Annotated in this window: 46 protein-coding genes (2 of these 46 running past the window's edge); 30 read left to right on the top strand and 16 right to left on the bottom strand. The window is 63.0% G+C overall.

Going from position 1 to position 57,671, the window contains the following annotated elements:
* Both ABIB36_RS02960 and ABIB36_RS02955 read left to right on the top strand, forming a co-directional pair.
* Window positions 1–595: the end of a Coenzyme F420 hydrogenase/dehydrogenase, beta subunit C-terminal domain gene (locus ABIB36_RS02960; protein ID WP_354559083.1), read on the top strand. 668 nt of this gene lie to the left of the window's left edge; 595 of the gene's 1,263 nt are visible here — the last part of the coding sequence; its start codon lies beyond the left edge, outside the window; its stop codon occupies window positions 593–595.
* An 832-nt stretch (window positions 596–1,427) separates the two neighbouring features.
* Window positions 1,428–2,129 carry an SGNH/GDSL hydrolase family protein gene (locus tag ABIB36_RS02955; protein ID WP_354559082.1) on the top strand — a complete coding sequence of 234 codons (702 nt, stop codon included), beginning with the start codon at window positions 1,428–1,430 and terminating at the stop codon, window positions 2,127–2,129.
* Between the two features lie 253 nt (window positions 2,130–2,382).
* Here ABIB36_RS02955 and ABIB36_RS02950 read toward each other — a convergent pair whose 3' ends face one another.
* Window positions 2,383–2,535, bottom strand: a complete 153-nt coding sequence (locus ABIB36_RS02950) for an ankyrin repeat domain-containing protein (RefSeq protein WP_354559296.1) — start codon at window positions 2,533–2,535, stop codon at window positions 2,383–2,385.
* 202 nt (window positions 2,536–2,737) lie between these two features.
* Between ABIB36_RS02950 and ABIB36_RS02945 the strand changes: the two genes are divergently transcribed.
* The 3 genes from ABIB36_RS02945 (at window position 2,738) to ABIB36_RS02935 (ending at window position 4,773) form a co-directional block, all read left to right on the top strand.
* A complete protein-coding gene (locus tag ABIB36_RS02945) occupies window positions 2,738–3,382 on the top strand; it encodes a hypothetical protein (RefSeq protein ID WP_354559081.1) in 645 nt (214 codons plus the stop codon).
* 66 nt (window positions 3,383–3,448) lie between these two features.
* Complete coding sequence (locus tag ABIB36_RS02940) at window positions 3,449–4,270, top strand: ArsR/SmtB family transcription factor (RefSeq protein ID WP_354559080.1); 822 nt, start codon at window positions 3,449–3,451, stop codon at window positions 4,268–4,270.
* 14 nt (window positions 4,271–4,284) lie between these two features.
* A complete protein-coding gene (locus ABIB36_RS02935; RefSeq protein ID WP_354559079.1) occupies window positions 4,285–4,773 on the top strand; it encodes an SRPBCC family protein in 489 nt (162 codons plus the stop codon).
* 102 nt (window positions 4,774–4,875) lie between these two features.
* On the opposite strand, the gene ABIB36_RS02930 is transcribed toward ABIB36_RS02935, so the two are convergent.
* Complete coding sequence (locus ABIB36_RS02930; protein WP_354559078.1) at window positions 4,876–5,781, bottom strand: EamA family transporter; 906 nt, start codon at window positions 5,779–5,781, stop codon at window positions 4,876–4,878.
* A gap of 122 nt (window positions 5,782–5,903) precedes the next feature.
* Here ABIB36_RS02930 and ABIB36_RS02925 point away from each other — a divergent pair, with 122 nt between their 5' ends.
* The gene (locus ABIB36_RS02925; RefSeq protein ID WP_354559077.1) at window positions 5,904–6,779 is read left to right on the top strand and encodes a LysR family transcriptional regulator; all 876 of its coding nucleotides are present in this window, start codon (window positions 5,904–5,906) and stop codon (window positions 6,777–6,779) included.
* A 56-nt stretch (window positions 6,780–6,835) separates the two neighbouring features.
* Here ABIB36_RS02925 and ABIB36_RS02920 read toward each other — a convergent pair whose 3' ends face one another.
* From ABIB36_RS02920 to ABIB36_RS02910, 3 genes are all read right to left on the bottom strand, one after another.
* Window positions 6,836–8,248 (bottom strand): amidase, encoded by a 1,413-nt coding sequence (locus ABIB36_RS02920; protein ID WP_354559076.1) that lies wholly within the window; start codon window positions 8,246–8,248, stop codon window positions 6,836–6,838.
* 48 nt (window positions 8,249–8,296) lie between these two features.
* Window positions 8,297–9,673 carry an MFS transporter gene (locus ABIB36_RS02915; protein ID WP_354559075.1) on the bottom strand — a complete coding sequence of 459 codons (1,377 nt, stop codon included), beginning with the start codon at window positions 9,671–9,673 and terminating at the stop codon, window positions 8,297–8,299.
* A 75-nt stretch (window positions 9,674–9,748) separates the two neighbouring features.
* Window positions 9,749–11,359, bottom strand: a complete 1,611-nt coding sequence (locus ABIB36_RS02910; RefSeq protein WP_354559074.1) for a hypothetical protein — start codon at window positions 11,357–11,359, stop codon at window positions 9,749–9,751.
* 292 nt (window positions 11,360–11,651) lie between these two features.
* Here ABIB36_RS02910 and ABIB36_RS02905 point away from each other — a divergent pair, with 292 nt between their 5' ends.
* On the top strand, window positions 11,652–13,043 hold the full coding sequence (locus ABIB36_RS02905) for an MFS transporter (RefSeq protein WP_354559073.1): 1,392 nt from the start codon (window positions 11,652–11,654) through the stop codon (window positions 13,041–13,043).
* A gap of 11 nt (window positions 13,044–13,054) precedes the next feature.
* Here ABIB36_RS02905 and ABIB36_RS02900 read toward each other — a convergent pair whose 3' ends face one another.
* A complete protein-coding gene (locus ABIB36_RS02900) occupies window positions 13,055–14,731 on the bottom strand; it encodes a helix-turn-helix domain-containing protein (RefSeq protein WP_354559072.1) in 1,677 nt (558 codons plus the stop codon).
* 194 nt (window positions 14,732–14,925) lie between these two features.
* Here ABIB36_RS02900 and ABIB36_RS02895 point away from each other — a divergent pair, with 194 nt between their 5' ends.
* From ABIB36_RS02895 to ABIB36_RS02855, 9 genes are all read left to right on the top strand, one after another.
* Window positions 14,926–15,372 (top strand): GlcG/HbpS family heme-binding protein, encoded by a 447-nt coding sequence (locus tag ABIB36_RS02895; RefSeq protein ID WP_084347126.1) that lies wholly within the window; start codon window positions 14,926–14,928, stop codon window positions 15,370–15,372.
* 143 nt (window positions 15,373–15,515) lie between these two features.
* Complete coding sequence (locus tag ABIB36_RS02890; protein WP_084347127.1) at window positions 15,516–16,235, top strand: iron-containing redox enzyme family protein; 720 nt, start codon at window positions 15,516–15,518, stop codon at window positions 16,233–16,235.
* A gap of 98 nt (window positions 16,236–16,333) precedes the next feature.
* On the top strand, window positions 16,334–16,669 hold the full coding sequence (locus ABIB36_RS02885; protein WP_084347128.1) for a Rieske (2Fe-2S) protein: 336 nt from the start codon (window positions 16,334–16,336) through the stop codon (window positions 16,667–16,669).
* Window positions 16,670–16,698: 29 nt separating this feature from the next.
* The gene (locus tag ABIB36_RS02880) at window positions 16,699–17,934 is read left to right on the top strand and encodes an NAD(P)/FAD-dependent oxidoreductase (protein ID WP_354559295.1); all 1,236 of its coding nucleotides are present in this window, start codon (window positions 16,699–16,701) and stop codon (window positions 17,932–17,934) included.
* On the top strand, window positions 17,931–19,376 hold the full coding sequence (locus ABIB36_RS02875; RefSeq protein ID WP_354559071.1) for an aldehyde dehydrogenase family protein: 1,446 nt from the start codon (window positions 17,931–17,933) through the stop codon (window positions 19,374–19,376). The genes ABIB36_RS02880 and ABIB36_RS02875 overlap by 4 nt, the downstream gene beginning before the upstream one ends.
* A 30-nt stretch (window positions 19,377–19,406) precedes the next feature.
* A complete protein-coding gene (locus ABIB36_RS02870; protein ID WP_084347130.1) occupies window positions 19,407–19,763 on the top strand; it encodes a Rieske (2Fe-2S) protein in 357 nt (118 codons plus the stop codon).
* 1 nt (window position 19,764) lies between these two features.
* A complete protein-coding gene (locus ABIB36_RS02865; protein WP_354559070.1) occupies window positions 19,765–21,357 on the top strand; it encodes a gamma-glutamyltransferase family protein in 1,593 nt (530 codons plus the stop codon).
* 7 nt (window positions 21,358–21,364) lie between these two features.
* On the top strand, window positions 21,365–21,787 hold the full coding sequence (locus ABIB36_RS02860; protein ID WP_354559294.1) for a RidA family protein: 423 nt from the start codon (window positions 21,365–21,367) through the stop codon (window positions 21,785–21,787).
* 4 nt (window positions 21,788–21,791) lie between these two features.
* The gene (locus ABIB36_RS02855) at window positions 21,792–22,580 is read left to right on the top strand and encodes a YoaK family protein (protein WP_354559069.1); all 789 of its coding nucleotides are present in this window, start codon (window positions 21,792–21,794) and stop codon (window positions 22,578–22,580) included.
* On the opposite strand, the gene ABIB36_RS02850 is transcribed toward ABIB36_RS02855, so the two are convergent.
* Together ABIB36_RS02850 and ABIB36_RS02845 are read right to left on the bottom strand one after the other, a co-directional pair.
* Window positions 22,577–23,011: a hypothetical protein gene (locus ABIB36_RS02850; RefSeq protein ID WP_354559068.1), complete on the bottom strand. Its 435-nt coding sequence runs from the start codon at window positions 23,009–23,011 to the stop codon at window positions 22,577–22,579. The genes ABIB36_RS02855 and ABIB36_RS02850 overlap by 4 nt on opposite strands.
* Window positions 23,012–23,094: 83 nt before the next feature.
* Window positions 23,095–23,781, bottom strand: coding sequence for a TetR/AcrR family transcriptional regulator (locus tag ABIB36_RS02845; protein WP_354559067.1), 687 nt, complete (start codon window positions 23,779–23,781; stop codon window positions 23,095–23,097).
* Between the two features lie 137 nt (window positions 23,782–23,918).
* Here ABIB36_RS02845 and ABIB36_RS02840 point away from each other — a divergent pair, with 137 nt between their 5' ends.
* Genes ABIB36_RS02840 through ABIB36_RS02820 form a run of 5 tightly spaced genes read left to right on the top strand, consistent with a single transcriptional unit; the run spans window position 23,919 to window position 30,409 of the window.
* Window positions 23,919–25,157 (top strand): cytochrome P450, encoded by a 1,239-nt coding sequence (locus tag ABIB36_RS02840; protein WP_354559066.1) that lies wholly within the window; start codon window positions 23,919–23,921, stop codon window positions 25,155–25,157.
* Complete coding sequence (locus tag ABIB36_RS02835; RefSeq protein WP_354571496.1) at window positions 25,136–25,963, top strand: SDR family oxidoreductase; 828 nt, start codon at window positions 25,136–25,138, stop codon at window positions 25,961–25,963. The genes ABIB36_RS02840 and ABIB36_RS02835 overlap by 22 nt, the downstream gene beginning before the upstream one ends.
* Window positions 25,960–27,336 carry an aldehyde dehydrogenase family protein gene (locus ABIB36_RS02830; RefSeq protein WP_354559064.1) on the top strand — a complete coding sequence of 459 codons (1,377 nt, stop codon included), beginning with the start codon at window positions 25,960–25,962 and terminating at the stop codon, window positions 27,334–27,336. Before ABIB36_RS02835 ends, ABIB36_RS02830 begins: the two co-directional genes overlap by 4 nt.
* Before the next feature lie 56 nt (window positions 27,337–27,392).
* Window positions 27,393–28,745, top strand: a complete 1,353-nt coding sequence (locus ABIB36_RS02825; protein WP_084347136.1) for a DUF1254 domain-containing protein — start codon at window positions 27,393–27,395, stop codon at window positions 28,743–28,745.
* Window positions 28,746–28,801: 56 nt separating this feature from the next.
* A complete protein-coding gene (locus ABIB36_RS02820) occupies window positions 28,802–30,409 on the top strand; it encodes an ABC transporter substrate-binding protein (protein ID WP_143542135.1) in 1,608 nt (535 codons plus the stop codon).
* Window positions 30,410–30,431: 22 nt separating this feature from the next.
* Here the strand turns inward: ABIB36_RS02820 and ABIB36_RS02815 are convergent, their stop codons facing one another.
* Together ABIB36_RS02815 and ABIB36_RS02810 are read right to left on the bottom strand one after the other, a co-directional pair.
* Window positions 30,432–31,289 carry a phytanoyl-CoA dioxygenase family protein gene (locus ABIB36_RS02815; RefSeq protein WP_084347236.1) on the bottom strand — a complete coding sequence of 286 codons (858 nt, stop codon included), beginning with the start codon at window positions 31,287–31,289 and terminating at the stop codon, window positions 30,432–30,434.
* A 75-nt stretch (window positions 31,290–31,364) separates the two neighbouring features.
* On the bottom strand, window positions 31,365–31,997 hold the full coding sequence (locus tag ABIB36_RS02810; protein ID WP_179142312.1) for a TetR/AcrR family transcriptional regulator: 633 nt from the start codon (window positions 31,995–31,997) through the stop codon (window positions 31,365–31,367).
* Between the two features lie 282 nt (window positions 31,998–32,279).
* On the opposite strand from ABIB36_RS02810, the gene ABIB36_RS02805 reads away from it, so the two are divergent.
* Window positions 32,280–32,612 carry a hypothetical protein gene (locus ABIB36_RS02805; protein WP_084347139.1) on the top strand — a complete coding sequence of 111 codons (333 nt, stop codon included), beginning with the start codon at window positions 32,280–32,282 and terminating at the stop codon, window positions 32,610–32,612.
* A 128-nt stretch (window positions 32,613–32,740) separates the two neighbouring features.
* On the opposite strand, the gene ABIB36_RS02800 is transcribed toward ABIB36_RS02805, so the two are convergent.
* Entirely contained in the window at window positions 32,741–34,309 is a 1,569-nt protein-coding gene (locus tag ABIB36_RS02800; protein WP_084347140.1) for an AMP-binding protein, read from the bottom strand.
* Between the two features lie 438 nt (window positions 34,310–34,747).
* Here ABIB36_RS02800 and ABIB36_RS02795 point away from each other — a divergent pair, with 438 nt between their 5' ends.
* From ABIB36_RS02795 to ABIB36_RS02785, 3 genes are all read left to right on the top strand, one after another.
* The gene (locus ABIB36_RS02795) at window positions 34,748–36,136 is read left to right on the top strand and encodes an MFS transporter (RefSeq protein ID WP_084347237.1); all 1,389 of its coding nucleotides are present in this window, start codon (window positions 34,748–34,750) and stop codon (window positions 36,134–36,136) included.
* A gap of 156 nt (window positions 36,137–36,292) precedes the next feature.
* A complete protein-coding gene (locus ABIB36_RS02790; RefSeq protein ID WP_354559063.1) occupies window positions 36,293–37,057 on the top strand; it encodes an SDR family NAD(P)-dependent oxidoreductase in 765 nt (254 codons plus the stop codon).
* The gene (locus ABIB36_RS02785; protein WP_354559062.1) at window positions 37,054–37,947 is read left to right on the top strand and encodes an SDR family NAD(P)-dependent oxidoreductase; all 894 of its coding nucleotides are present in this window, start codon (window positions 37,054–37,056) and stop codon (window positions 37,945–37,947) included. The genes ABIB36_RS02790 and ABIB36_RS02785 overlap by 4 nt, the downstream gene beginning before the upstream one ends.
* 27 nt (window positions 37,948–37,974) lie before the next feature.
* On the opposite strand, the gene ABIB36_RS02780 is transcribed toward ABIB36_RS02785, so the two are convergent.
* From ABIB36_RS02780 to ABIB36_RS02765, 4 genes are all read right to left on the bottom strand, one after another.
* On the bottom strand, window positions 37,975–38,937 hold the full coding sequence (locus ABIB36_RS02780) for an alpha/beta hydrolase (protein WP_354559061.1): 963 nt from the start codon (window positions 38,935–38,937) through the stop codon (window positions 37,975–37,977).
* A gap of 50 nt (window positions 38,938–38,987) precedes the next feature.
* The gene (locus ABIB36_RS02775; RefSeq protein ID WP_354559060.1) at window positions 38,988–39,611 is read right to left on the bottom strand and encodes a TetR/AcrR family transcriptional regulator; all 624 of its coding nucleotides are present in this window, start codon (window positions 39,609–39,611) and stop codon (window positions 38,988–38,990) included.
* Window positions 39,608–40,936, bottom strand: a complete 1,329-nt coding sequence (locus ABIB36_RS02770; protein ID WP_354559059.1) for a flavin-containing monooxygenase — start codon at window positions 40,934–40,936, stop codon at window positions 39,608–39,610. Before ABIB36_RS02770 ends, ABIB36_RS02775 begins: the two co-directional genes overlap by 4 nt.
* Window positions 40,937–40,997: 61 nt before the next feature.
* Window positions 40,998–42,119 carry a phosphotransferase family protein gene (locus ABIB36_RS02765; protein ID WP_084347145.1) on the bottom strand — a complete coding sequence of 374 codons (1,122 nt, stop codon included), beginning with the start codon at window positions 42,117–42,119 and terminating at the stop codon, window positions 40,998–41,000.
* Window positions 42,120–42,435: 316 nt separating this feature from the next.
* On the opposite strand from ABIB36_RS02765, the gene ABIB36_RS02760 reads away from it, so the two are divergent.
* Window positions 42,436–43,485: a TIGR03857 family LLM class F420-dependent oxidoreductase gene (locus ABIB36_RS02760; RefSeq protein WP_084347239.1), complete on the top strand. Its 1,050-nt coding sequence runs from the start codon at window positions 42,436–42,438 to the stop codon at window positions 43,483–43,485.
* A gap of 88 nt (window positions 43,486–43,573) precedes the next feature.
* Here the strand turns inward: ABIB36_RS02760 and ABIB36_RS02755 are convergent, their stop codons facing one another.
* Window positions 43,574–45,346, bottom strand: coding sequence for a DUF4012 domain-containing protein (locus ABIB36_RS02755; RefSeq protein ID WP_354559058.1), 1,773 nt, complete (start codon window positions 45,344–45,346; stop codon window positions 43,574–43,576).
* A 252-nt stretch (window positions 45,347–45,598) separates the two neighbouring features.
* On the opposite strand from ABIB36_RS02755, the gene ABIB36_RS02750 reads away from it, so the two are divergent.
* From ABIB36_RS02750 to ABIB36_RS02735, 4 genes are all read left to right on the top strand, one after another.
* Window positions 45,599–46,213, top strand: a complete 615-nt coding sequence (locus ABIB36_RS02750) for a sugar transferase (protein ID WP_354559057.1) — start codon at window positions 45,599–45,601, stop codon at window positions 46,211–46,213.
* Window positions 46,214–46,468: 255 nt separating this feature from the next.
* On the top strand, window positions 46,469–56,356 hold the full coding sequence (locus ABIB36_RS02745; RefSeq protein WP_354559056.1) for a non-ribosomal peptide synthetase: 9,888 nt from the start codon (window positions 46,469–46,471) through the stop codon (window positions 56,354–56,356).
* Window positions 56,353–57,258 (top strand): cyclopropane mycolic acid synthase family methyltransferase, encoded by a 906-nt coding sequence (locus ABIB36_RS02740; RefSeq protein ID WP_354559055.1) that lies wholly within the window; start codon window positions 56,353–56,355, stop codon window positions 57,256–57,258. Before ABIB36_RS02745 ends, ABIB36_RS02740 begins: the two co-directional genes overlap by 4 nt.
* A gap of 64 nt (window positions 57,259–57,322) precedes the next feature.
* On the top strand, window positions 57,323–57,671 hold the beginning of the coding sequence (locus tag ABIB36_RS02735) for a tyrosine-protein kinase domain-containing protein (RefSeq protein ID WP_354559054.1). Its footprint extends 1,157 nt past the window's final position; 349 of the gene's 1,506 nt are visible here — the first part of the coding sequence; it begins with the start codon at window positions 57,323–57,325; its stop codon lies beyond the right edge, outside the window.

The raw sequence follows: 57,671 nt of genomic DNA, 5'->3' as shown, positions 1-57,671 counted from the left end.
TTTGGGTGTGAATGTTAAGAGCGTTACATCGCTTCGTTACCGTGGGGCGGGTTGGCCCGGAGAGTTTGCAGTGCAGGACGCGGGTGGGAATTCCGCCGTTCTTTCCTATAGTGAATCGTGGGGTGCGCATCTCGGCAAGGATTTGCAATGGCGGTGTAAGTTGTGCCCCGATGGTACGGGTCGATTCGCAGATGTGTCAGTTGGGGACTATTGGGAGTCGGATGCAAATGGTTTTCCTGTGTTCGATACGGGAGACGGCAGGTCGTTCATATTTGCGCGAACGGCACGAGGTCACCAGTCCTTGATGGATGCCGCGGCGGATGGTGTGCTCCTATTGGAATCAATTTCGCACGATGTCCTATATAGCGTGCAACCACTTCAGGTCACAAGGGTCCGGACGCTGTTCGGAAGACTGCTCGGACGTTTGTTGTCAGGGCATAGAATCCCGACGTATCGTGGCTTCGCGTTGTCGGCGCTGGCACGGCAGCACTTTGCCGCGAGTTCAAGGGCGGCGCTAGGTACTTTCAGGAGAAGTTGGGGACGTAGCGGCAACCTTTTAGACCCCGAAGTTGAGAGAGGGAAAGGAATAAAATGAGAAAGTTTGTCGCAAGGACGAAAAGCGCGGACCTGTCCAGTTCAGGTCTATCAATGAATCGTTCGATCTTTAGTAAGATTGCTGTAGGACTATACAAATCCGTCCCTGCGCGTTCGCGATTGTTGAAGGCAATTGTTGCAATCGAGGGTGGGCCCATGATCTCGGAAACTCTGCGCACGATATTGCACAGGTACCATGGAGTATCGGTTGGCGGATTTTCGTATGGTGCGCTACTTGATCCTGGGTTTTGTGACCCGAATACCTCGATCGGACGGTATGTATCGATTGGGCCTAATGTTCGCAGATTTGGAGCTGCCCACCCCACCGGTTCTGCAACGATGCACCCGTTCTGGTACCAGCCCCGTTATGGCCTTGGCGCTAGCGATGTAGTCCGCTCCCGGTGTGAGATCGGTCATGATTCTTGGATAGGTGCTAACACCGTGATTTTGCCGGGGTGTAGCCGCATTGGTATCGGTTCCGTTGTCGGTGCAGGTTCAGTAGTGACGAAGGACGTTCCTGACTTTGCTGTCGTATTTGGCAACCCCGCAGTGGTCCGTCGGTTTCGATTCCCCGAGGGCGTTCGGGAAATGTTAATCGAGGAGAGACTATGGGAGCTAGACCCTAGCGAGCTCACGAAAAGACTGACAGTTGTAAATAGTGAATTGTTGAGGCGTGCATGACTGTGCGATACGTGAGAATAATGATCGACCAGACAGTGCTGTTAGGTCTCAGCCTGCTGCGGCTGAGCGGTCTTAATTTCGGTCGTATCCGCGCTTTTGTGCGCCTCGCGGAAGTATTTTGAGTTTATCGTGTGGATTCTACAGGGGTAATAGTGTTTGATCGAGTTGCGGCGCAAACTAAAGTGTCATTCATTCTTTTTACACTTAGCTTGGTTTTAGTTGGTTTCTGGTGGAGATGGTCGTCTGACGAGAGTCCAGAAGCATCCGAGGCGATCTCAGTAGGTGAGATTCGTTTTCAACCTGATTCTTACTACGATGAACCATGGGTCTACTTTTTGGGCGATTCATATTCGACAGGAACGCCGATGGATTCAGGTGTGCAGTGGCCGGATATTGTTTCCGCCGAGCGGGGTTGGTATATGAGGGATTACGCATCCCGTGATTCTGGATACCTAATGCCGGGCGCGAAGAATTTGACAATCCTCGATCGAATAAACGGATCTCGTTTGGATAGTGCTGACATGGTAATCATATCTGGCGGTCTTGAAGATCTAAAGCGCGGTGATGGTTCTAAGATTGGCCCGGCGATTTTGGATACACTACTGAGAGCCAAGGAACTGGCGCCTGATGCGCGGATTGTGGTTCTGTCGGTTTTCGCGCCGGGTCCTTCTGAGAAGCTGAATAATATGAATACGCTGCTTCGTCGGGTATCTGAACGGATTGATGCTGAATATATTGATGTAAGTTCGGTGCTTATAGATAGTCCGGGCATGCTTGGCTCTGATGGGACGTTCCCTACTGACGCTGGACAGAAAGCGCTGGCGACTGAGATCGGTTCACGATTGCGGAACTAGAGTTCTGTGGTCCGTGATTGCTCGTCTTATTTGCGTAATAGGCATGCTCGCCGTTCGGAGTGAGGGGCCATTATTGATGCTCGTAAAAATGGGATTACATGTATCGGGTGCATCAAAAAGTGGTCTTGATCGTGGTCGAAACCGACGCGTCAATCAATGGGTTGCATGTTGCGCGCGACCGCGGTCCTTGCTTAGTCAGCTCGCAAAAGTTCGAGAACCTTGAAATGCCGGACGCTGTCATAAGAGCCGCCTATCACGGCGATTCCCCGTAGGCATCTGCCGCGTCGACCCGTGCACCATGAACGAGTAGTCGTCGCGCCGACTCCGCTGAGCCTCCCTGTGCCGCAAAGTGCAGCGGGGTGAACCCTCGACCGTTTGCCGCGTTCGTGTCCGCTCCCGCAGCGATCTCAGCGTCGACGTTCCTTCAGTCGTTGTCTTGGCGGCGTAGTGCAGCCGAATTCTGCCGTCATGATCTGCCATTGACCTTGTTTCCGTCGCCTCAGCGACTGTCTTCGATGTCAAAGGTTCTCAGGTTGTCGTAAAGTCGTTGAGTCTCGTCTCGCCCGTCCTTCCCTGGCGAGCCACCCGAAAGGACAGCTTCGACAACCATGGCGCCCTCGTCTGAGCGACTGAAAGCTCACGAAATGTTGTCGGCCGACATTACCCGGATCAGCAAGCAGGCGAAGTTGCCGTTCCGCACCCTGCCTGACCTGGTCAACACCAAGGTGCGATACCCAGAGCTGATACCGCTCCTGATCGACTGGCTGAAGAACCTCGACGGGCGAACGCCGATGACCGACCCACAGGACCTGGCCAAGTTCCGTGAGAATCTCGCTCGCGCCCTCACTACCGTCGATGCAGTCGGGACCGAAGCTGTGCCGGTGTTGTTCGAGCAGTTTTATCTCGACCCGCCGCTGCCACCGATCAACAGTCATGCGGTGGGCAATGCCTTGCTGCATCTCGCTGTGCCCTCGGACTACGACCGGATGGCGGCTCTCGCAGTGGATCGGTCGTTGAGTTCGGGGCGGGCAGCGATCTTGGAATGGTTGATCAAACAGGGGAGACCCGATGGCCTTGAGATCGTCGTCGGGGAAGTCGAGGACCCGAGCGTGCGTGCCCTCGGCATCAAGTACCTGCGTCAGTACAAGCCCCTGCCCGCCGGCTTGAAGCCGAAGGTCGAGCAGTACCTCGACGATCCGGACAGTGAAGTGCGCAAGCAAACCAAGCTGACACTGCAGAAACTGCCTGCATAGAGCTGGTCCGAGCTGCCGGGTAGATACCTCTTGACATATGCAGCCGTTTGGTTGCATATTGGGGTGGTGCTCCCGCAACCTGATGTCAACGCCGTCTTCAAGGCACTCGCCGATCCCACTCGGCGTGCACTTCTGGACGCTCTGCGACGTGAGAATGCGCAAACGCTCGGAGAGCTCTGCGAGGGCATGTCGATGGCTCGCCAGTCCGTGACCAAGCACCTCGATCTACTGGTCGCGGCCAACCTGGTCGTTGTCGTCCGCAAGGGGCGCGAACGTCGACACTTCTTGAATCCCGAGCCGATTCACGACATCGAACGCCGGTGGATCCGTGATTTCGATCGTCCACACCTCGACGTCCTGGACGTCGTCAAACAACGAGCAGAGGACAACGCCATGAAGGAAGCCGAACAGTTCCCCGACTACGTGTACGTCACCTACATCCGAGCTTCGGCCGAGCAGGTGTGGGACGCCCTCACCGACGCCGACATCACCGCGATCTACTGGGGCGGGATGGCCAACGTCTCCGGCTGGGAGGTCGGAGCTTCGTGGACACACCGATTCGACGGCCGTACAGGCCATTACGATATCTGGGGCAAAGTCCTCGAATCCGATCGACCGAACCGCCTGGTGTTCACCTTCCAACCCGCAGCGCAGGCACTCGACGACGCGGGCTCGGTGGTGACCTATCAGATCGAACCCGTCGTCGACGCCGTGAAGTTGACCGTCAGCCACACGAACCTTCCGAGCAGGGAGATGCTCGACGGCATTCTGCAGGGCTGGCCGATCGTGCTGGCAAACCTCAAGTCCTACTTGGAAACTGGAACGCCGTTTGCGAACGACCTTAGTCAGATGCAGAACGACTCGAAACTCACCGCCACCGAAAACTAGGGAGAGGAATTCCCATGAGCACGGACTTCACGACCAGCTTCACCGTCCCCGTTCGTCCGATCGAGGCATTCGAAGGCGCCGCTTCACCCGCGAAATGGTGGAACGAGATGATCGACGGGTCCGCCACCAAGGTCGGCGACACGTTCGTCTTCGACGTACCGAAGCTGCATCACTCCAAGTTCGACGTCATCGGGTCCAACCCGGGCCACACCCTCACCTGGATGGTTGTCCCCTCGGGCGGAACTTCCGACCAGGAGGAGTGGATCGGAACCGTCGTCGCCTTCGAGTTCGCACCGGACCCAGCCGGAACCTGCATCACCTTCACCCACCGCGGCCTGCGACCCGAACTGGAATGCCACACCGTCTGCACCACCGCATGGGGCTATCACCTCCACGCCGGCCTCGAAGCACTACTGGCAGGCGACACCCCAGCGCGCATCACGGCGGAGACGTACCGCGACGTCGCGGATACCGTAGGTGCGCAACGTAACCGGGCGGGTTGATTCAAACGCTCCTTCAGCGGGGTGCCTTGGCCTGGGCAGTGTCCAGCAGGTCGAAGGACTGGCCGATTCCACGAGCAGTGCGCAACGTGATGCGTCGGTGCGTCAGGTATTGGTGAGCTGATCGACAGGCCGGCGTGATCGGTGGGCCGTGGCGCGCCGGGTCGGGTTGAACTGCCCGGCGGCAATGGCTGCCAAAGCGAGAGCGAAGCCGACGAGCTGAACACCGCTGAGAAGCTGCTCCAAAAATGCAACACCGAGGCCGGCGGCGACGATCGGCGAAAGTAGCCCGAGCAGCGCCGCGGAGGTAACCGGAAGCCGGCCGATGCCGGAGAACCACAGGGTGTAGGTCAGTAACCCGCCGAACAGGCCGAGCCAGAGGTAGCCGCCGATCCCCGCCGGGGTGATGGTGTCGGGGACACCCTCGACGAGCAGAGTGATCGGCAGCAGGAACAGCCCGCCAGCCGTCAGCTGCCACCCCGCGAACGCCATCGCTCCCACGCCCTCGGGCCGGCCCCAACGCTTGGTCAACGTCACGCCGGTCGCCATGGAGCCAGCGGCACCTATGCCTGCCAGGAGGCCGACCCCGTCCAGGGTGGCGCTGCCGGTCAGCACGATCAGCGCCACGCCGAGGACTCCGATCAGTCCCCAACCCAACCGCCACCACGACAACGCTTCACTCAGCAGCGCCACGGCAAGAATGGCGACCACGATCGGTTGAGTTGCGTTCAAGGTTGCGGCGATCCCGCCAGGTAAGCGGTAAGCGGTCAGGAACAACAGGGGAAAGAATGCGCCGATATTGAGCACCCCCAGGAGTGCCGCCTTCGGCCACCAAGCTCCGGTGGGCAGGGCGCGAGTCAATACGATCGCGAGCAGTCCAGCAGGTAGAGCTCGGACCAGGCCGGAGAAGAGCGGATGACCCGCGGGCAGATATTCGGAAGTCACGAGATACGTTGTGCCCCACACCGCGGGCGCGATCGCGGTGAGGGCGGTCGTCTTGATCACGCTCATCGGTGCGCTCGAGTCGAGGAATGCGGGAGAGGTGTAGATGCCATGCGTCTATCGTCGCGATAGCGCAAGCATGAGTCCAACACATGCTTGTCACTTCATCGATCGTGATTGATGATGAATAGATGGATCTCCGCCAACTCTCCTACGTCGTCGCCGTCGCCGAACTCTCCAGCTTCACCCGGGCCGCCGAGCGATGCTTCGTAGTCCAGTCAGCCCTGAGCCACCAGGTGGCACGCTTGGAATCCGAACTCGGCGCACGACTCTTTCATCGGACCAGCCGACAAGTGCGCCTGACCGCCGCCGGTGAGGCGTTTCTGCCGGCGGCCCGACAATGCTTGGCCGCAGCCGAGCGGGCGCGCAGCGAAGTCGCCGCCGCGACCGGAGAAGTCCGTGGCCGACTATCGGTCGGGGTGATCCCCACCGTGTGTGCGGTCGATGTGCCTGCCGCACTGCGCTTCTTCCATGATCGTCACCCACAGGTGCGCATCACCCTGGTGATGGGAGGAAGCGACGACCTCGTCGACAAGGTCGCCACTGGAGTGCTCGACGTCGCGTTCCTCGGGTTGCCGATCGAGCGGGTTGTCACCGAAGTCGCGCACCACCTTCTGGCCCACGACAACCATGTCGTCGTCATGTCGGCGACACACCCGCTCGCGGAAAGCGAGGAGCTCAGTCTGCATGACCTGGCTGGTCAAGTCTTCGTCGACTTTCCCCCCGGGACCCCGGGGAGGGCACAAGTGGATCAGACCTTCGCGGCGGCTGGTCTGAGCCGCGACGTAGCCTTCGACGTCACCGATGCCCACCTGATGACCGGACTCATCGGTCAGGAACTCGGAATCGGCATGCTTCCTTCGGCCTACGCCCAGCAGCTCACCGGCGTCGTGACCATTCCCGTCCGCGACGCGGCACGCCGAGCAGAACACCTGATCTGGAGCAGCGACGGCCCCTCACCGGCCGCCGCCGCATTTCTTGACCAAGTTCGGACTGCCGCCGCCTGATCAGCTGACGTGAGGAGAGCCTGTCTCGGCAGGTCGAGGCTTAGACAGGCTGCGGGTCAGACAGGCTGCGGGATCGAGAGGGAAACCGGATCTACGGGAGCAACGAGGCCGATCTCCCGCTCCAATATGTTTGCGATCTGCAGACATTGGTAGTCGCGCCACAGCGGAGCAACGATCTGAATACCGATCGGACCCGCTGCGGTGTGCATTACCGGTGCAGATACGACAGGGGAGCCCGTCGCCGAAATCGCGGTCACGAAGCGCATGGAGTCGATGACCTGATGCGCACGCACTTCACCACCGGTGTCCATCTCGACCTCGAACGGCGGCTCGGTGCTCACCGGGCCGAGGATTGCGTCGTAGTCGGCAGCGAATTCGTGCCAGCGCGCAGTCAGTTCCGTCAGTCGATTCAACGCGCTGACATAGTCGCTGAGAACTCCGGTAGTGGAGAAGTAGCTCTCCATGTGCTCGAGCGAACGCAGCGTCGTCGCCTGATCGGTCAACTGGCGCTTGGCCGTCCACATGGCCTTGGTCTCGTGGTAGACGATCGATCCGCGGGTCTGCTCCAAGTCGCGAATCCACTCTGGGTCGAGCTGCACTACCTCCGCCCCGGATCGCTCGAACACGGTGCCGGCTCGCTCGATCGCCGACGCCACTTCCGGCGACACTGCGCCCGCAGGCTGCGCGATCACTCCGATGCGTAACCGCTTCGAACTCAGCAGATCGTCACGCAGTTCAGGTGCCGGGAATCCACGGGGCCGGGCCGAGAGCATCGAGCGCAAACCGAGCTCCGCGTCCTTCACGTTGCGAGAGATCACGCCTTCGACACCGAAGAGTTTGGCGCCGAAGCTCATTCGAGCGCCATCGGTGGGGGTGAGCCCGATCGTCGGTCGGAGGCCCACCACCCCGCAGCACGACGCGGGGTGGCGCAGGGACCCACCCTGATCGTTGCCGTGTGCCAGCGGCACCATGCCGGTGGCGACGGCCGCGGCAGAGCCACCGGATGAACCCCCGGCCACGCGATCGGGCACGTGCGGGTTGACGGTGGCCCCGAACAGCGGATTGGCAGTGTGCCATCGAAGCGAGAACTCCGGAGCGTTCGACATCCCGACGACGACAGCGCCCTGCCGGCGCAGGGACTCCACTACCCAGGAATCCTCTTTCTCGACTACCTCGGTCAAGCTGGGGCAGCCGTTCGTATTCGGTTGTCCAGCAACAGCAGTGTTGATCTTGACCACGGTAGGAACCCCGGCCAGAAGGCCGGCGGGAGCTTCTGCGCTCGCATCGATCGCGTCGGCTCTGGCGCGGGACTCCTCGAGTAGTAGCACCGGCAGAGCGTTGACGGTGCCGTTGACGCTCTCGATGCGATCGAGGTGGGATTCGAGGACCTCACGAGCGCTGAGGTCTCGTCGGCGTACCGCTTCGGCGATGTCGTGTGCGGACATCGTCCACACGGCGTTGGTAGTCACTTCTGAACAGCCTCCCTGGCTCGTCCTCGTTCATTGGTGTAAGAGCGGTCAATTCTGTTCTACTGCATCCATATCCACATCCCGGGTCTCCGGGCCGAGCCAGGCACCGTAGGTGATCAGGCAACCAGCGAGGACGACGAGGACGACCGGGGTGTACGAGTAGGGCACCCAGATTTCGAGGCCGAGCATGTAGAAGCTGTAGAGCGCGGGAAGTACGGTCGCCACCGAGTACCCGACGGCGAACCCGGAGGCCCGCACGTTCGTCGGGAAACGTTCGGTGATGTAGGTGACGGACACCGGAAAGATTCCCGCCACCAAGATGATGCAGACGCCGATCAAAGCCATCGTGATCAGCCCGGAACCGCCGTTCGAGGCGTTGAGCAGAGCGACTGCGTAAAGCGAGGCCGCCACCGTCGTCACCGATACGCCGGCCCACATGAGTACCTTCCTGCGGCCGACGCGCTGCCCGAGTGCTCCATAACCGAAGTAGCACAACGCGAGAACTACGTTGGCCGCAACCAGACCTTGACTGACGGTGGACGCCGACTGTCCGAGGTAGTTGACCAGCACCCCGGGAACCGCGGAGGAGATCGCGTGGAAGCCCAGCCAGACTCCGGACATCATGACCAGAATCTGGATCAGCGAGCGGCGATTTCGACCCTTGGTGAGTTCCGCGAGCGGGCGGTGCCGACGCGTCGTGGCCTTGGCTTCGGTGTCGACGGGCAAAGACTCGGCAGCTACTCGGCGGAAGTAGATCAGGAAGCCGAACGTTGCGAGGGCGCCGAGAACGAAAGGTATCCGCCAACCCCACTGGACATAGGCGGAACCGATTCCATTGGCGGGCAGGTAATGCAGCAGGACTGCCGCCGCGACAGAGATCGTGGCAGCACCGAGTGGATAGCCGATGTTGGTGTAGGCGCCGACAGCGCCGCGCAGGTGCTTCGGTGACGACTCCATCGCCAACGCCGGCAGGCCCGCAGTGGCGCCGCCCATGAAGAAGCCGCCCACGAATCGAATGATCAGCATCATCACGTAGGCGCCGATGCCGAGGCTGGCGTAACCCGGAAGTACCGCCATCGCCAACGTCGCTATCGCCACACACGGAATCGCAATCGACACCGAGCGTCGACGCCCCACCGTGTCGGCAATGTGGCCGAACACGACGGCTCCGAACGGTCGAGCGATCAAAGTAGCGGCGAAGATGATGTAGAACATGGTGGTGCTCGACGCGAGGCTGGTGCCGGGTGGGGCGAAGAAGACGATGGCCGGGGCCAAAACCACAGTGGGAAGGTAGATGTCGATGACGTCGACGTAGAATCCCAGTGCCGCTGCGTTCATGACACGGCGGGTCTTCTTTGGCAGGGACCTGAGCGTGGGGGCTTTCTCGATCTCTTCCAGTGATGCACGATCGGTGTCCAGCTGCATAACCGTCTCGCTCTCGGGGTGGGGTTCGGTGGCCTGTTTCGGAGTGGCCAGGTGGTGAACGGGGAAGTACAGAATCTAGAAGATCAGCACTGCAACGAAAGTCGACAGCGCAAGCCCGCTGACCACGGGGATGAAGAGTTTACGAGCCAGTTCGAGTACCGGTACGCGGGCGAACCCGGCAACGGCGATGAGCGACGACCACGCTACGAGGGTGCCTCCGCCGGACCAGATGTTGCCCATCTGACCGATGGCGGCAAGGGTGGCAGGATCCATGCCGACAGCGGGTCCGAGCGCTCCGGACAGTGAACCCGTCAGTGGCAGCCCACTGAATCCGGACCCTTCCAGACCCGCGATCATTCCGATGAGCAGAATGCCGTACGAGGTCACGAAGGTGTTCTGCGGCAGATGCGACTGGGCCGAGTTCACGAGGTCGAACAGCAGAGTCGGGCCTGTCGCATCGCTGGGCATCCCGAGGATCGCGGCCGAGAAGTCGCCGTTGCCGATGAAGAAGAAGCCGGCGATCGGAAGCACGATTCCCATTGCCTTGAAGGCGAATACGAGTCCGTCGACGAGATGCTCCGACGTCGATTCCAGGAATCCCTTCTTGTCGTTCGTTGCGGCAGCGGCAAAGAGCAGCAGGGCTGCAATTCCGCCGACCATCGCTGCGGCGTCACCGCCCTTGAGCTCGGGGACCAGATCGGTGAACTTGCCGACGAGCAGATAGATGATGAAGGCCAGGTACGCGGTGGGGACCAGGAACGCGAACGTGCGAGCCGCGCGGATGCTCGCGAATGTTTCGTCGACGGCCTCCCGCATGGATGGGCGGACGGGTGGTGGTGTGTCGACTGCGACGGCGACTACGGAAGTGGCACCGACGAGGGCAGGTTCGCCGCCGAGCGTGGGTGACCCGGTAGGTAATACGGGAGCCGGAGCGCCGCCCGTTCCCGCCGACCCGGAAGTATCGGCGTCGGTCTTCTCGCTCTCGTTGGGCCCGAAGTCGTGATCTACCTTCTCTTCCCACTCCGTCAGCAGATCCGGGGAGGGAGTGCGATTGTTTTTGCGTTGCATGAAGTATGTGATGGTCAGTGCCGTGAATCCGACGATCAAGGACATCACCAGCGCCCGATCGGCCACCACATCGGGATCCACGCCCGCCGACTTGGCGGACAACCCGGGTGCCACCTTGATGATGTAATCCGAGGACAACGCCATCCCTTGGCCGCAGATCGCAATCGCCATGCCCACCGCCATCGGGGACAGGCCGGCGCGGATGGCGACGGGGATCAGCACTGCGCCGATCAGCGGTACTGCCGGGGTCGGCCAGAAGAACAGTGAGATGACGTAGGTGACTGCAGCGAGCACCAAGAAACTGCTCGTACCCCCGCGCATGACCCGACGGAAGGGCGCCACCATCAGGCGGTCGGCGCCCATCTGACGCAAGGCACCGAGCATGGCCGTCACGAGCGAGATGATCAGGAAGATGTTGAAGAGTTCTCTTGCAGCGGTCAAGCTACCGTTGAAGATTGCGGCCAGCCCTGTGACGAGACTGCCGGAGAATACGAATGCGGTCAGAAATGTGCCGAGTACCGCAGGAACGACGATGTTCTTTCGCATCATCATCGTGGCGAGAATGACGATGATTCCCGCGAGATAGACCCAGTGCGCAGCGGTCAGATGTACTTCCACGTTGTGCCCCTTAAAGACTGAGTTCAGAGAGCGTTCACGACCTGTTCCACATCGTGCGCGGGTCGTTTTAAGGGGTCAACGGCCAGTTTGCACACGCAAAGTCGAGGCTAGGTGTGCAATGTGACCGAGTTTTTTCATTCGGTCACGCTATCGTGACAAACACGTTAAGTAATCGAATAACGCCAAAATCAAATCCATGATCTATGGTTACCCTAACCTTTGCGAAGTGTTCGAATTCGATCCATCCATGAAATATTGGAGCGATCCCTCGTCACGATAGAAACGGACACACATGAAGGATTCGAATCTCGACTTTGCCGATGGGACAACCCGATCCGAGTCCGACCTCGGCATCGGCACCAGCCCGGCACTGGCCGCGTTGCTCATCGGAACCTTCGTCGGAACCGTCAGCAACAACATCGTCAACGTTCCCCTCAACGCGATTCTGACCGAGTACGACGCGTCCCTCGGCAGCGGCATTTTCGTCGTCGTCGGCTTCCTACTGACCTTCGCCGCGGCAATGCCGTTGGCAGGGTGGGTAGGGGATCGATTCGGCCGACGCCGCGTGTACTGCGGAGCGCTACTGGGCACCGCGGTGTGTTCACTCGGCGCCGCGTTGGCCCCGTCGTTGCCGATCCTGGTTGCCTGGCGATCGTTGGGCGGGATCGCTGCAGCCGCGTTCGCGCCGGCCGTGATGGGCCTGATCGCCTGGCTGTTCGGCCCGGCTCGTCGCGGCCGAGCCGTCGGCGCCTGGGCCGCCGTCAACGGCATCGGCCAGGCGATGGGTCCGTCGATGGGCGGGGTGATCAGCGACTGGTGGGGGTGGCGTTGGACTTTCGTGCCCCTGATTCCCATCGCCATCATCGGATACGCGGCGACGATGAAGTGGATCCCGAAGTACCCGGGTCGGAAGATGACCCTCGACGGGTGGGCCGCAGCAGCACTGACCGTCGGTGCTGCTGTCGTCTTTCTCGGTATCACCGCAATTCCCCAGGAAAGTGTTCCGCTGTGGGCTTCGGCGGCGGTGCTGACATTGGGCCTTGCGCTACTGGTGTTCTTCGTCTTTCGTACTCGAAGAAGCGCGAACCCTTTCGTCCCGATCCACCTGATCCTCGAATCACGCTTCCTCCGAAGCTCTCTCGCGGCCTTCGTGCAGATGTTCGCGCTCGGATCGATGCTGCTGGCCGTGCCGCTGTATCTGACCGGCGCCGGTGCGTCGACGTCGAAAGCCGGATTGTTGCTCTTCGTTCTCCCCGTCACCATGACCGTGGCGGCAACCGTGGTCGGCCGCGTCATCGACCGGATGGGGCCCCGCATCATCATGCGTTCGGGTCTGATCGTGTTGGTCTGCAGCCAAATCGGATTGGCGGCACTACTGCGGCCGTCGTGGGAGCTTCCGGATGCGGCGTTGGCGGCGATCCTGGTGCTGGCGGGCCTCGGCATTGCGATGGTGCAAACCCCGGCCGCGGCAGGCTCCACCCGCTCCCCGGCAGGTGCAGTGGGAACGGGCCTGGGTGTGTTCAACCTGATCCGGTTCGGCGGATCCGCCGTCGGCGCAGCGTGGGTCGGGATCGCGCTGCACGCAGGCGCATCGTCCTACGTCCTGCTGTTCGGTGTTGCCGCAGTGGTCGTTTCGGCAGGATTCGCCAGCTCGTTCGCAGGCAGCAACCCGGTCGAGTCGTGAGGGCGTGAAGGTCAGGCCCGCGGGGGTACCTCGCGGGCCACGTTCTCTCGAACCGAGGACAGCAGGTCGAGTCGGAGGGCGAGCCAGACGATGAACTGCGTCTCGGGGCGGCGGATGTCCATCCCGATGATCTTCGATGCCCGGTCGAGCTTGGAGATGATGGTGTTGCGGTGGATCTGCAACCGTCGTGCCGCAGCGTTGAGATTTCCGCCCGTTTCGAGATATGCGAACAGGAATTCCTCGATATCGTTCGACGCGTTGTTGGCCCGGAGCGGTTCGAGGACGTCGGCGATCAATCGGCGGCTCTCCTCGGTTCCCGACGCGGACTCGAGGACACTGAAGCCGCGGAGATTGCGATACGCGACCGAGCCCGAGAGGTTGAGCCGCGTGGCGATACCGAGCGCAACCCGCGCCTCCCGGTAGCTCTCGCCGATGTTCACCGCACCCTGGGCCACCCGGCCGTGCGCAATGGGAATCGGCCGCCCCAAACGTGATTCGAGGTCACGGGAGATGGCGTCGGCGTAGTCCGAAATCTCCAGGTCGCAATCGGGCCGGATGGTCCTGATCACCACCAGTACGTCGCCGATGACCGTGACGTGCGATTGGACGTCGGGATGGGGGAGTACCAGCGCGGCGTAGCGGGCGAGCCGCATCAGGCTGGCGCTCGGGCCGTCCTGCGATCGTGAGATCAAACCCGGCGCGACGAACACCATGTAGTCCAGGTCCAGGTCGATATCGTGCAGCGCCGCCCGCGTCCGAAGATCGAGTTCGTTGGCGAAATTATGGTGCACGAGGGCCTGAACGAAGTCGCCACGCGCACGTTCCTCTGCCTCGTCGACACTGCGTTGACGCAGCATCTCCGTCCCGATGATGGTGCCGGCCTGTTCCACGACCACCGAGTACTGAGCGATATCGTGCCTGCGCGCCTTGTCCGCTTCGACGAGGACGACGATCCATCCCTCGTGCCGACCCGCGAGATGCATCGCCCCGGCAACAGCCACCGCGTAGGGCGAGTCCGTCAGCTCCACCACGCGCACATCGTGCCCATCGTGGCCAACGTGCACCTGCTTTTCACCCCGGGCGGGGAGCGCCTTCGCCAGATGGTCCAGCAAGGCAACCGCACTGGGCGACGTCGTGTCCTCGAACCCGGACGTGGCGATGAGCATCCCTCGAACATCGAGCGCCAAAGCATGATTGGAGGTGAGCTTGGATATCTCGCGGATGAGCATCGGCAGACCCGCCCCGCGGTGCAACAGGGTCACCAACGAGCGGTGCACCATCACCCCGTACCGCATGACGTGCGCCTGTTGGGTCAATGCTCGCTCGGCGAGAAGCCGGTTCATCGCCGTGAAGCCGACGGGAAAGCTGATTTCGAACACCGGCACGTCGTCCGGCCCTCGACAGTTCTCCGGTGCGGCACCATCGATGATCAGAATCGCTGCGCCTCGTGCGGCGAGCGAACGCCAATCGCCGCGGTAATTCGCCAGCGTCTCCGGACGTACATAGACAGCCACGTCGACGAGGGAGTCGGGGCGACTCATCACCTCATCCCACGGCAGACACCAGGTGACCGGCCGATCGAGGTGATCTGCGCCCGACAGCAGGCGCCCATTGGCAAAGAGTGGTTCCTCGAGGAGACCTCGAACCGACAACCGTTCGCTTTCGGCATGATCGCCAGGATCGTTCAAGGTGACTCCCTTTCGGTCTTGGCCCGAATGCGCAGGTTCGAAGCAGTATGACCGACATAGTAACCATGCGGCACGTGCACAATGACCCGATTCGACCCTTCCGGATAGTCACTATGTCCAGGGCCTTCTGGCGTCGACGCTGGTAGAAATCCGTATTACAACCTCCACAGCACCCGAACCGAGGAGACGCTCACATGCATCGAATTCACCGAATCACCCTCGACGACGCCCTCCCCATCCTCGCCGCCGGGCGAGCCAAGGCCGACGAGCTCGGCGTCAAGCAGACGCTGTGCGTCGTCGACGACGGTGCCAATGTCATCGCGCTGCACCGCTTGCCCGGTGCCCGCATCACCGGCGTCGACATCGCCATCGCCAAGGCCTTCACCGCAGCCGGCCACGAGCGGGCCACGCACCTGTTCAACGAGGAACCCGACGGCCCCGCACTGCCCGGTAACGAAGCCTTCGGCATCTCGCACATGCTCCCCGGCAAGTTCGCGATCTTCGTCGGCGGATTCCCGCTCTCGTTCGAGGGACAGATCGTCGGAGGCGTAGGAATCAGCGGAGGAAACGGCAAGCAGGACAAAGCTGTTGGCGCCGCGATGCTCGCAGAGTTCGACGCGTTGACCGCCGCTTACGTCTGAGTCTGGACACACTGCACACGAAATCAATTGATATCGAGTCGTTTTGACCGTGGCTCGATCTCCGCGACCTCGATAGCGTCGCAACGAGGCTCGAACGCGAAGAGCTATCACCCCGCACATCGCATCAGAAAACGAGGCATCTCATGACCGAACTTTTGAACCGCGACGATTTCCGCGCCGCGCTCGAGAACGCCATCAAGGGCCGCGAAGCATCCAACGCCTCCTTCAGCAAGGCATGGGCCGAGGGCAAGCTCGAGAAGAAGCACTTCGCTCGCTGGGCGGAGAACCACTACCACTACGTGGGGCCGTTCGCCGATTACCTCGCCAACATCTACTCCAACACCCCGGACGGGTTCACCGGCGCGAAGGATTTCACGCTGCAGAACATGTACGAGGAAGAGCTGGCCGATATTCGGCACACCGACCTGCTCATCAAGTTCGCCGAGGCATGCGGCACCACCAAGGAGCGGGTCGAGGACCCCTCCAACATGAGTGCCATCACGCGCGGCCTGCAGTCGTGGTGCTACGCGGTCTCTCAGCGTGAGCACTTCGTCGTGGCAACGGCGGCCCTGGTCGTCGGGCTCGAATCCCAGGTGCCGAGCATCTACAAGAAGCAGATCGTTCCGCTTCGTGAGGTCTACGGCTTCACCGAGGACGAGATCGAGTTCTTCGAACTCCACATCACCTCCGATGTGGTGCACGGCGAGCGCGGATACCAGATCGTGCTCGACCACGCCGACACCGTCCCACTGCAGCAGCGTTGCCTGCAGCTGGTCCGGTGGGGTGCCGAGATGCGCTTCTCCTACACCAAGGGCCTCTACGACACCTATGTTGCGCCGGACCTGGAACTGGCCAACGCCTGATTCTCGCGCCGAGGCGGGGCAGCCCGAACACCCCCCATTTTTCGGGCTGCCCCGCCGCGCACGTGAATCTTTCTTCCCGACAAAGAAAAGGACCGACAGTGGAGACCACCTGGACACTGGCAACCACGGTGCGCGCGCTCGGCAGCCGCAAGAAGCTGCGCGTCGAGATCGGTGACACAGCTGTGGCGCTCTTCCAAGCCGACGGCAAAGTGTATGCCTTCCAAGACATGTGCGTGCATCAAGATCGCTCGCTGACCAAAGGCACTCTGCTGCACGGTCGCGTGATCTGCCCCGGACACCAATGGGCATTCGACCTCGAGACCGGCTACGAGGAAGACCAAGACCTCTGCCAGCCGACGTACCCCGTGAAGATCGAGAACGACGAGATCTACGTCGACCTCACTCGAAGCCCCACCTTTACACCGGCCACCTGAAGCTTCACCGAAGAGAGCGAGTGATCGCCATGCCGCCCAACACCATCGTCACCATCGGTGCCGGTCAGACCGCAGCCGTCGCGGCACGCACGCTCCGGCGACGAGGATTCGACGGACGCATCGTCCTGATCGGCGACGAAACCCACGCGCCGTACCAGCGGCCACCGCTGTCGAAGGAGTTCCTCGCCGGACAGTGCGACGCAGAATCGCTGATGCTGCTCCCCGAAGCCTGGCGCGAGAAGAACGACATCGAACTGGTGACCGGGACGGCCGCAGCCCGAATCGACTCCGCAGCCGGTGCCGTGGAACTGACGAGCGGGCGGGTCATCGCGGCCGATTCGGTGTTGATCGCCACCGGCGGCCGCCCCCGCACCATGGCAGTCGAGGGCACCGAGCCCGAACGCGTCCACTACCTCCGAACGATCGACGATGCGCAACGACTCGCCGAGAACCTCCGGCCGGGCACTCGCCTCACTCTCATCGGTGGCGGATTCATCGGACTCGAAATAGCCTCCACCGCAGTCCAACTCGGTGCCGCAGTCACCGTCCTCGAAGCGGGCCCGCTGCCGCTGGCCCGACTCCTCGGTGACCGCATCGCCCAGGTCTGCTCAGATCTGCAGCGCAGCAACGGAATCGACGTACGCACCTCGGCAACGGTAGAGAACATCATCACCGACGCCACCGGGGTACGCGTCCGGCTGACCGGCGGCGAAGTCATCTCCTCCGACCTCGCGGTCATCGGCATCGGCATCGAACCCAACACCGCAGTGGCAGAAGCCTCCGGGCTGACCGTCCAACAGGGCATCGTCGTCGACGCCCAAGGCCGCACCACGATCCCGTCCATCTACGCCGCAGGCGATGTGGCCGCACGATTCTCCGACCGAGCCGGGCGTCACCTGCGCGTCGAACACTTCGACAACGCCAGCAAGCAAGGCGCAGCCACCGCGAATGCGATGCTCGGCAGACTCGGCGTCGTCGACCCGGCCCACTGGTTCTGGTCCGACCAATTCGGCGTCAACGTGCAGTTCACCGGCACACCCGAGCACACCGAGCTCGTCGTCCGCGGAGACCTCGACGACGGCGAGTTCACCGCGTTCTATCTCGACAACGGCATCCTGCGCGGCGCATGCGCATTCGACCGCGGCGAAGACATCGGCGCCGCCCGCGAACTCATCGGCCGTGCGGTCGATCCCGCAGCATTGGCAGACCCCAGCATCGAACTGTTCGACCTGATGGTCGACGACGAAGAGATGGTGAACACGTGACGATCCACGGACAGAACTACATCGACGGTCACTGGGTTCCGGCGAACTCCGGCGCCACGTTCGAGCGACGCAACCCCGCCGACCGGGCCGAGGTCATCGGCATCTTCCCGCTATCGGACGCCTCCGACGTCGACGCAGCCGTGACCTCCCTCGCTCAGGCGGCCCCGGCGTGGGCGGCGACCGCGCCCGAGCGTCGCGCAGCCATTCTCGAGGCCACCGCCGCACACCTGGAGCAGCACGCCGAAACCCTGATCGACGAACTCGTCAGAGAAGAAGGCAAAACGGTGGCCGAGGCGACGATGGAGGTCACCCGTACACCGATGAACTTCCGCTATTACGCAGCCGAGGCGCTCCGCACGACCGGCTCCACCTATCCCTCGCCAGGGGAGGGGCTGGTGATGACGCTGCGCGAACCCGTCGGGATCGTCGGGGCGATCACGCCGTGGAACTTCCCACTCAACATCCCCTCCCGCAAGCTGGGGCCCGCCCTCGCCGCCGGCAACGTCGTCCTCTTCAAGCCCTCGGAGCTGACGCCGTTGATGGGGCAGCGGCTCGTGGAAGCCCTACTCGCGGCTGGGTTGCCGGCCAACGCAATTGCCCTCGTCCAGGGTGACGGCGCAGCAGGATCAGCAGTCACCTCAGACGATCGCGTCGACGCCATCACCTTCACCGGCTCCACGCAGGTCGGGCGCATCATCCACGCAGCAGTGGGGCCGTCGCGGCGCAGTCAGCTGGAAATGGGCGGCAAGAACCCGGTCGTAGTATTGGGTGACGCGGACCTCGACAAGGCTGCCGCACTCATCGTCAAGGGCGCCTTCGGACTTTCCGGGCAGGCCTGCACCGGCACCAGCCGGGTCCTCGCCGTCGACGCGGTGCACGACGCACTGCTCGACAAAGTGGTCGAACTGGCCGCGAAGATCGTCGTCGGGCCGGGCATCGAAAAGTCCAGCGGCATGGGCGCTCTCGCAAGCGAAGGCCAGTACCGCAAGGTGCTCGACTACATCCGCATCGGCCTCGACGAAGGTGCCGAACTCATCACCGGCGGCAAGAGCCTCGACGACGGCGGGGCCGGATACTTCGTGGCTCCGACCGTATTCGCCGGTGGCACAGCCGATATGCGCATCGCGGTCGAGGAAATCTTCGGACCGGTGTTGCTGTTCATTCGTGCCGAAAACTTCGAGCACGCCCTCGAACTCGCCAACGACACCGAATTCGGGCTCAGCTCCGCGATCGTCACCTCCGACATCGGGCGCGCACTGGCATTCGCGCGCCGCTCACGCACCGGCCTCATCAAGATCAACCAGCCCACGACCGGCATGAACATGAACGTTCCGTTCGGCGGCTACAAGGCCTCCAGTACACAGACGAACAAGGAACAAGCAGGCGAATCCATGATGGCCTTCTACCAATCCGAAAAGACCGTGTACCTCGCTGGATCCTGAACCACCCCACTTACCCGAGAAGAGATCACCATGGAGTTCAACCGAGTAGCCCGCTCCGGACAGGTCACCGAAGGCATCGTCCGCCGATTCTTCAGTGGTGACCGCGAATTCGCAGTAGCGAGGCTCAACGGCAAGGCCTACGCGACGTCGAACTACTGCACCCACCTGGACTGCCTGCTGTCCTCGGGCAAACTCGTCGACGACGGCATCGGATGCTCCTGCCACGGAAGCGTATTCGACCTCGAAACCGGTGAACCCGTCAGCCCGCCCGCCACCGAACCGATCAAGACCTACCCCGTCGAGGAACGCGACGGCGAAATCTTCGTCGGTGTGGACCCCGATGACCTCGACTCGATTCCGCGTCGACGAGCCAACAGGGGCGTCTGAGATGGGTACGCGTGCCTCGACGCTGTCCACCGACGGCATGGTCTCCTCCTCGCACCCGGCCGCCAGCGTCATCGGAGCCCGCGTACTCGCCGACGGCGGCAACGCGATAGACGCCACCCTCGCGATGGCCGCGATGACCTGGCTGACCTTGCCAGGCCAGTGCGGTATCGGCGGCGACGCCTTTGCCGTGGTCCGCGAACCGAACGGGGACGTCTACACCGTCAACGGCAGCGGATTCGGGCCCGACGGCGGCGACGAAAACTTCTACCGGTCCGGCGGGCACAGCAAGATTCCGCTCGACGGAGCCCTCGGAGTCGCCGTGCCCGGTGCCCCCGCCGCATTGGCAGCGCTACACCGCCGCGGCGCGAGCCGTTCACTCGCCGAACTGTGGGAACCCGCCGCGCGAGCAGCAGAAAAGGGACTGCCCTGCTCGGCGAAAACCAGATCCGACGTCACCGAGGCAGTCGACGCCATCACCAAGGACCCGAGCCTGAGCACGGTGTACCTACCAGGCGGTGCCGTCCCGCATGTGGGACAACAACTTCCGCAGTCCGACCTTGCGCGCACCATTCGGAAGATGGCAGCCGACCCGGCATGGTTCTATACCGGAGCATTCGCCGAACAAGCCGTCGCACTGCTGACGGCCGGCGGAGCACCGTTCAGCGGGGACGAGTGGGTCGCGTCCTCGGAAGCCCTGGTGGCGCCATCGATCACGATGAACTACGGCGGGGCCGTCGTGCATCAGACACCGCTGCCGACGCCCGGCTGGATGGTCCTCCAACAAGCGGCACTGTGTGATCGCAGTGTCGGATTCGAACCCTGGATGTCGACCACCGCGATCGACCGCATGGCCCGCGCCGCACGGATGTCCTTCGAGGATCGATTTGCCCAGTGCGGCAGCGAAAACGACGCCTGGCGATCCCTGCTGACCGAAGAAGCGGTGACCATCGCTCGCAAGAAGCTGGACGCAGCAGTGCCGACGGCGCGAACGTTCGACGTGAACGACGGCGACACCACCTCCACCGTCGTCGTCGATTCCGAGGGTCGTGCCGTCAGTTTCATCCACTCGCTGGCATTCACCTTCGGCGCCAAAATCTCGGTTCCCGGTACCGGCGTGGTGCTCAACAACCGATTCGGCCGCGGGGCCTACCTGATTCCTCGGCACCCCAATTCCGCCCAGCCGCGCCGCCGACCCCTGCACACACTGAACGCATGGATCGTCACCGATTCGGAGAAGAACCTGCTGCACGTCGGCAACACCCCCGGTGGGGACGGGCAAGTGCAATGGAACATGCAGTTGCTTTCGCACCTCATCGATCACGGCCTGGACCCGGCGGAAGCGGTTGCCGCGCCGCGCTTCACCGTCTTCCCCGGCAGCGACTCCGACGTCGTCGGGCTCGAATCGGAACTGCGTTGCGAGGACCGGATCGATCCCCGCACGTTGGACGAACTCGAACGCCTGGGCCACCGAATCCGCAGACAATCTGCTTGGGGCGGCGGCGGGAGCGCGCAGGTGATCTCGATGGACAACGACCGCGGGCTACTCCTCGGTGCCGCCGACCCGCGCCAGGAAGGGATCGCGCTCAGTGCCTGACAACCCGATGTTCCCCGCCCCACAGCCGCAAGGCCGATACGTCGCCGCGACCGTGCACGACGGCATCGCCTACAGCGCCGGCATGACCCCGCGCGTCAACGGGGAATTGACCATCACCGGCACCGTCGGGCTGGATGTGAGCGTCGAGCAAGCGCGGACCGCTGCCGCCCTCGCCGCACGCAACGCGGTGCTCGCCATCGACGCCGCCATCGACGGGGTCATCATCCGATGCCTGAAGATGACCGTATTCGTCCGCAGTACACCCGAATTCACCCAGCACACCGCCGTCGCCGACGGCGCATCGGCAGCCCTGGCGGAGCTGTTCGGAGACGACTACCTCCCGGCCCGCAGCGCCGTCGGAGTCCCGTCGTTGCCCTCCGGATCTCCCGTGGAGATCGAACTGACCGCAGCAGTGAGCAGAAAGTCCTAAAGTAGTGGACTTCCTGTGGGCAGCCCTGGCGAACGACGACACCGAGCAACGAAAGCAGATAGATATGGAATTGCAGAAGATGCCGTCACGTGTGTCGGGTCTGCGTGTGCCGGTCGGGGGAGATTCGGTCGGGCTGTGGTTGATGTTGGCCCTCACCTTCGTCACCGGTGTCGTCGACGCGGTCGGCTTCCTCGGACTCGACCGCGTGTTCACCGGGAACATGACGGGCAACATCGTCATCCTCGGCATGGGTATCGCCGGAGCCGACGAGTTGCCGGTACTCGGACCGGGAGTTGCCTTGGTGGCCTTCGCTGCCGGCGCCTTCGTATCGGGCCTGCTGCTCCGAAACACCGCACCCGGCTGGCAACCGCGCACCACCACGCTGCTCGGTATCGGCGGAGCCGTCCTCGCCGTGTTGGTCGGGGTCTTCCTCGTACTGGGCGAGGACCCGGCCCCGAACGTGAAAGTCGTCATCGCAGCGTGCATCGCCACCGTCATGGGCGAACAGGCCGCGGTCGCGCGCCGGTTGGCGATCAAGGACATGACCACAGTCGTCGTCACCTCCACCCTCACCTCTCTGGCCGGTGAAACCTTCGTCGTGGGCGGCTGGCGAGCAGTGTGGAATCGACGGTTCGGCGCCATCGTGATCATCTTCCTCGGAGCCGTCGTCGGCGCCCTCCTGCTACGCGTCCACATCGCGGTGCCGCTGTCGATAGCGGCAGTGCTGACTTTGGCCGTCGCGGCCCTCGGGCATCGGCATCTGCACGCTGCGCCTGGATCTGCACAGCGCTAAGGGCACAGATCCTGCCGAGTCTCGTTCCAGAACGGGAACAGCTGAGCACGGGTGGCGTCGGGGTGATCGCGTTGGGCCAGGTCTTCGAATTCCAGGACGGTCGTTCCCGCGGTCCGGTTGACACCGCACGCCTGCAAACTCAGTTTCGCGGAATCCACGAACCCGATATCGGCGGCGTAGGGCCCCAGTACGCCCGAGTCGACGAAGGATTCGAGTCCTTTACCCCACATGTTGTACTCGGTTTGAAGGTCGAAATCGCACGGCTCCCCGAACAACGAGCTGCACGTCGTCGGCTGGCCCTGGATCACGAACGATTCATCGGCGAGCGCGGGCGACGTGGTGTCCCGGGACGACTTGATCACCGCGAGCAAGACGATGAAGATCACCGCGAAAAAGCCGAGGAAAATCAGCACGTTCAGGATGCGTTTCATCTGCAATCACCCCTCCCACCGTGGACATTTCGAGACCGAGTCTTCATCCTGCCGGATCGGGGCTCCGGCGCGTGTGGCAACGGTCAATCGAGCGTTTCGGCGTGCACCTGTGGCCAGTTCTCGGGCCAGTGTCCAGGCTCTGGCACTACGGCGAAATATGCGGCGGTGGCCATATCGAGCAGGTTCACGATGAAGCAGTCCAGGTCAAGCCTTCCTGGGGCGTCAGCAGGCATTCTGGTGCGCGCAGCGAATGCGGCAATGACAAATTTGGTGATCAGCCGAACACGTTCGTCGAGCACGTCTGGGGGGATGTCGGGAAGGCTGCGGCGGATCTGGTTCATGGCGCGGGCGCTCGACGGGATGTAGCGGGATTCGGGCATGCTGCCTGGCTCCTCGTACACGCGGGCCATGATCTGGATGAATCGACGGCCCCGTTCCGAGCTGAGCTTCTCCGCATAGGGGATGGAGAGGGCGGCGATCGCGTCCCGCACGGCAGCGGGCGAGGACTGATCGCCGCCGCATAGCTGCTGGGTGCATTCGTCTACCCGCTGCCGGACATCCGCCATATGAGCAGCCACGATCTGCTCGAGCAGACCTTCGCGGGAGCCGAAGTAGTAGTGCACCGCGGAGTCGTTCCGCACGCCCGCGAGCGCGTTCAGCTCGCGCAGACGCACACCATTCGGACGATTGTCCGCAAACAGGGTTTCGCCCGCCCGCATCAGTCGCTCACGCGCCGAATCGGTCTCGGCACTCAGTGGAGGGATGCTCATGGTTGACAGCCTAACGAACTCCGTTAGTATGATCCACATCACTCTGGTTAACGAAACTCGTTAACGTAGTGAGATCAGTCCGCGACGGTGCCTGGTGCGCACTGGCCGGTCTACCAATCTGCCCGTGAGGATTCGATATGAACCTGCCGAAGGGGATCGACGTCACCGATCCCGCGCTGTACGACAACGGGATTCCCCACCAGCTTTTCGCTGAGTTGAGGAACAACCATCCGGTGTGGTGGAACGAGCAACCCAGCGGTATCGGCGGCTTCGAGGACGAGGGCTACTGGGTTGTCTCCACGCACGCCCTGGTCCAGGAGGTATCCCGGGACAGCGACCTGTACTCCTCATGGGAGAACACCGCCATCGCTCGCTACTCCGACCATGTTCCACGCGCAGCCATCGATGCCAATCGCGGAATCATGTTGAACATGGATGCGCCGGAACACACTGCGCTACGGAAGATCATTGCCCGAGGCTTCACCCCCCGAGCTGTCGCCAAGCTGCGCGATGCGCTGTCCGCGCGCGCCAACAAGATCGTTGCCGACGCACTGGCCGATGGCACTGGAGAGTTCGTCGCAGATATCGCGGCCGAGCTTCCGCTGCAAGCGATCACAGAACTCATCGGAATTCCTCAGGAGCAGCGCCACAAGGTCTTCGAATGGTCCAACATCATGACCGGCCGCGATGATCCGGACATCATCGGCGATCCCGTCGCCGCGATCGGCCAGGTCATGCAGTACTCGATGGGTCTGGCGGCGGACCGGCGGGAATGCCCGGCAGAGGACATCGCGACCGCGCTGGTCCGCGCGCAGGACGAGGACGGTGCGCTCACCGACTTGGAATTCGGCTACTTCGTGGTGCTGCTGATGGTCGCCGGCAGCGAGACCACCCGAAACGCCATCACCCACGGCATGATGGCTTTTCAGGACAACCCCGAGCAGTGGGAGCGGTTCCGCCGCGAGCGGCCCAAGACTGCCATCGACGAGATCATTCGGTGGTCCAGTCCAGTGTTTTCCTTCCAGCGCACCGCCACCCGGGATACCGAATTGGGTGGGCAGTCCATCGGCAAGGGCGATCGCCTACTGATGCTCTATGCCTCGGCCAACTACGACGAGGCCGTTTTCGACAATCCCCACACCTTCGATATCGGCCGCGACCCGAATCCGCACCTGGGTTTCGGTGGCACCGGCGCGCACTACTGCATCGGTGCAAATCTCGCTCGGATGGAGATCGAGTTGATCTACGACGCTATCGCCGAACAGATGCCGGATATCAGCGTGATCGGTCCTCCGCGCCGGCTGAACTCCTCGTTCATCAACAGTGTGAAATCGCTGCCGGTGAGCTACGGGAAATGCCCGGTACAGCCGAAATGACCGCGCCACACGAGCGCACGGCAGTGGTCACCGGCTGTGCAACAGGCATTGGCGCCGCAACCGCGGCAAAGTTGGCCGCGTCGGGGGTACGAGTGATCGGCGTCGATATCGCCGACGCGGATGTGGCCACGATGCCAGGGGTAGCCACTTTCATCCAGGCCGATCTGTCGACACGAGATGGTGTGCGCGAGGTCGCCGATGCCATCGACGAGCCAATCGACATCCTGGTCAACAACGCGGGGGTGGCTGCAACCCGCCCGTGGCGGCAGGTGCTTGCGGTCAACGCACTGGCACCGCGGGATCTGACGCGGTTGCTGCTACCCAAGTTTCGCGAGTCGGCCGCCGTGGTCACCACGGCATCCCAGGCCGGCTTCGCCTGGCGAACCAACTATGCGCGCGCCAAAGCATTCCTGGCACAGGAGGATTGGGATCAGGCATACGCCATGTTCGACTCCCACCCGAACATCCAGGACGCCTGCTACCAAATATCGAAGGAAGCCGCAGTGGTGAACATGCTCGCTACCGCCACCGCGAACCGTGCCACCGGGCTACGGGCCAACACGGTCTCGCCCGGAACGGTTCAAACCCCACTGCTGGCGGATTTCACCGAGGCAATGGGCGCGGACGCGATTGCCGGTGCCCGGGACTGGTCCGGCCGCCACGCCGATCCAGGCGAGATTGCGGACGCCATCGTCTTCCTGTCCTCACCGTCCGCCGGCTGGATCAACGGCGTGGACCTACCCGTCGACGGCGGTTACGGCGCGCAGATCTTCACCTTGACGAATCCCCTGGGAGACAACACATGACACATGGAATCGGATCCGTCTTGACCTCGGTCAACCCGGCCACACTCGAGGTCGTGGCTGAGACCATCATCTCGACCCCGGCCGATATCGAGAAGAAAATCGCCGCAGCAACCGCCGCACTGCCCACATGGCGACGCAGCCTTCCCGCCCGGCAGGACCTGGCCCGACTCATCACCGGGCAAATCCACGCACACGCCGACGCGTTGGCCGAGTTGCTTACCCGCGAGCAAGGGAAACCGCTGGCCGAGGCAAAGCAGGAGATCTGGATCGCCGCCGAGGCTTTCCGCGCGGCCGCGGATGTGGAGTGGGAGACCAGCCGTACCCAGCAGGTGCTCGGTGGGCACCACGCCACCGTGGTGCACGCTCCGTACGGCGTTGTCGCCGCGATCGTGCCCTGGAACTTTCCTATCTACTTGGCAGCAGCCAAGATTGCACCGGCGTTGATTGCCGGAAACACCGTCATCGTCAAGCCGGCGGAGACAGTATCGAGGGTGGTCACCGAGTTCGTCGAGATTCTGTCCTCCGTCCTTCCCGAGGGTGTGATCGGGTTGGTGGCCGGCGGGCCCAGCGTCGGGCAGTCATTGGTGACGGACCGCAGGGTGCGCAAGGTGTCGTTCACCGGATCGACGCAGATCGGCCGGGAAATCATCCGTCAGTCCGCGGAAGCCGTTACGCCACTGACGCTCGAACTCGGTGGCAACGACCCCGCGATCCTGCTCGCGGACGCCGACATTGCGCAGGCCGCGGAGCGGCTCGCTGCTGGGGCGTTCATGAATGCGGGCCAGATGTGCATCGCACCCAAGCGCGTCTACGTTCCGCGCGCACAGCACAGTGATTTCACCGAAGCACTCGCAGTACACGTGCGGCAGCGTGTCGTCGGCGACGGCCTGGAATCCGGCACCACAATGGGTCCGCTCCACACCCGGGCACAGCGCGACTTCGTCGAGAAGCTGATCGCGGACGCGATCGCGGGTGGGGCGCGCGTGGTCACGGGTGGCCCGTCCGCTGCGAAAAGTGAACTGCCCGGCCACTTCCTGGCACCCACCGTGTTGACGGACCTCGGCGACGATGCCGATGTAGTCCGGCTCGAGCAATTCGGTCCAGTGCTGCCGATCATCGCCTACGACAACCTGGACGAAGTCCTCACGCGTATCGACGGCCAGGAGTTCGGTCTCGGTGCGTCGGTGTGGTCCGCCGACACCGACCGGGCCCGGCAGGTGGCCGAGGGTATCGAGGCCGGCACCGTGTGGATCAACAAACACAACGCCCTCGACGTGAACGTGCCCTTCGGCGGGGTCAAGGCCAGCGGCTTCGGCCGCGAGGGCGGCCGTGCCGGCATCGACGATTTCCTCATCACCCGTGTCATCAATTGATCGAACGACCGCTATCGAACATCTAGTCATTCCCACCTCGAAATGGAGCACTCTTCATGGCTGTTGAAAATATGTCCAGCGACGCTGCCCAGGATCTCGAAGATGCGTATGTGTACGCCTACCCCTTGGTGCTGATGGACACCATCCGCGCGATGGTCACCAACACCGAGACCCCCACCGCAGATCGCGCGCCGCTCAACCAGTTGTTCCACTCCAGAGATTTGGCGACCCCCGCCCTCCACAGCCTCACCCGGCCCAACGTGGACACGTTGTACTCCCAGGCCTACCTTGACCTGGGAGAAGAGCCTTACCTGCTGTTCAAGCCGGAAACCGACCGGTACTGCTCGATTCAACCGTTCGATGGCTACTCGAACACCCCGGCGGTGCTCGGCACCGGGGGCGTCGGCGGAAACGACGCGGTCACCTACGCATTGATCGGTCCACGATTCGACGGTGCGCTGCCGGAAAATGTCATCCCTGTCCCGGTGTCGACCGACTTCGTCTGGCTGCTCCTGCGCGTCCGGTGCTTCGGGCCGCCGGACCTGGAGGAGCCGCGCAAAATCCAAGACTCGATGGACCTGTATCCGCTCTCGCAGCACGGCGAAGAACACACCTACCCACGCGGGAGTTACACGCCTGATCTCGACTATGTACCCGTCCAACATCTTCAGAAGATGGACGCGTGCGAGTACTTCGATCGCTTCAACAGCCTGGTAGCCAGCAACCCGGGTGCCCCAGAAGACCAGCCGGCCTTGGACCGATTCGCCGCACTGGGCATCGGCGCTGGATTGACATTCGATCCAGCCTCCCTTCCGAAATCCGTCCAAGAACGAGCCGGTCAGCTGCCTGGTTTCATGGGCAGTAGCAAGGTCAACGAGAGCCGCCGAATGACGGCGATCGATGGTTGGATCTACCTGGACGAGTCCATCGGAAATTTCGGCACCAAATACCTGTACCGCGCCAGAATTGCGCACGGCGGATTCGCCAACCCCGTCGATGTCACGGCCTATCCGTCAACGCAGGTGGACTCGGGCGGAGAGCCACTCACCGGCACAAAGACCTACAACCTTCATTTCGAGCCCGGCCAGTTGCCGCCATACGGTGACTGGGGCTGGTGGTCCCTCACCGCGTACTCCGCATCCGGACAGTTGTTCGACAACGAACTCGATCGCTATGCAATCGATGACAGTCAGGATCTGACGCTCAACGATGATGGCTCACTGGATCTTTGGATCAGTGCGACAAATCCGGGGCGCGGTCGTGAGCGCAACTGGCTGCCTGTCCGTCCAGAGAATTTCGGAATCACCCTGCGCATCTACTTCCCACACGTCAGCGTCAACACTCATGACTGGATGCCGCCCAAGGTGACGGTAGTTCCCAGCACCGAGCCGCAAGCGGTAACGCAGTGAACCGAAAAATTTTGTGGCGCGGACACCGGCTGCCACACCTGAGTACTGGAGGACCGGTGACGGAACGCGCACTATCTACTACGCCTCGACTGAGCAGTGCCATCGTGCTCGCAGCAGCGACCGCACTCTTGTTGAGTTCATGCGCGTCGAGTGAAGAGTCAGCTGCAGGCGACGCGTTGGCCGGCGTGAGCGGGCCGGTCGGAACCCAGACTGATGCCGGCGAACCCGTAAGCGGTGGCACCTTGTCGTTCGGCTCGCTGGCACTACCCGCAACCCTGGACCCCGCACGCACCATGGCGACCGGTTCGACAGGTGGCACCGAGATGGCGGCAATCTACGACGTGCTCGTGCGCTTCGACGGTCAAGGCGGCGAGTTCGAGCCCCAACTCGCCGAGGACCTCACCGTCAGCGAAGACGGTAAGACGTGGACGTTGACCTTGCGGGACGGGGTGACCTTCAGCAACGGCGAAAGCCTTGACGCCGAAGCGGTTCGGTGGAGCATCGATCGGTACGTCGCCAATCGTGGTCCCGACTCGCAGCTGTGGAAGAACGCTGTCTCGTCGATATCGGCACCCGACGACTCGACCGTGATCTTCGAACTGTCCACTCCCTGGGCCACATTCCCGAACATGTTGGCCATGGGCCCGGGCATGATAGTGGCCGCGCAGTCCGATCAAGCGGAGAACTTCACCCCGATCGGGGCCGGACCCTTCGTGCTGGAATCGAACAAGCCGAACGAGCAGATTCAGCTCGAACGACGCGAGGGCTATTGGGGTGGTGACGCGAAACTCGACGGCGTACGTTTCCTCCCCTCGGCAGGCGGACAACAACAGTTGGACATGTTCAACACCGGACAGCTCGAGATGTTCTTCACGGTCGAGGCACACATCGTGGCTGACGTCGTCGAGGCCGGTAACCCCGGCTATCTGAATGTGATGAACGCCGGCAACGACGTGTTGATCAACAACGCCGATGGCCGCCCTGGGTCGGACCTGAGGGTGCGGCAGGCACTGATCAAAGCCGTCGACCCGGTCGCATTCGACGAGCGGACTCAGGACGGGATCGGCCGTCCGAGCGTCGCGCTGTTCTCGGAGGCTTCTCGCTGGAGCACAGGTGCCCCAGCCTCGAAATACGACCCGGAAGGCGCTCGCTCGCTGCTCGCGGAAGCCAAAGCCGATGGCTACGACGGTAAGATCACGTTCACAACGCGCCAGGCACCAGAGGCGCAGGCCCGGGCACTCGCGATCCAGGCGATGCTCAACTCCGTCGGATTCGACGCAGAGGTGGAGTTCTTGAATTCCACCACCGACATCATCCGAGTAATCAACGTCGAGAAGAACTACGACCTGGGCCAGTCCGCCCTCAGCATCCGCGATTCGGCCCCATTCCTCAAGCTCTACTCCGTCTTCCACAGTGACTCGACGGGGAATGCCTCCGGGTACGCGAACCCCGAGATGGATGAGTTGCTGGCCACACTGCAAAGGGCGAGTACGCAGGAGGAGATTCAATCAGCCATCGACGAAATCGAGTCGCTGGCCGCCGAAACGGTACCTACTCTGCCGCTGGCAGCGCAGGACAATCTGGTGGTCTGGCAGCCTGAAGTTCAGGGCGCATCGCACAGTTTCGCCGACATCATGCTTCTCGACGAGGTCTGGCTCTCCTGAGTATCAGCGCCTAGGTGGGCACTCAGAGCTTTCCCGCGGCGATCAGTTCGACCGGATCGGAAAGATCGACCGTGCCGAGGTAGCCGCCGCGCTGCGCGATCGCATCATGCACGCCGAATCCCAGAAGATTCTGCGACTCGCGCGGCAAGGCGCGCACCTGCTCCATCGGTATCGACAGGACCTGGTTCTCCTCGGTCCGCAGCCATCCCACGCAGTAGCTGATGTGCAACCCGCGACGCCACTGATCGGCGGTGGTGTTCGCGCCGGCAGCGTGGATGGTCGAGCCAAGATAAATGATCCCCGAGCCCGCCTTCATCACCGCAGGAATCGCCTCGGCGTCAGTCGGCTGGCGCTGCGGATCCCACAAGTGACTGCCTGGGATCACCCGGGTGGCACCGTTCTCCGCAGTGAAGTCCCGCAGCGCCACCACAGACGCCAATTGAAGGGTCGGCCGCGGCTTGGGTACATGGACCCAAACGGCTTCGTCGCGGTGCAGCTGTTGGGCAGTCCCTCCGGGGCCGCGATTGAGTACCTGGCCGAGATTGAGCTGATAGGCCGCGCAGTTCGGTAGTAACACCGCGTCGCACACTCCGCGATAAATCGGGTGGGTGAGCACCTCGGTGGCAAAAACCGTGGACTTTGCCGCCAGCCCAGCCAGGTGCTCAGTGTGTTCGCCGAAAAAGTCCGCCACCACGGCATTGACGAACCCACGCTCCGCGCCCTGCGCTCTCTCACTCAGATGGCAGTCGAGTTCGGCATTGAAACGGGTGAGGAGATCCTGGTCCAGCAGGTCTTCGACAATCACGACGCCATGCTCCTGCAGAGCGTCGGTGATTGCCTGCATCGACTCCGAGGCGTGAAGGCGGGGCGGCTGCGTCATGATCGGCACTCCTTATATGTACGAGACGTTCAAGTAGCGTGCACCAGAATTGCAGGGGCCGGTGCAGCGATCGGCTCAGGGATTTCCGGCAGTGGACCCGATTGGGCTCGGCTTCGGCATCAGTGCGTTGAGGTAGAACTCGACGCATTCGACCGACAGGTCGGCCAGTGTGTACTCGGCGGTGGGGCGGAACCATCGTCCGGTAAGCCACAGGCCATCTTTGATCAGTTCGTATGCAACGTTCGGGGCGATCGATCGCCGGTAGACGCCTTCACTGATTCCGCGTTCGAGCGAGGCTATCCACAGTCTGTGGTTGCTTGCCGCCAGAGACCGGATCTGCTGGTGACCGTCGAGTTGTCGGATAGTGCTCTCTTCGTTGCGGCAAATTTGTGGCGAGTGCGGATCCTCGTCGATCAGTGTCAGGGACCTACGAATCAGCTCACCGAGTTCGAGCTCCGGAGGCAGTGACCGGTCGACAACCCGATGAAATTCGGTATTCATCGCCCGTAAGTGGCCGATGACGATCTCCTCCAGGAGCGACTCCTTCGAGGGCACGTATTGGTAGAGGCTGCTGGGAAGTACGCCGATGCTGCTTGCGATCATGCGCATCGACGTACCTGCCAAGCCGTTCTCGGCGAACAGAGTCGTTGCAGTGTGTAACACCTGCTGTTTCCGCTGTTCGGCGTTGACTGTGGCATTCGTCGGCATGATCCCCCCATTACCTGTCGAGTACCCCGAAAGACTGGCCATGATCGCTGCCGTGCTGCCAGTTGGTCGGGTCTTGCTGCGTAGGCCACTGTGGCCTGGTCGGGCGGCACAGTGGGTTCATCCACGTTGCCGCAGTTGCAGCTTATCGACCTTGCCGGAGGTGTCGCGGGGGAGTGCAGCTTTGTCGATCGGACCTGCAGCGAGGGGCTGGTTCGTAACGCCGCCAGTGTAATAGGACGATGACGGAGTAGTCCGGATCCCCGCGAAGGAAGGCACTCCCATATGAAACGCAAACTACTGCTCGCTTTCGCGGCAAGTGCGATGGCCGCGAGTGTAAGTGCAGCATTGCCGGCGACCGCCACAGCACAAGACATCGGTCTGAACGAGTTGCCATGCAGCGCCGAGTTCGTCCAACCCTGGGGGCCTGGCGCGTGGGCACCACCCCAGAAAGTCGTGTTCAGCCCGTTCGGAACCAAAGACATTCACTGCACTTACTTCCACGGGTTCGTTGCCGCGTACCAGGTCGACCCATGGGGCAACAAGCATCACCTCAACACGGTAAACCTTGGGCCATGGAGCAACTACACCTATTTCTGGGATCCGGCGACTTTCTGATAGCAGGTTCTATGCCGTCGAAGCCGAGAAGCACGCTGAACCCCTGACCCACGTTCGCGAATCTGCGTACCCCGCAAGATGAAGCATGATCTCGGTCGCGTTGCAGTTGGTCGGCAGGGCACATGGGGTCATCCACGTTGCCGCAGTTGCAGCTTATCGACCTTGCCGGAGGTGTTGCGGGGGAGTGCATCGACAACTTCGATGTAGTGGGGGATCTTGAACTTCGCCAGCAGCGCGTTGCATTGTGCGCGTATCCGTTCGTCGATGCTCGCGTCGCTGATGGAGGTGCAGACAAAAGCTTTGCCTACTTCACCCATACGAGTGTCGTGCACGCCGATCACGGCGCACTCGCGAACGCCGGGGACGGCAAGAATAGCCTGCTCTACTTCCGCGGGATAGACGTTGAAGCCGCCGGTTATGAACATGTCCTTGATGCGGTCGGTGATAGCGATGTTGCCTTCGGGGCTGATTGTGGCAATGTCGCCGGTGTGCAGCCAACCTTCGCTGTCGATTGCTGCAGCGGTCGCGTGCGGGTCGTCGAGATACGAGCGCATCACCAAGCGACCGCGAACGAGCAGTTCACCCGTGTGGTCCAGCTTGACCTGCATTCCGTCGATCGGGCGTCCGCACGTGGTGGCGACCGTGTGCGGTGAATCCTCGGGGCGGGTGGAGCACACGTAGCCACTGGTCTCGGTCAGACCGTAGGCGGTGAGGACGATGTCGACACCGAGTTGGTCCTGTAAGCGTTCGACGAGTGTGACCGGCACTGTCGTCGCGCCGGTGACAGCCACCCGAAGGTGTGTCAGGTCCCGAGTGCGGTGCAGTTCGGTGTCGAGTATCGACTGGAAGATCGTGGGAGCACCGGCGAGGACGGAGACCCGGTGCTTTTCGGCAAGATCGATCACGTTGTCGACGCGGAACACGGACTGCGGCACCATGCGTACCCCGTGATAGAGGCAGGCGATGAAGCCGGCCTTGTATCCGAAAGTGTGGAAAAAGGGACTCAGCAGCATGTAACAATCCTCGGGGTGGAGGGTGGCGATCGTGCCCCAGATTCGGCCGACGTGCACCGTCTGATCGTGGGTGGCGAGGACGCCTTTGCTCTTTCCCGTTGTGCCAGAGGTGAAAAGGATGTCGGCGATGTCGTCGGTGTGCACCAGCTTGGACGCGTCGTCGGCGGAGGCCAGCAGCGCGGGCGTGGCGGTGTCGAGAAAATCCAACCAGCTGGTGGACAAAGTACTCGACTGCACAGGCGCCTCATAGGGGACCTCGATGATTGTTTTCACTGATCCCGGAGCGCCGTCACACTGTGCGAGAAGCTCTGGCAGACGGCGCTTTCCGAGGAAGTCACCGACAATTACGAGTGTCCCAGCACTGGAGCGGACAATGATGTCCAATGCCTCGCCATCGGTGTATCGAGTATTGATCGGGACCACGATCGCACCGATGTACTGGGCGCCGAGTGCGCTGATGATCCAGTGATGCGTGTTGGGCGCCCAAATGGCAACGCAGTCGCCATGGCGGACACCGCGCCCATGCAGTGCGGCCGCGAAGTGCCGGACCGAGTCGAGTAGACCGTCCCAGGTCAACTGCGTCGGCCAGGCGGTCTGCTCATCGGATATCGCGACCTGTTCGCCCCAGGCCTGGGCTGCTGCGCGCAGCAAAGTGGGGATTGTCGTGCGTTCATTGGCCTCCATGTGCTTCTCCTGTCGTGTAACGAGGCCCACCAGCGGTGGACGGGTGTGTGTCTGTCCTACCAAGCAACAGAGTCCAAAGTGCCTTCAGTGAATCAAAGTAGCAAACGCTTGTTCTTCACCGACTACGATCGAGGATTTCTCACAGTCGGACTGGTGGATAGAATCGTTCCGGGTCTTTAACCTGGTTATATCTGCGAATTTCGACTACTCGCAGCCTTCTGTCCTCGACGAAGTGAGCGCTTGACGTGATCGCGGTCATATAGCTATCGTTCCCACCAAGCGAATGCTTGGTTTTATGTTCTGTCCAATACGCGCTGGCTACATGGACGCCACAAAGATCACTCCTCGATGTCGGCTACCGGCCGGTCAGAGGTTGCGATTCCGCGGCGTCCAGAGGCAAGTCTTGGCCCTATGGGCCTGCAAAAGGAGTGGATCCAGATGGATAGCAATGAGGTCGGCGGGCGCGTTCACGATCTTCCGGACGACACCTCGAAGGCGCAGCTACGCAAGGTCGCACTGTCGTCTCTGTTGGGCACCGCCCTCGAGTATTACGATTTCCTGCTGTACAGCACGATGGCAGCCCTTGTGTTCGGTGATGTGTTCTTTCCTGGGGAAAGCTCGGTGGTCTCCACCATTGCCGCTTTCGGCACACTGGCCGTGGGTTACGTTGCGCGTCCGCTGGGCGGAATCCTGTTCGGACACTTCGGTGATCGGTTCGGTCGCAAGCACATTCTCATCGTGACGATGGGGCTCATGGGCGTTGCGAGCTTCCTCATCGGACTGTTGCCCAGTTACGCCGCGATCGGCGTGACGGCTCCGATTCTGCTCGTCCTCCTGCGCATCTTGCAGGGTCTGGCAGTCGGAGGCGAATGGGGCGGTGCCGCACTGATGGTCGTCGAACATGCCGATGCAGAGAACCGCGGAAAGTGGGCCGGCATCATGAATTTGGGCTCACCGATCGGGTTCTTGATGTCGACGGTCGCCGTCGCGATCGTCTCGCTACTGCCCGACGAAAGCCTGCAATCGTGGGGTTGGCGAATCCCGTTCCTGCTCAGCGCACTGCTGGTCGTCGTGGGACTCTATGTCCGGACGCGGGTCACGGAAAGCCCAGTGTTCCAACAAGCAGCCGAACGCGCCGAAACCGAAAACGCCGTACGCACCCCACTGAGCCGACTGATCCGCAGTCCTCGCCCCGTAATACTGGCATGTGCCGCAGGTATTGCTCCCTTCGCACTCACCGCACTCATGACCTCACACATCATCGCGTATGCGACGGGCATCGGGTACGACAAGTCGAAAGTGATCCAGGTACTCATACTCCTGTCCGTGGTCGCGCTTGTCGCCATCCCGTTGGCATCCACGCTGTCGGACCGAATCGGCCGTCGTACGGTCGTGTTCATCGGCGCTACAGGCGCAATCATCTTCGCGTTCCCGCTCTACATGCTGATCAACACCGGTTCCATCGCACTGATGGCAGCAGGGCTGGTCTTCGCGCAAATCTTGCAGAACATGATGTTTGCGCCCCTCGTCCCGCTGCTGTCGGAGATGTTCGGTACCACCGTCCGCTACACGGGCGCTTCCCTCGGATACCAGGGCGCCAGCCTCATCGGTGCAGGCTTCACCCCACTGATCGCCAGCGTCCTGCTCGCCGGATTCGGCGGTTCCAGCGTCCCGTTGAGCCTGATCATCATCATCACCGCGGGCGTATCGATCGGGGCACTGGCCATGATCAAAGAGACTCGAGGGCGCGACCTCACCACGATCGACGTCGAATCCAGCCCTGCAACCCCGGTGTCGACTTCAGCGCGCAGTGACCTCACACGGTAGTGACACCGACGGATTGCGTTGGTCGGCAGCGGTAGAAACGCAGGCTTGACGAATCGCTTCGATAAGAACAGAGGTGTCGAGGGGGGGGTGACAGCGATCACTCCAGGAGCTAAGTTGACACACGTCAACAAGTTTCGACGCATGTCAGGAGTGCGCATGTCCCCCTCATCCGAGACCGCCGAGCCCGCTGTCGCCAAGACCACGGTGGTGATCGGCGCCGCCTCCGGTATCGGTGCCGCGATTACCGAGCACCTGCGTTTACATGGCCACCACGTCGTTGGCGCCGATCTGGTGAGCAGTGAGTCGATACTCCCGGTGGACGTCGCCGACGAGGCAACGGTGCAGGCCCTATTCGAGAAAATCATTGTCGAACACGGCTCGTTCACCGGCCTGGTGAACTGTGCAGGCACGAGCACTCTTTCGCCCGTCGTCGACCACGATTCGGCCGAGTTTCGGCGCATTCTGGACATCTCTTTGGTCGGCGCATTCCATGTGCTCAAGCACGCCGGAAGCCGCGTTGCCGAGGGCGGATCGTTGGTCACCCTGGCCTCGCTCAACGGGACCCAACCCGGATCGGGGCTGGCGGCCTACTGCACGGCCAAGGCCGGGCTCCTGATGCTCTCGAAGGTGACGGCTCTGGAGTTGGCTCCGCGGCAGATCCGGGTCAACACGGTCTCTCCCGGTCTCGTCGTCACGCCGTTGACCTCGCCGGCCATGGAGATCCCCGGTGTGCGTGAGGACTACGTCGAGAACACGCCGCTCGGACGCACCGGGACGGGACTGGAGATCGCGGCTGCCTGTGAGTACCTGCTGTCCGACGGTGCGGCGTGGACGACAGGTGAGGACATGCAGGTCAATGGCGGTGCGCACTTGAAGCGCTACCCGGACCTGCTGGGTCTGATCGAGAAGGCCTTCGGATGAGCCGCACTGGGTCTGCGGGCGCGGACGGCGCCAATCCCTACCGGGGCCGTTTTGTCGGGCGCGCCGCGCTGGTGACCGGGGCAGGGTCCGGCATCGGGGCCGCATTGGCCGCAGCGCTGGTCGAGGCCGGCGCGTATGTCGTCTGTACCGACCTCGACCAGGTGGCTGCGCGACGCACTGCTGCGGCACTGGGACCGCGGGCTCGTGCCGAGGCGCTCGACGTCACCGACCCCGAGCAGGTCCTGGCAGCCGTGGACCGGGTGGTCGCCGAGCACGGTCGGATCGACATGATCTTCAACAACGCCGGCATCAGCTTCGGCGGCGAGACCGAGCACCTGACCCTGGCCCAGTGGAATCAGATCATCGACGTGAACCTGCGTGGCGTGGTGCATGGCATCCATGCGGCCTACCCGAAGATGATCGCCCAGGGCAATGGTCACATCGTCAACACGGCCTCGGCTGGTGGCCTGATGGCAGCCGGTCTGATCACCAGCTACGTCGCCACGAAGCACGCAGTGGTCGGCCTCTCGCTCGCGCTGCGCACCGAGGCGGCGGCCAAGGGCGTGGGTGTCACCGTCATCTGTCCGGGAGCAGTCGATACCCCGATCTTGGACAAGGGCTCGATCGACGACTTCGTGGGCCGTGACTACTACCTCAGGGGTCAGCGCATCAAGACCCCGCACTCGCCGGAGGAGCTGGCCGATGAGGTGCTGGCGGCCGTCGCCGGGAACAAGGCGATCCTGGTCGCGCCGGGCTCGGCTCGCCTGGCATGGCGGTTCAACCGGCTCGCGCCGGGACTGATGCAACGCTCGTCGATATTGTTCGTGGCTCGACAGCGCAAGTGGCAGGCTCAGCGAGCCAAAAAGGCGGGGAAGACTGCCGCTCGCTGACCACGCCGTAACATCCGCCGCAATGCCTCAGTTCGCTCTAGGGTTCAGGTGTCGCTTCAAGAAAAGCGCCGCGTGTTCGACGGCCGGACCATGAAAAGGCTTGCCGGGGAACAGGTCGAAGTGATCGCCCGGGTAGTGACGGACCTCGGCGCGGCCCGCGAAGGCTGCCAGTGCCGCCGCACGCGGGGGTGCTGACCGGTCGAAGTCGGCGATCTGAACCAGCAGCGGGACCTTGATCTTCGCAGCGGCCTGGGCGGGCGCTCTGGTGCCGAGTTCCAGGCCGACGTCGGCGCGTACTTCGTTGCGCCAGGACGGACCTGCGATCGAGTGGAAGTCCTCATAAGCACCGGACAAGGTGAGCGCACCGGGCTGCCCCGGCTTGCCGACGACCGGCAGCATCGTGGGCTTGCCGACGTTGGCCCGCACGCGCGCAGCAATTCCCGTCGCAGTGGCCTTGAGCAGGGTCAACGGGCCGTGCGCTGCAAGGGCGTGCCGCATGGCGGCCAGGCCGTCGACCATCGGCACCACCGCGATGACGGCCGCAATATCGTTGCGGTCAGCAGCCACCTGGAGTACGTGGCCGCCGGCCAGTGAGACGCCCCATAGGACGATCCGCTGCGGATCGACGCCGGGGAGCTGCGCGGCAGCGTCGACCGCCGCCTGCCAGTCCTCGACCTGACCTGCCAAGGACACGGTCTGTCGCTCGTCGCCGCCGCTGGTGCCGAAACCGCGGTAGTCGAAGGTGAAGGCGTCCAACCCCGCTGCGGCGAATGCCTCGGCGAAGCCGTCGAGGCCCGAGTCCCGGGTGCCACCCAAGCCATGGGCCAACACGACGACCGGGCGGCCGGACGCTGTTGCCAACGCGTCACTGCGAGCCGAGAAGTGGGTGCCCTCGCACCGTGTACCCGCCACTGTGAAGCCGACGGTGCTCGATACCGTGCTGCTCGATGCTGTAGCAGGCAGGGTCATGGTGTTGTCGTTCTCATTCATACCTGGCTCCAAAGGTGTTGAACGGGAGTCGAATTACAGGGGATCGCGACTCAGGGAAGGGGTTGGGTGCCGTAGATGGAGCGCACCCAGATACTGGTGACCACCTCGACATGCAGGTCATGATCGGGGCACGAGCCCATCACTCGACGCTCCATGTTGCGGTCGTTGACGTCCAGCAGAACCGCAGCCAACGCTCGTGCGTCGACTCCGTCCGGCGCCCGGCCGGCAGCGCGTTCGGCTTCGATCATGTCGGCTACGGCCTCTTCGAACGAGACCCGGTCGGCCTCCCACATTGTGCGGATGGACGGGTTGGTGGCCCGGGCCTCCAACACGGCACGATAGAGATGCTCGTGCCGCTCGGTGACGGTGAACAGATGCGAGACGGCTTGACCGATGCGCTCGGTCGGATCGCGAGAGACGTCGGTCAACCAGACACCGGCCTCGGCCGCCTCCTCGTAGATGACTTCCATCAGTGCGCCCACCGCAGCGGCCTTGTTCTCGAAGTAGAAGTAGAACGCAGAGCGAGTGACCCCGGCCCGACGGGACAGGTCGGCAACATTGATCGACTCGACACTGTCCACCTCCCGCAGCGAATCGTCGAGCGCCGCGAGCAGCGCACTTCGGCGCGCGTCGCCTTTCGACAGGGTCCTCTGAGCAGCGATCCGAGCGTTCATCGGCCAACCCGAGCCCGGCCGGTCGGCAGTTCCTTCGTCCGTAATTGGTGCTCGTAGACGAAGTAGTCCAATTGCTGAGTGTGACGCGCAGTCGGAAGCATGTGCCCCAGATACAGAGCCTCGTCGTCGGCGATGACCCGCTTCATCTCCTCGATCGAGGGGAGCGCGTACTGGCCGACCAAGTACGCGGCGAGGATCCGGGTCTGGGCTTCCACGAACGGGAACAGCGTCGGGGTGGACTGGGCGAATCCGACGAAGGCCAGATCGTCGATGCCGGGGGAGAACATCCGCTTGTACAAGCTGATGTGATTTCCCTTGGCCGAGAAGAACTCCGGATCGAAGAACGGGAACGTGATGTTGTAGCCGGTGGCGTAGATGATCACGTCGAAGTCGGCACTGGTGCCGTCCTCGAAATGCACGGTCTTGCCGTCCAGACGCTTCAGATTGCCCTTGGCGGTCAGATCGCCCGATCCCAGACGCAGCGGCAATTCCACCGACTGGGTGGGGTGCGCCTCCATGAACTTGTGGTTCGGCTCCGGCAATCCCATGTCCGAGGGATATCCGTTCTGCATGGGCGCCACCTTGGAGATGACCTTGCGCTGCCACTTCAACGGGATGTGCGGCGAGGTTTTGAAACCCATATCCGCGGGCTTTCCCCTGATGTATTTGGGCACGATCCACGCACTCGAGCGAGTCGAGATCACGACGTCGTTGTCGAGGGTGCGACTGGACAGTTCGACGGCGATGTCAGCCGCCGAATTACCGATACCGACCACCAGAATTCGCTTGCCGCGCAGGTGCAATGGCTGTTCTGGATCAATGTAGAGGTGCGAGTGGATGCTCTCCCCGGTGAACTCACCTTCGAACTCCGGCAACCGAGCGTCCCAGTGGTGACCGTTGCCGACCACCAGAAAGTCGAACTCACGAGTCGAACCATCTTGCAGGTCCAGTTCCCATCCGCCACCGGGCTTGCGACGCGCACTGCGAACGCCGTTGGAGAACTCGATGTTCTTCTTCAGGTCGAAGGCCTCGGCGTAATCCTCCAGATACTCCTTGACCAGTGTGTGGTGCGGGAAGTCCGGGTAGCTCTCGGGCATCGGGAAGTCCCGGAACGACAGTTGGTATTTGGAGGTGTCGATATGCAAAGACTTGTAGGCGCTCGACATGCCGTTCGGGTTTCCGAAGGCCCAGTTGCCACCGATGCGATCGGACATCTCGAAGCAGGTGTGCGGAACGCCGTAGTCGTCGAGCATCTTGCTGGCGGTGAGTCCGGAGATTCCTGCACCGATGATCGCAGTGGTGGGCTTATCGAACTTCGTGGTCATGATCGACTCGCTTACTTCAAGGGGGTGACAGCGGTCACTTTAGGTGTTAATTTGACGGACGTCAAGAATTTTGAGCCGACCCGGGTGTCCGGCCGGTCACGCTCTCCTCTGCTACCAACTTTAGAGTGTCGAGATCCCGGATTGCCTGGCAACCACGCTCGATCATGGACACGAACATGTCGTCACCGCGAGAGGAGTCGACTGCGAAAGCGCATCCGAGCGAGGGCATCAGCAATGCTTGAATCATTCCGAACCTGTAATCATGCCAGCAACTTTCGAGGTCGAACCCGTCGATCTCGTACCCGCTCAGCGCGGCGTGATAAGTATCGACGACGTTGCGCTCGATAGACCTGCGCAGCTCGGTTCGAACGCTGGTGCCCATGAAATAGGCGAGATCCCGAGCGGGTAGCCCGACACTCAGGGTCTGCCAATCCACGACCGAAATCTCATCGTTGTCGGGGTGAAAAAGTATGTTGTCGAGACGGTAGTCACCATGAAGCAAACTGAAGCGTCCGAAGTCCGCCAGCAGCCATGGGGTCACCAGGCTCATTGCTGCGGTGAGGGTTTCGACGTCCGCACTGCTGAGTCGTGCCGCCAGCTTCTCGGCGGTGAGGCCCGCACTCATGACACAGACGTCGCCCAATCCCTTTGCGCCCGCAGCGTCGAGCGATATCATGGCAAGCCCATCGAATGTAAGCCATTCCGGAGCATTCCACGTCGGGCCGTGCAGGCCGGCGATTGCAGCACCGGCAAGCTTCGCTTCCCGTTCGCTACAGCCCGCGATCTGATCCCCCTGCTCTTTGGGCGCTTGATCTGCCAGCAGGAGTGCATAGTTCAACGAATCTTCGGTAATTTCGCAATGAAACGACCGAGGCACGGGGATCTGCACTTGGTCGGCTACCGACGCATAGAAGGCGCACTCGCTTCGGTAGCCGAGAGCTACCCGTGCGCGACTCTCGTCGTCCTCGACGGGCAACTTGATGACGAACGTGGTCGGCAATCCGGCGGGGTTGGCCGAATAAGTTGCCGAGATTCGGTACGTAGCACCGGTCTGACCTGTGCCGATGGGATCGACGATGACATCGCTTACCTGTATTTCCTCCCCCTTTGGGGCGAGCACGCCGGTGAGCCAGGTGCTGGTTACCTCGTCTGGAAAACGGGGGATCGATACGGGTGTGCTCACTGTGGGTCCCTTCCACGGAACTGGCTCTAGGTGTCTACTGGGCGCACTGGCGTGAATCGCAACCGGCGCATGGGGTTTGGTGTGGCATTTGACGCTCGTCAATTAAGTTAGATGAGCATCGGCCAATAGGCAAGGGTGTCTTTGTTGCCCGACGGCGCACGTCCGGAAGAGCCGGACAGGAAGCACGGGGCCGGAAGGGTCTTGCGTACGAGACCCGGGGCAACTAGCTTAATTGACGACCGTCAAATCCATTGGTCGAGCGGCATGAATCCTGTGGATGGCCCGCGTCGCCTATTCCAGAATCGGAGAATCTCACATGGCGTCGAACGCACGAGTCCTGGACGAACTGGGCTACTACCTACTGGCGGGTGCCGGGAGCGACGGGCCCGCGACGCTGATGGACGAGGCCCGGCTCGGCGAGGACATGGGATTCGGGACCGCCTGGATCTCCGAACGCTGGAATGTGAAGGAAGCGTCGTCACTGTCCGGCGCTGCCTGCGCGGTCACCGATCGAATGCGCATCGGTACCGCAGCGACCAATCACAACACCCGGCACCCACTGATCACCGCATCGTGGGCGACGACTCTGCACCGACTCTCGGGTGGGAGGTTCACGCTCGGGATCGGGCGCGGCATCGCGGCAATGGGCAGTGCATTCGGGGTGCCGTCGGTGACCACGGCGATGATGGAGGACTGGGCCCAGATCACCCGACGGTTGTGGCATGGTGAAGTCATCGTCAATCATGATGGGCCGCTGGGAAAATGGCCGGTATTGTTTCTGGATTCAGATTTCGACGAGGACATTCGCTTGGCGATCGTCGCGTTCGGCCCCAACACTTTGAAATTGGGCGGCCGAGAATTCGACGACGTCATTCTGCACACGTACTTCACTCCCCAGACACTCCAACGTGCGGTGAAGACCGTGAAGACGGCGGCCGAGCAGGCCGGGCGAGACCCGGACAGCGTCAGAGTGTGGTCGTGCTTGGCGACGGTAGGCGATCACCTGCCCGAGGAATTACGCGTGAAGAAGACCGTAGCTCGGTTGGCGACGTATCTGCAGGGCTACGGCGACCTCCTGGTCAAGACGAACGATTGGGATCCTGCTGTGCTGCAGCGTTTTCGCGCAGACTCGGTGGTGACCTCGATCGCCGGGGGTATCGACAGCAAAGCCACGACAGATCAGCTGGAACACATCGCGACACTGTTGCCCGAGGAGTGGCTGGAACCATCGGCAACCGGGACGGCAGGACAGTGCGTCGACCGGATTCGCAAGGAGTTCGACTACGGCGCAGATGCGGTGATCCTGCATGGCGCAACGCCGCAGGAGCTGGCGCCGATCGTGGAGGTCTACCGCGAAACCTGCTGATGAACGAGCTATGCCGGCTCGATGGGGTGAACCATCGGCCGGCATAGCCCGCGCAATCTACAGCTCCGGGGCCGTCAGTGCTCCACTATCAGCATTGGGGAAGATCGATGCTGATAGTAGGAGTGTCCACCAACGGCTGGACCGGAACCGTAGCTTCACCGGAAACGGAAGGCTCCTCCAGTTCCCAAGTGACAGTTGAGGATTCACCGGGCGGAATCGTGACGTACGCAGCCTGGACGGGCCGACCCAGCTCGGTACCCTTCTGGACCGAGAAGGCGTTGACGCCGTCGACCTTCATGCCGGTGAACTTGGCGCCCTGCGTCCCGTACAGGTAGGCGATCGACTCGTTGGTGCCGTACGGGACACCGGGCTGGAACGTGCTGGCCACGTACTGGGTCAGTCCGTCCGAAACCACGGTGTTGGTCAGTGTCGCCGTGACCGTCGACTTCCGGGTCGGGCCGGTGCAGGATTCCGCGGTGTACGAGATATCGCGAGTGAGGTAGTAGTCGAGTTTGTTTCCGCCTGCGTTGTTGACGATCACGTTGGCATACGGGGCAGGATCGTCTGGGAGCGCATGGCCGACCTTCGTGCCCTCCAGGGTTTCCTGTTCGGCGGGATCTGCGCTCCACACCGAGATGCGTCCCTCACTGCCTGCCCGGCCGACCGCGTCGAGCAACTTGCGGGTCGGCGCGACACCGGTCGTCATCTTCGACACGACAGCCTGCGAGATTTCCTGCAGGTAGTTCTTGCGTGCCAGCTGATCTTCGCCGAAGCGAGCGTACGCAGTGGACAGCGTCACCTCGACGACGTTGTCACCGGAAATGACTTCACCGTCGGCGAGGGTGACCGGGCCGGTGGCGTCGAGAATGTAGCCCAGAGCAATCGGATCGGTAGCGATGGCGCCGTCGAGCTTCTCCCCGGTCTGCTCGGCCCACATCGAAGACCAGATCTGGCCGGCGTACGGAAAGTGCGGGCTCGCATTGGAATTGCGGAAGTCCGTCGTGGTGTTACGCGGACCCCACAGTGCGTTGTACTCGGGGCCCAGATCGATCGGCTGCTCCGCGAACTCCAGCTCGCGGTTGCTGCCGAGGGTATCTACCCGGGCAGTTCCGTTGTCGGCGCGCACAATTCCGAATCCGCCGAGTAGACCACCCGTGCCGCGCGCCTCGGCGTTGGTCTGGAAGGCGAGAAAGTAGGAGCGGGGACCGTCGGCGCCCATCATCGAAGGAACGATGCGGCTCGCGGTGTAAGTATTGGTCAGCAAGCCAGACAGATCGTGGGTCTGATTCTCGAGCTGCACACGGGCGTCGTCGACGACTCCGAGATAGGCCGGCGCCTCGATCGCCTGAGCCTGCGCGTAGAGGTCCTGTGCCGCTGCAGAAGTCTCGGCGAGGATCGGCTCGGCTTCGGTAAGCGACTGCAAGTTCACTCGGCCGCCGCCCTCGATCACGTTGTCGGGGGAGATGCTCGCACTCGCCTGCGCAGCAGGCTCCAGAACATCGACGGCGAGGCCGCGGACGACATCGGTGATCTCGACGATCGTCTCGAGCGGACTGCCGAGCACTGGGATTGCTGCAGCGATCGTGAACGGCAGCGAAGACGCTGCGTTCTGCGCCTTGTCCGCGGACTCGCTCGCCTCGGCGGCAGCGGCCTGCGCCCCCGACACATCGCCGTCGAGCAGGGCGTTCTTCGCGGAGTTCGCGGCGTCCCGCGTCGTCTCCAAATTGGACTTCGCCGTCAAGGCCTCGTACGCCAGCCACGCCAGGAAGGCGAGAACGATGACCAGAACGATGCCGACACCCAACAGGACGGGGCGCTTGTTCTTGCGCGACGGCGGGCGGGTGTCGGTGCCAGAGGTCATGTCGACGGGGCTCCTGTTGCTAGGGATGGTTCGAGTGAAGGGCGCGGGTATTGCCGAAAAGAAGATATTCACGCCCGTGGGAAGACTAGTGCGTCGACGTCGGCAGCGGGCATCGAGGTGGTGTGGTAATTCGATTGAATGATTGTCGATGTCGGTAATTAATACGATCGTGTAAATCAACGACTTGTAGGCGCCGAGATCGTAACGTAATCGCAGTTACTCACGATAACAATCGGTCGGTCTCGGGGAGAAGTGTCTGGTTCGGAGAGGGGAGTCGGGAGAGTGATCCGCTGTAGTTCGGGAGGGTGCGGTTCGGACCCCTCGATACCACAACAGGGCGGATCGGCAGGGCCCTCGCGGCTCGATCCGGTGCAATCTGCGACCAAAGTCATATTCGACAGAGTGGTGGCCGCCACAATCCTGGTAGTGCTGGCGCCGGTATTCCTCGGATGCGTGATTTCGACCAGTGGCGCCGAAGGTGAGCCCACGTTCGCGTCCACGACGCGGATCGGTCGTCGAGGCGTCCGTTTTCAGCTCCTGAGCTTCAGAACACGCCCTGAGCAGCGCCTCGGCGTACTCCTGACGAAGCTGGGCATGGATCATCTGCCCGAGCTGATCAACGTTCTTCGGGGTGACATGAGCATGGTCGGGCCGCGACCCGCCGCGGATCGGCCCGGCATTCCCGATGTGGAAGTCCCCGTTGACTGCCGTCCAGGAATCACCGGGCTGTGGATGCTGGCGCCCCGCGCGGACATCTCCGGACCGGACGCGGAGATGCTCGATCGCGGCTATGTGGACTCGTGGTCACTCGCCCGCGACATCCGCATCCTGTACCGGACAGTCGCCGCAGTACGGTACCGCCCCTGAACGGCTGGAAATATTCAGGGAAATAACCAGAAACAAGCGGAATGGCGCTTTTCAATACACGTCACCTAGTTTTCACCGAAATGTACTGCGCCCGCAACGGTTAATATCACGGAAGTCGCATTGGATAAGTAGAGCAAATACCTCCGGTCCACTAGTTTGTAAATGGGCGCTACTGATCGACGTTGCTTCAGCAACGTTCTTCCGGAGTGAAGATTGTGCCGCCGGCGCAAAGGACTGTGAGGAGGGGTAGCAGAAGTGTCGTCAGTGGAAGGTGCCCCCAGCGGGATCGACTTGTTCCCGCTGTCGCCCGCCCAGCTCAATATCTACTTCGCGCAGAAGCTGGCGCCGGGGGTTCCGTTCACCATCGCCCAGTTCGTGGAGATCCGTGGCGATATCGACCCCGCCACGTTGATCCGAGCTACCGACATCGCGTGCCGCGAGCTCGAATCGCCTGGCGTGCGCTTGGGTGAGGACGACGGGCAGCCCTATCAATGGGTCGACCTCAACGTTCCCTACGCCATGATTTACCGCGACCTTCGCGACGAGAGCGACCCCGTCGGCTACGCCCACCGCTACATGGACGAGCAATACCGAAAGCCCGTCGACTTGGTCCGCGATCAGCTGATCGCCTCGGAGATCATGCAGGTCGGCGACGCACACTACTTCTGGTACAGCCGAGCTCACCACGTCGTCATGGACGGCTTGGGTGCAATCTCCGTTCAGGAGCGCACCGCCGCCGCGTACACGGCCCTGCTGACCGGCGCCGACGTTCCCAAGACCCGCGCCGTCGGTGTCCGGGCGATCTACGACTACGAAACCGCCTACGTCGGTTCCACGCGCTACGAAGCCGACCGCGAATACTGGGTCGGCAGGCTAGACGGTCACGCCGATGCGCCACGTCTGGCAGGCACCTCGCATTCCGGTGCGGCCGTGCCCAGCGCCGTCTCGATCAGCGTCGGCGCAGTGCTCGACGACGAGCTGACCGACGCAATGGCCGCGCTCGCCCAGCGCTACAACTCTTCCGACGTCCCCGTCGTGCTCGCGACGTTCGCGCTGTACCTCGCGCGGATGACCGGCACCGACGACGTCATGCTCAGCCTCCCCGTCTCGGGTCGAGCGACCACCAAACTGCGTGACTCCTCCGGGATGATGTCCAACATCGTGCCGCTGCGCATCGGCGTCGACCCAGACGTCACCATCGAGGAACTACTGCGCCGCATCCAGGTCGAGCTCACCGGCGCGCTGCGGCATCAGCGGTTCCGCGTCGAGGACATGCAGCGTGAAACCGACGGCGGGTTCGAGGGCAGTACCTCCGCGGGCCGTGGAGCTTTCGGCCCGACCGTGAACATCATGATGTACGACAGCACAATTCGGCTCGGCAACGTCATCGGCGAATACCGTGTGCTCTCCAGCGGCCCGATCGACGACATGATGGTCAACGTCTACCCGGGGGTCGCCGGCGCCAGCACCCGCGTCGACTTCCTCGGTAACCCGGCGATTTACAGCACCGAGGAGCTGAGCACGCACCATCAGCGGTTCCTCGCGCTGCTGCGTACCGTGCTCGCAGCACCGGACGGGTTGCCGCTTGCGGACCTGAAAGTGCTTTCGCCTGCCGAAGAGGAAGCCCTGCTCGCAGTGGACTCGCAGGGTCCACGGCCTGTTCTGCTGCCCGAGTTGCTGCGGGACTCCGCCGTGGTCCGCTACGCCGGGCAGGAGCTCACGGGCATCGAATTCGTCTCTCGTGCAGACCATATCGCGGGACAGCTTGCGCCCTTCCTCACCTCACCCGAGACGCGAATCGCAATCGCGTTAGACCGCTCGATGCACTCCGTGCTGGCGTTGTGGTCCGTATCGGTAGCGGGCGCATCGTTCGTGCCCGTCGACCCGCACGATCCGACCGACCGCCTGACCTCCATGCTCGGCGGCATCGGAGTGCGCGTCGGCATCACCGGACGCGCACTGCTCGGCACGCTCCCCAGCACAGTCGAGTGGCTGGCCATCGAAGACCTTCTGGGCGCCGAAACCCTGCCCTTCGACGCTCACCAGGTTCACCTCGACAACGAGGCCTACGTCATCCATACCTCCGGTTCGACCGGAAAGCCCAAGGCCGTCAGCCTCGCTCACCGCGGGCTCGCGCAACTCGCAACAGCGGTAGTGGATCGGTACTCGGTCTCACCGGACGCGCGGGTACTGCACCTGGCGTCACCGGTGTTCGACGCGTCCATCCAGGAAATCCTGGCCGCCTTCGCTGCCGGTGCCACGCTGGTCATCGCACCCGCCGACGTGTACGCGGGGCCCGCGCTCGCAGACCTCCTGGCCGAAGAACGCATCACGCACCTCATCACCTCCCCGACCGTCCTCGCGACGCTCGAACCGCTCGACGTCAAAGGCCTCGAGGTATTCGACGTGGGCGGTGAAGCTTGCTCGCCCGCGCTCCGCGACCGGTTCGCCGACGCCGGACCCGACATGCTCGACGCCTACGGCCCGACCGAGGCAACCGTCCTCGCCACACTCTCCGCACCCATGGCCGTCGGGAAACGGATCACCATCGGTGGCCCACTGCCCGGTGTCCGCGCACTGGTACTGGACAGCCGATTGCGGCCCGTCCCGTACGGCGGAATCGGCGAGCTCTACCTCGGCGGTGACTCTCTCGCGCGAGGATACGACGGGCAACCCGGCGTCACCGCGAGCCGTTTCGTAGCCGATCCAGCTGCATCCGGTCGAAGGCTCTATCGCACAGGCGATCTGGTGCGATGGTCGATCTTCGGCACGTCACTCGAATACCTGGGCCGCGCCGATCAGCAGCTCCAACTACACGGCCGTCGCCTCGAACTCGGGGAAATCGAATCGGTCGCACTGCAGCTGACGGGCGTCGACGCCGTTGCCGTCGACGTTCGTGAAGACCACCTCGTCGCGTACGTCGTCGGTGAGTCCGCATTCTTGAGTGCGCACCTGCGCGGCGCGCTTCCGGCGTGGATGGTTCCGGACCGCATCGTCGAACTCGAAGCGCTACCCCTCTCGGCGAGCGGCAAGCTCGACCGTCGGGCACTACCCGACCCGGCACCGACCACGGTCACCGAATACGTTGCCCCGCAATCCGATACCGAACGCGCCGTCGCTGCGGTGTTCGCCGAAGTACTGGACGTACCGATCGTCGGCCGCACCCACTCGTTCTTCGAGCTCGGTGGCGATTCGCTGAGCGCGACGCGAGTGGTGGCCAGGCTCGGCTCTGCGGTCACGCTGCCGGTCCTGTTCGACGCGCCGACCGTCGCCGCGATCGCGGATGCCATCGATTCGGCTGTCGATCAGCGAGATTCGCTCGATCTGCTCGACACCGTCATGCCCGAGCAGGTGCCGCTATCCTACTCGCAGCAGCGGATGTGGTTCCTCAACCAATTCGATTCGGCCTCGCCCGCATACAACATGCCGGTGGCCGTGCAGTTGCCTTCGGGTGGAGACTCGGGCCTCGTCATCGCTGCGCTGCGGGACGTGCTCGAACGCCACGAATCGCTGCGCACCTACTTCCCCGACGACGGCAACGGCCCGCGCCAGGTAGTGCTGCCCACGGCCGGTGTTCTGCCCGAGATCCTCACCAGCGAAGTAGGACCCGACCAGCTCGACGACGCGATCACTGAGCTGGCATCGAAGGGTTTCGACGTCGCTGCCGAGGTCCCCATCCGCGCCTCGCTACTCGCCGTCTCCTCGCATGAGGGTTCGCCAGAGGCGACGGTTGTCGTCATCGTCATGCATCACATCTCGGTCGACGGGTGGTCGATCGATCCACTCGTCCGCGACTTCACCGTCGCCTACGCCGCGCGCTCCGCCGGGCATGCCCCCACATGGCCGCGTCTGCAAGCTCAGTACAGCGAATACGCAGTGTGGAACAGAGCTGTCGTCGACGCCGCCGCCGAGGACCAATTACGTTATTGGACAATCGCACTCGATGCTCTCGATCGGCCCAGTGCAGAGCTGCCGACCGATCGCCCGCGCCCGGCCGTGCAGTCGATGCAGACTGCCGGCGTCCCTGTCGCCATCGGCACCGAAGTGCACGCCCGGATTCGTGCTCTCGCCCTCGGTGAGAACGCGACGACGTTCATGGTCGTCCATGCCGCACTTGCCCTGACTTTGAGTCGCTTCAGTGATTGCGACCGCACCGTCCTGGGCTCGCCCTCGGCCGGTCGCGGGCACGCAGCGCTCGACGACATGGTCGGAATGTTCGTCGGCACCGTGCCCTTGGCGGTCGAGGTGGACCGCGACGGCACCTTCACCGAACTCCTCGAGAGTGTTCGGCACGCAGATCTCGACGGGTTCGCACACTCCGAACTGCCGTTCGAGCGGATCGTCGACGCACTGACCACCGATCGATCCCTCGACCGTCACCCACTGTTCCAAGTGATGCTGGCATTCGACAATGCCCGCCACCAGTCGATCGAGGACCTCCCGGTCACCGTGCTGCCCATCTCCACGCACACCTCCGAATTCGACCTCAACGTCGTCGTCACCGAAACTGCCGACGGTATCGCGGGCGATATCGAATACGCGATCGACCTGTACGACCGGGCGACCGTCGAACGCTTCGCCGCAGCCTTCGTGAGCGTTCTCGGAGCCGTCGTGGAGAACCCTTCCGTCGTGGTGGGGGATATCGAACTCGCCTCTCTGCCTCCGCAACCCGAGCGCGATGCGACGGGAACGCTCCTGGACGTGCTGGCAATCGAGACGGCCGACCGGATTGCTGTGGACGGCGAATCGACGCTGACCTACCGCGAACTGGACGCCCGATCCAACAGGTTGGCGCGCCTGCTGATCGACCGCGGCGCCGCACCCGAGAGCACCGTGGCGCTCTCGCTCGTACGGTCCGCGGAGTACATCGTGGCCCTGTGGGCAGTGGTGAAGTCCGGCGCTGCGTTCCTGCCGGTCGATCCGAGCTACCCGGCGCTGCGACGCGAGCAGATCCTGACCGGCACCCACCTGGGCTTCGGCGGTGTCGAAGAGGGCATCCATTGGCTCGACGAATCGGCTGCCGAGAATTTCGACGACAGCGCATTGGTCGACGCCGACCGCGCCGCAGCGGTGCACCCGGCCCACCCCGCCTACATCATCCACACCTCGGGCTCCACCGGCATACCGAAGCCCGTGACGGTGACGCACGCGGCTGTGTATGCACTTGCACAGCAAGTAGTTTCGCGCTACGACGTCACCGCTTCGTCGCGGGTGCTGCACGGATACTCGACGAACTTCGACGCCGCCGTGCTGGAACTGGTGCTGGCCTTCGGAGCAGACGCCACCATGGTCATCGCACCCACCGAGATACTCGACGGGGACGAGATGGCTCGGTTCCTCACTGCCCACTCCGTCACCCACTACCTGTCCACACCGGCCGTGCTCGCCACCGTCCCCCCGGTTACCGGTGTCACCACCGTGGCGGTCGGTGGAGACGTACTCGGAAGCGCAGTGGTCGGCGCCTGGGCACCCGGACGGCGAATGCTCAACGCGTACGGCCCTTCCGAGGCCACCGTCGTCGCGACGCTGACCGACCCGCTCGACGCCGGGGACCGCGTCACCATCGGCACACCGCTGCCACACGTGTACGCGCTCGTGCTCGACACTCGCCTACAGCAGGTCCCGGTCGGTGGCGTCGGCGAGCTGTACCTCGGTGGCATCTCGATTGCGCGCGGTTACCGTGCCCACGCCGCGCTGACCGCGGAGCGCTTCGTCGCAGGCCCCGGTGGCCGGCGGCTCTATCGGACCGGCGACCTCGTACGCCGCCAGGAGTCCGGTGTTCTCGAATACCGTGGCCGCGGCGACTCCCAAGTCCAATTGCGCGGGGTACGCGTCGAACTCGGCGACGTCGAATCCGCCCTCACCGCACATCCTTCGGTCCAGAGCGCGGTCGCCGACGTCCGCGACGGCCGAATCGTGGCCTGGGTGGTCGGGGCCGACCAGCGCGAACTCACGCCGTGGCTACTCGAACGGCTTCCGCTGTCGATGGTGCCAACCGTGATCGTCGCAGTCGATCGCATCCCGGTCACCACCAACGGCAAGGTCGACCTCTCCGCACTGGTCGCGCCTGCCCCGGTAACCGGAGACCTCTCGACAGCTCGAACGCTGGCCGAGGAAGTCATCCTCGGGATCTTCGCCGACGCCCTCGACGTCGTAGATCCGTCTGCCGACGCGAATTTCTTCGTGCTCGGCGGTGATTCGCTGAGTGCCACACGCGCAACCTCGCGCATCGGCGCCGCACTGGGCACCCACGTTCCGGTTCGGACACTGTTCGAAGCGCCGAGTGCCCGCGCCCTCGCTGCGGCAATCGACATGCTGTCCGAGGCATACGTCAGCCCGCCCGCGCTGGTTCATCGGGCGCAGGCACACGATCACGGCGCCCTGTCTCCCGCCGAGCGACGGGTGTGGCTGCAGAACCGGTTCGACCCCACCTCGGCCGCCTACAACATCGCGTTCGCATTGCCGCTACCCGCGGACACCGACCTCGCGGTACTACGCGCCGCAATCGTCGACGTGCTCGACCGGCACCTACCGTTGCGCACCGTCTACCCGTCCACCCCGGACGGCCCGGTCGCCATGCTGCTCGACGCCGAGATCGTGGTCTCCTCGATCGACGATCGCCACGCCGACGCGAAACTGCTGGCCGAAACCGGATTCGACCTGACCGTCGAGCCACCCGTGCGGCTCAACGTCGTACACGATGTCGTATGCAGGGGCGGTGAGGTGTCGTTGGTGGTCGTCGCCCATCACATCGCCGTCGACGGGCTCTCGCTCGCCCCGTTGACCCGCGACGTCTCGATTGCGCTGACCGCAAGGCGGGCCGGGGCGCAACCCGAATTCGCCGCGCTGACAGTAGATTACGCCGACTACCGCCTGTGGCAGCAGGATGTGCTGGACTCGGTCGCAGCCGAACAGCTCGCCTATTGGCGGCGCACCCTCGCCGGGCTGCCGGACTACCTAGAGCTGCCGACCGGCACCCCGAACTCCTTCGAGAACGCGGCACCCATCGCGTTCGAACTCGACGCTGCCACGCTCGCCGACCTCCGCGGCCTCGCGAACCGTGTGGGCGCAACACTGTTCGTGGTGATCCACGCTGCCTTGGCCGCCGTGCTCGCCGAAGCCAGCGGCACCGCCGACATCGCCATCGGCACCCCGGTATCGGGACGCTCCGAACCCGCGCTCGACGACCTGGTCGGCATGTTCGTCGGCACCATCGTGCTCCGGACCGAGGTGGCACCGAACAAGACATTCGAGCAGTTCGTCACCGACGTCCGCGACCGCGACCTCGACGCATTCGCGCACTCGGCCGTCCCCTTCGACTGGGTCGTCGAGGCCGTGGAACCGGCCAGAGCCATCGACTCCCACCCACTGTTCCAGGTGCTCCTCGCCGTCGGCGCGCTGGAGATCCCGACCTTCGAACTCGGCACCGGTGAAGTATCGCCGCAGCGAATCGACATCTCCGAGAACCAGTTCGACCTCGAAGTCGTCATCGAGCACACCGCCGAAGGTCTGAGCGGACAACTCGGTTACTCCGGCGAACGCTTCGAACGCTCCGTGTGCGTCGCCCTTGCCGAACGCCTGGAGTCGGTACTCCGACTCGTCGCGGCACGCCCGGACATCGAACTCGGCAGCCTCGACTTCCTCGCGGCCCGCTCGAACGTCTTCTCGCACAACGACGGTGCCGAAGATCGCTACACCCTCGGCACCCTCGTGCGCCGGGCCGCCGAGACCTGGCCGGACGCAACAGCCGTCGTCGACGGCGGCGAATCACTGACGTACACCGAACTGGACCGTCGCTCGAATATGCTGATGGACAGCATCATCGCCGAAGGCGCGGGACCGGGAACGCTGGTTGCCGTCGCACTGCCGCGGTCCGCCGATCTCGTAGCGGCACTATGGGCCGTCGCCAAGAGCGGTGCAGGCTACCTGCCGATCGACCCGAACCATCCGGCCGCGCGCATCGAGGAAATCCTCGAACACGCCCAGCCCGTCACCGGCATCACCAGGGCGTCCCTCGCTCCCGACGGAGGACGATGGGTGACGGTCGACAACCTCTCCGAACCAGCCACGCTTCGCTCGAATGTCGAAAACACCGCATATCTCGACGACACCGCATACGTCATCTACACCTCGGGTTCGACGGGTGCCCCCAAGGGCGTGCGCGTGACACACCGGGGAATCGCGGATCTGGTGCAGAGCCAACGCGAAACGTTCGGAGTCGAGACCGAATCCCGGGTACTGCAGTTCGCGTCCCCAGGTTTCGACGCCTCGATCTTCGAAATGCTCCTCGCATTCGGAGTCGGCGCAGCCGTGGTCGTCGTGCCCGCCGAGGTCTACGCGGGCCGTGAACTCGAAAAGTTCATCACCAGCACCGCCGTCACACACGTGTGCCTGACCCCGACCGTCCTGCAGATCACCGACCCGGCGGCCACACCGACCGTCGACGTCGTCATCATGGCCGGCGAAGCAGCCAATACCGAACTGGTGCAACGCTGGTCGCACAGCAGCACCGTGTTCAACGCCTACGGACCGACCGAGGCCACGGTCATGGGAACCTGCACGCCCGCACTGAAACACCTCGCCGCGGTGACCATCGGCGGACCGGTGCGAGGGTTCGACGCCGTCGTCCTCGACGCACGGCTGCGGCCCGTACCGGACAACGTGGTGGGGGAGCTGTACCTCGGTGGCCCAGGGCTGGCCGAAGGATACCTGTCCCAGCCCGGACTCACCGCAAGCCGCTTCCTGCCGAACATGCTGGGCAACAAAGGAACGCGCCTCTACCGAACCGGCGACCTCGTCCGGTGGGTGGAGCACCGGAACTTGCGCGAACTCGAATACCTCGGACGCGTCGACTCGCAGGTCAAGATCCGCGGCCATCGCGTCGAGCTCGCAGAGGTGGAAGCAGCGCTGCTGCGGCATCCCGACGTCGAACAGGCCTGTGTGGTCGGGCACGATCACTCGTTGGCCGCCTACATCGCCGGCGACACCGATGCCGGCTCGGTGCGCGAATTCCTCACGCGCACAATCCCTGCCTACATGGTTCCTGGCTCGGTCACCGTCGTGGACACGCTCCCGATGTCGATCTCCGGGAAGGTCGACGCGCGAGCGCTACCCGAGCCCACGCTGGCGACCGTCGTGCATCTTGCGCCGTCGACCCCGCTGGAGTGGAGCGTGCGGGCGTCGTTCGCAGAGGTTCTCGAGATCGACGCCGACCGCATCGGCGTCGACGACAACTTCTTCGACCTCGGCGGGCACTCACTGTCGGTGGTGCGCGTGATGGACAACCTCGGTGACGAACTCGGACGTCCGGTACCCGTCAGCTGGCTGTTGACGCACCCGACCGCGGCGTCGTTGGCGGCGAAGCTGGACGGACTCGGCGACGCCGGCGACGACGTTTTCGATGTCGTACTGCCACTGCGGGTCGAGGGCGAAGGAGAGCCACTGTTCTGCATCCACCCTGCCATCGGCATCGCGTGGAGCTACCTGTCCTTGCTCTCGGTCACCGACCGACCGCTCTACGGACTCCAGGTTCCCGGCATCGCCAGCGGTGAACCCTCGCCTGCCTCCATCGACGCGTTCGCGGCCCGATACGTGCGGGAGATCCGCGCAGTTCAGCCCACCGGTCCCTACCACCTGCTCGGGTGGTCGCTCGGTGGAGTGATCGCGCATGCCGTCGCGACCGTCCTGCAGAGCTCGGGGGAGGAAGTCGCGCTACTCGCACTGCTCGACCCGCAGCTGAGCGTGCCTACCGACACCACTGCCGACGCCGTCGACTTCGGTGTCGAGGATCTGGCGCGCCAACTGGGAGTCACCGGGTCCTCGTTCGAGGAAATTGTGACGCAATTGCGTTACACACGAAGCGAACTCGGATTCCTTACCAGCGACCATCTCCGCAGAATGTATGCCCCGGTAGTGGCAGCTCCGCGGTGGGTGGCAGCACACCGACCCCGAATATACGACGGTGACGTCGTGTACTTTGCGGCCCGTGGATCTCACGGTTCGCACCAATGGGAACAGTACGTCGGCGGCCATCTCTCGGTCATCCGCATCGATGCTGAACACGAAGACCTGCTGGGTGAAGCAAGCGCCCACACCATAGGCCGAGCAATCGGCACCACCTCGGTCGCGGAAGGCGTGGCGTGACGAACCGATCCAGCACTGTCAAGAAGCTCGAGCCTTATGTCGACAATGTGCAGGCGCATTACGACCTGTCCGACGAGTTCTTCGAGCTGTTCCTCGACCCGAGCATGACCTACAGCTGTGCGTACTTCGAGCGCGAAGATATGACGCTCGAGCAAGCACAGCTGGCGAAAATCGATCTCGCGCTGGGCAAGCTGGACTTGGAGCCCGGGATGACATTGCTCGACGTCGGATGCGGTTGGGGCTCGTTGGCCAAGCGTGCAGTGGAGAAGTACGACGTCGACGTCATCGGTTTGACGTTGAGTCGAAACCAATACGACCACGCGCGTAAAACTGTGGCGGACCTGTCGAGTGCACGCACGGTGGACATCCGTCTGCAGGGCTGGGAAGAGTTCGACGAGCCCGTCGACCGCATCGTCAGCATCGGCGCATTCGAACACTTTCGGCGTCAGCGATATTCGGCGTTCTTCGACAAGTGCCGCTCGGTTCTCCCCGCCGACGGCCGGATGCTGCTGCACACCATCGTGATGCGCCCGCTCGCGGAAGTCATCGCCAGCGGGGTGGAGTTCACCCGCGACGACGCACACTTCGTGCGTTTCATCATGCGCGAGATATTTCCCGGCGGACAGTTGGCGTTGTCGGACATGGTGACCAAGAAGTCCACCGAGGCCGGATTCCGCGTAGAGCGCGAGCATGCGCTCGGACCGCACTACGCACGCACACTGGACGAATGGACCGACCGGCTCGTCGCTGCGCGGCCGCAAGCAATCGCCCTGTCCTCGGAAGAGAACTACGACAGGTACATCCACTACCTCACCGGATGCTCATCGCGCTTCAAAGACGGGCGCATCGACGTCGTGCAATTCACTCTTGCGCCGGAAGTGGTGCCCGTACGAACCGAGTGAGCCTGCGTACCAAGACATGAAGCCATAAAATTTAAAGCTCGACCGAAAATATTAGGGAGCCCAAGTGGAAATCCAGGACTACCTCCAGATCCTGCGAACGCGGTGGATGATCATCGTCGTCACCGTTGCCGTCGCCATCCTGGGCGCACTAGCGGCCTCACTTCTCACCACGCCGACTTACCAGTCGTGCAGTCGAGTCTTCGTCTCCACCTCCGGTGGGTCGACAGTGAGCGAAAGCTACCAGGGCAACCTCTTCGCGCAGCAGCGCGTGGCGTCGTACTCCGAGCTCGTCACCGGAGAGACGTTGGCCGCCCGCACGATCGACGAACTCGGCTTGAACATCACGCCCGCCGAATTGGCCGCCAAGGTCACCGCGACATCGACGCCGGACACCGTCCTGCTCGACACCTGCG

It is taken from the genome of Rhodococcus sp. UYP9, assembly GCF_040547235.1.
In the GTDB taxonomy this organism is placed as follows: Bacteria; Actinomycetota; Actinomycetes; order Mycobacteriales; family Mycobacteriaceae; genus Rhodococcoides.
The sequence above is the reverse complement of the archived record's forward strand: the minus strand, read 5'-3'. Positions and strand labels throughout refer to the sequence as shown.

Bases quoted from the DNA above. Each gene is read 5' to 3' on its own strand.
- ABIB36_RS02780 (WP_354559061.1), bottom strand. From the start codon at position 38,937: ATGAATGAGAACGACAACACCATGACCCTGCCTGCTACAGCATCGAGC.
- ABIB36_RS02790 (WP_354559063.1), top strand. From the start codon at position 36,293: ATGTCCCCCTCATCCGAGACCGCCGAGCCCGCTGTCGCCAAGACCACG.
- ABIB36_RS02785 (WP_354559062.1), top strand. From the start codon at position 37,054: ATGAGCCGCACTGGGTCTGCGGGCGCGGACGGCGCCAATCCCTACCGG.
- ABIB36_RS02895 (WP_084347126.1), top strand. From the start codon at position 14,926: ATGCATCGAATTCACCGAATCACCCTCGACGACGCCCTCCCCATCCTC.
- ABIB36_RS02815 (WP_084347236.1), bottom strand. From the start codon at position 31,289: ATGACGCAGCCGCCCCGCCTTCACGCCTCGGAGTCGATGCAGGCAATC.
- ABIB36_RS02915 (WP_354559075.1), bottom strand. From the start codon at position 9,673: ATGCAGCTGGACACCGATCGTGCATCACTGGAAGAGATCGAGAAAGCC.
- ABIB36_RS02890 (WP_084347127.1), top strand. From the start codon at position 15,516: ATGACCGAACTTTTGAACCGCGACGATTTCCGCGCCGCGCTCGAGAAC.
- ABIB36_RS02755 (WP_354559058.1), bottom strand. From the start codon at position 45,346: ATGACCTCTGGCACCGACACCCGCCCGCCGTCGCGCAAGAACAAGCGC.
- ABIB36_RS02795 (WP_084347237.1), top strand. From the start codon at position 34,748: ATGGATAGCAATGAGGTCGGCGGGCGCGTTCACGATCTTCCGGACGAC.
- ABIB36_RS02840 (WP_354559066.1), top strand. From the start codon at position 23,919: ATGAACCTGCCGAAGGGGATCGACGTCACCGATCCCGCGCTGTACGAC.
- ABIB36_RS02825 (WP_084347136.1), top strand. From the start codon at position 27,393: ATGGCTGTTGAAAATATGTCCAGCGACGCTGCCCAGGATCTCGAAGAT.
- ABIB36_RS02880 (WP_354559295.1), top strand. From the start codon at position 16,699: ATGCCGCCCAACACCATCGTCACCATCGGTGCCGGTCAGACCGCAGCC.
- ABIB36_RS02770 (WP_354559059.1), bottom strand. From the start codon at position 40,936: ATGACCACGAAGTTCGATAAGCCCACCACTGCGATCATCGGTGCAGGA.
- ABIB36_RS02800 (WP_084347140.1), bottom strand. From the start codon at position 34,309: ATGGAGGCCAATGAACGCACGACAATCCCCACTTTGCTGCGCGCAGCA.
- ABIB36_RS02845 (WP_354559067.1), bottom strand. From the start codon at position 23,781: ATGAGCATCCCTCCACTGAGTGCCGAGACCGATTCGGCGCGTGAGCGA.
- ABIB36_RS02810 (WP_179142312.1), bottom strand. From the start codon at position 31,997: ATGCCGACGAATGCCACAGTCAACGCCGAACAGCGGAAACAGCAGGTG.
- ABIB36_RS02945 (WP_354559081.1), top strand. From the start codon at position 2,738: ATGGCGCCCTCGTCTGAGCGACTGAAAGCTCACGAAATGTTGTCGGCC.
- ABIB36_RS02870 (WP_084347130.1), top strand. From the start codon at position 19,407: ATGGAGTTCAACCGAGTAGCCCGCTCCGGACAGGTCACCGAAGGCATC.
- ABIB36_RS02775 (WP_354559060.1), bottom strand. From the start codon at position 39,611: ATGAACGCTCGGATCGCTGCTCAGAGGACCCTGTCGAAAGGCGACGCG.
- ABIB36_RS02935 (WP_354559079.1), top strand. From the start codon at position 4,285: ATGAGCACGGACTTCACGACCAGCTTCACCGTCCCCGTTCGTCCGATC.
- ABIB36_RS02760 (WP_084347239.1), top strand. From the start codon at position 42,436: ATGGCGTCGAACGCACGAGTCCTGGACGAACTGGGCTACTACCTACTG.
- ABIB36_RS02805 (WP_084347139.1), top strand. From the start codon at position 32,280: ATGAAACGCAAACTACTGCTCGCTTTCGCGGCAAGTGCGATGGCCGCG.
- ABIB36_RS02865 (WP_354559070.1), top strand. From the start codon at position 19,765: ATGGGTACGCGTGCCTCGACGCTGTCCACCGACGGCATGGTCTCCTCC.
- ABIB36_RS02925 (WP_354559077.1), top strand. From the start codon at position 5,904: ATGGATCTCCGCCAACTCTCCTACGTCGTCGCCGTCGCCGAACTCTCC.
- ABIB36_RS02860 (WP_354559294.1), top strand. From the start codon at position 21,365: ATGTTCCCCGCCCCACAGCCGCAAGGCCGATACGTCGCCGCGACCGTG.
- ABIB36_RS02905 (WP_354559073.1), top strand. From the start codon at position 11,652: ATGAAGGATTCGAATCTCGACTTTGCCGATGGGACAACCCGATCCGAG.
- ABIB36_RS02930 (WP_354559078.1), bottom strand. From the start codon at position 5,781: ATGAGCGTGATCAAGACGACCGCCCTCACCGCGATCGCGCCCGCGGTG.
- ABIB36_RS02830 (WP_354559064.1), top strand. From the start codon at position 25,960: ATGACACATGGAATCGGATCCGTCTTGACCTCGGTCAACCCGGCCACA.
- ABIB36_RS02850 (WP_354559068.1), bottom strand. From the start codon at position 23,011: ATGAAACGCATCCTGAACGTGCTGATTTTCCTCGGCTTTTTCGCGGTG.
- ABIB36_RS02835 (WP_354571496.1), top strand. From the start codon at position 25,136: ATGCCCGGTACAGCCGAAATGACCGCGCCACACGAGCGCACGGCAGTG.